The following is a 56,390-nucleotide window of genomic DNA, read 5'->3' as shown; positions in this document are numbered from 1 at the left end:
GGCAACGCCCGCCACTGGCAGCCGGTCGAAACGATATAGAGGATCGCTTCGATCACACGACGCAGCTCCGTCTTACGCGGCCGGCCGCGCCGGTTCGCTCGCGGCAACAGGCGTCTGATCAGCGCCCACTCCGCATCGGTCATATCGCTTGCATAACGCAGATCGTCCCGCCGATATTGCTCCCGAGTGATCTTGGTCCAGGGCATCGTGCTCTCCCTCGAATCTTTGCAAATCCGATGGAATCACACCCCACTGAGATCACTCACCCATTTTTCAGTCAGGCTCTCAGGATGACGGGGTGACTACCTAATTGGCCTTCTGCAGCGCAGCGGTCTGCTTGGCGAGCTGCTTGTCGAAATCCTGCTCCAGCCCGGCCACGTAGGTGGCATTTTCGCCCGGCTTGACGAACGGGTTCGGCGCGCCGTCCTTCATCTGCGCCCGCTTGGCCTGCATGGCGTAGACCTCCGGATGCGGCCCGAGCAGCACGTCGACCTTCATCGCCTTGACCTTGGTGAAGGTCGAGCGGTAGTCGTCGACGATGCCGGGATAGGTCGGACGGCCGACCAGCCGGTTCAGCGCCACCGTTCCGCTGCAGAAGAACAGCACGTTGCGCGCCTGGCTGCCGTCCTTGACCGTGATCTCCCAGCTGGTGCAGCCGGGCGAATGGCCGGGGGTGGTGTGCGCGGTCAGCGTGACATCGCCGAGCGTCACCTTGTCGCCTTCCTTGACGGTGCGGTCGACCTTCACCGGCGTAAAAGCAAGATCGGCGTTGTTCTCGTCGCCCGGATAATAGCCGCCCTCGAGCAGGGGCTTGTCGCGCTCGCCGGCGATCAGTTGCGCACCGGTCTCCTTCTTGATCTCGGCAAAGCCGCCGGTGTGGTCGAGATGGGCGTGAGTGTTGAGGATGATCTTGATGTCGCCCTCCTTGAAGCCGAGCTTGGCGATGTTGTCCTTGATCATGCCGGTCGACTGCTGCATCGCCGTGTCCATCAGGATCAGCCCTTGCGACGTCTTGATGATGTAGACCGCGATCCCGTCAGTGCCCACATAGTAGATATTGTCGATGAGCTGGAACGGCTCGAACGGCGCGGTCCATTTCTTCATGACAACAGCCATGAAGTCCTTGAGCGTCTGTGCCTGCGCACCGGTTGCGATCAGCGTGAGCGCGCACAGCGCGGCTGCGATCGTCCTCATGGTTGCCTCCCTCTTTGTTGTTGTTCGTGCACGGGCGGCACTATGCGTGCTGGCGACGCCGGCCGCAAGCTGCGGACGGCAAGCCGCCGGGCAAGCGGCCGTCCGTCCGGCGCATTCCTGTTCTGCGTTCAGCTCGCGTATTGGGCGATGCCGTGGCCGAACGACCAGTTCTCCTTGGCGACCTCGACCAGATTGATGACGACATCGTCCGGCCGTCCCTGCAGCTGGCTCTGATAGTCGTCCACGATCCGCTTGTAGAACGCCTTCTTCATCTCGACCGTACGCCCGGCATTCATGGTGATCTGGATGAAGATGAGGTCGTCGCTGTAGGTGTTGCCGAGATAGTTGTCGGCGTAGTTCAGGTCGCTACGGTCGTGCTCGGTGATGACCTGAAACTTGTCATTCTCCGGCACGTTGATCACCTCGCGCATCGCCTTGTAGACGATCTCGCCCAGGGTCTTGCGATATTCGGCGGACTTGCCGCGCTTCAGGTCGATGCGAACGAATGGCATGGTGGTCTCCTGTGTTGTGCGAGGCTCGGCCCCGCGTGATCGGGATGTACGACGGTGCGAACGGGCATCGTCCGCTTGCGCCGGCGAGGTCGGTGCGTTCAGCGGGCCGCCTTGAAGGCCTCCCAGCGCGCATCGCGCTCTCTCTGGTATTTGGGCGTTCGCTCCGCGACCATGTTCGCCCAATGTAGCGGCTTGCCGCAGGACTGGCAGACCGGACCGAGCCCGGCCGGCTTGCCGCAGACGAGGTGCGTATAGTTCATGGAAAGACCGTCCCTGGGTGATTTGCACCAGGTCTCGCCCCAGGCGCGCAGGGCAAACATGACGGGGAAGAACGCCGCGCCCTTCTCCGTCAGATGATATTCGTGGCGCAGCGGCCGCTTGTTGTAGACGCGCCGCGTCACCAGTCCGTCCGCCTCCAGCTTCTTAAGCCGCGCGGTGAGCATCTGCGGGGTCGCGCCGGTATGGGCCTGAATCTCCTCGAAGCGATGGTTGCGTGCGAACAGCTCGCGCAGCACCAGCACCGTCCAGCGGTCGCCCACCGCAGTCTCCGCGCGCGCCACCGGACACAGCGTTTGGTCAGCAGGGTCGCCCTTTGGCCTTGCCATCACGTTTTCTTCATCCGGCATTGTTGCTATGATTTTCATAGCAATATGGGCTATCGTCAAGGTGGGTGCAACGGGCTTTTCCGCCCGGTCCCTCACATTTCAAGGAGCGCGCCATGAGTACCGAAAGCAAGAAACCGGGTATCGACATGAAGCTCGAGGTCGTGGTGATCCCCGTGTCCGATGTCGACCGCGCCAAGCGCTTCTATGAAAATCTCGGCTGGCGGCTCGACGCCGATTTCGTCAGGGCGGACGGGTCCCGGGCGCTGCAGCTGACGCCGCCGGGCTCGCCGACCTCGATCCATCTCGACAAGGGATCCGCGTTGCCGCGCTTCCTGATCGTGAACGACATCGAGGCGGCGCGTGCCGAGCTGATCGCGCGTGGCGTCGATGTCAGCGAGGTGTTTCATCGCGGGGCGGCGGGTCGCATCACGGGACCCGATCCGGAGCGGCCGAGCTACGGTTCGCTGGCGACCTTCAACGATCCCGACGGCAATGTCTGGCTGCTGCAGCAGGTGACGCAGCGTCTGCCCGGACGCGTCGACGGAATTAGCACGACGTTCACCTCATCGACCGATCTGGCCGCCGCGCTGCGGCGCGCGGCAGCCGCACATGGCGAGCACGAGAAGCGAACCGGCGGCCACGATGTGAACTGGCCGGACTGGTACGCCGATTACATCGTGCGCGAACAGGCCGGGAGCCCGCTGCCGGAGTGAAGGATCAAACAGGAGTATCCGTCATGGCGGCGCAATCGATCGCGCAGTTTCGCGAACGGACCGCCGCGCTCGGCGCCAAGGTTGCCGGACGTGGTGTATGCCGGCCGGGTAGGCGGCGTCACGCCTTGAGGCAGGCACCGCGCTCGGACAAAACCTTCTCGGCCTTCGGCGTCAGCTCGTAGAGGTCGCCGTCCTTAGCGACGTATCCCTCCCTGATGAGCCGGTCGACTTCGCCTTGCACGTCGTCGGCGAAGGCAATGGATTGGGCGATGTCGCAGAGAACCGCGACCTGTTCGTCTCTAAGCATGGCGTCCTCCGTCAGGGCGGGGAACGCGCAAGCCGGCATTCGGTTCCAAGGGGCCGGATGATACACCGGCTTTCACGCGGTGAGCTGTGGCGCCGGGTGTTGCATCTTACCCATGCCGCGCATCGAACACCGGCGCGTAGCCACCGCCGTCCCGACGAACATGGGCACAGCGCGGGCCGCGGAAGTGGGCGGGTATGACGAGGCGGCCGCTGTCCGCGGCCTCTGCCAGGATCCTCATCCGCGTCTCGCGCGCGAGCTGTGGGTCGGCACAGGATGATGTCGACAGATCGGGCTGGAAGATCTGCACCGGATTGTGCACGGCATCGCCGCAAAAGATCGCGCGATGTTGTGCGTAGTCTACCATCAGCCCCATCTGGCCGCTGGTGTGGCCCGGCAGCGGGACCAGCCGCAGGCCCGGTCCCAACTGATGGCCATCGTCGACCAGATCGACACGGCCTGCCTCGACGATCGGGATGACGCTCTGCTCCAGGGCGCGGGCGTGGATCGGCGGGGCACGCCCGGCATCATGCTGCGTCATCCAGTCGGCAAGCTCGCGGCGGCCGAACAGATACCGCGCGTTGGGAAAGGTCGGCTGCCAGCGGCCGTTGTTCTGGCGTGTATTCCAGCCGACGTGATCGACATGCAGATGGGTGCAGAATACGACGTCGATGCCGGCCGCGTCGACGCCGCACGCGCGCAACCGGTCGAGGAAGCCGCTGCCGCGGCGCCGATGCCAGGCCGGAATCTCGGGGATGTCCTTGTGCTCGCCGATGCAAGCGTCGATCAGCAGCGTTCGGCCGCCGGTTCGCACCACAAAACTCTGGATCGCGTGTTTCGCGACGCCCCGGGCGAGATCGATGAACACCGGCTCCAGCGTGGCGCGATGTGCCTCGATCACGCGGCGATCGTATCCGGGCAGGAATTCGGCGAGCGGAAGGCCGAAATCGTCGTCGTCGACGATGACGTCGACGGTTGCGTCGCCGATCGCAAATTGCATGACCGCTCCTTCCCGGAGAACCGTGCATCCCAACGCGCGGTCACTATGCAGGTTGGCGCCGTCGATCGCAAGTTGCGTCGTCGGTGAACGGCTATCAGACCATGCCGCGCAGCAGGCCGAGCAGGCGGCCGCACTCATCGTCGGTGCCGACCGTGATGCGCAAAAAGTCCTCGATCCGCGGCTTCTGGAAATGCCGCACCAGCACGCCGCGCTCGCGCAACCTTGCGGCGAGATCGGCGCCGCGATGGCTGGGATGGCGGGCGAACACGAAATTCGCCTGCGACGGCAGCACCTCGAAGCCCAGCTCAATGAGGCTGCGGACCAGCGCCTCTCTGCTCCGGATGATGCGTTGCCGCGTCTCCTCGAACCACGCCTCGTCCTCGATTGAGGCGACCGCGCCGGCGATCGCGAAGCAGTCCAGCGGATAGGAGTTGAAGCTGTCCTTGACCCGCTCCAGCGCCTCGATCAGCGGGCGTTGGCCGATGGCGAAGCCGACGCGCAAGCCGGCCAGCGCGCGCGATTTGGAGAGCGTCTGGATGACGAGCAGATTGTCGTGGCGCGCGACCAGCGGCACGGCGCTCTCGGCGCCGAAGTCGACATAGGCCTCGTCGACCACCACCAGCCGGTCGGGATGCTCGGCGAGCAGCGCCTCGATCGCAGAGCGCGGCAGCGCGGTGCCGGTCGGTGCGTTCGGATTGCATAGCAGGATGGCGCTGCCGGGCCGCCGGTAGTCGGCAAGGTTCACCCGCATCGCGGCGTCGAGAGGCACGGTCTCGTAGCTGACGCCATAGAGGCGGCAATAGACCGGGTAGAAGCTGTAGGTGATGTCGGGAAACAGCAGCGGCGCGTCGTGTTTCAGCAGCGCCGGGAAAGCGTGGGCCAGTACCTCGTCCGAGCCGTTGCCGACGAACACCTCGTCCGCCGTGACGCCGTAGCGCCTCGCGATCGCCTCACGCGGCGCGGTTGCGCGTGGGTCCGGATAGAGCCGCAGGCGATCCGTGTTCGCTGTGATCGCCGCCACCGCGCGCGGCGACGGCGGGTAGGGGTTTTCGTTGGTATTGAGCTTGATAAGGCCGTCGATCTTCGGCTGCTCGCCGGGCACGTATGGCGACAGATTGTGGACGACCGAACTCCAGAAGCGACTCATGATCTGCGATCCAGGGATGAACGCGATCACAATAAGGAATACGAGGCGCTGATGAAAGCGCCTCTTTATTCCCTCGCGTTATGACAGGCGTCGTGCTCGCGCGTTACCAGGTCGCCGTGCCCTTCATGGTCGGCTGGCCCTCGGCATTCGCGGTCCACAGCTCCATGCCGCCGTCCTTGTCGCTGGCATTGATCGAGAACTCGCTGCCCTCGAACAGCGGCTGCACGCCGCGATAGGCGAGCTTCTTCGGCGGCTTGCCGCCGCGCAGCCTGGCGGCGAACTCGACGATGAAGGAAGCCTGCAGCGGGCCGTGGAAGATCAGGCCCGGATAGCCCTCGACCTTGGTGACGTAGTCGCGGTCGTAATGAATGCGATGGCCGTTGAAAGTCAGCGCCGAGTAGCGGAACAAGAGCACCGGGTCGGAGACGTGGCTCTCGCGATGCTGCGCGACCGGCGGAGGCGGCGGCGCCTTGGCCGGCGCAGCGCCCTGCGTGCTCGTCATCTCGCGATAGACGATGTCCTGCCGCTCGCGCACCGCAAGCCCGCGCGAGGTCGTCACCTCGTGATTGACCGAGACGAAGCACAGCGTGCCGGTCGAGCCTGATTTGACCGTGACGTCGACGATCTTCGAGGTGCGTTTGGCCTCATCGCCGATGCGCAAGCTGTCGAAGAATTCGAGCTCGCCACCGGCCCACATCCGGCGCGGCAGCGGCACCGGCGGCAGGAAGCCGCCGCGGGTCGGGTGGCCGTCGGGGCCGAGCTGCGACATCGGAAACACCGGCTGCGCCAGGCACCAGTGCGTGGTCCACGGCGCGGCGTCACCGGCCTTCGGCTCGCCGACCTCCTGGAACAGCGTCGCGCGCAGCCCCATCACGAGATATTTGGTGACGACGTCGGAGGCCTCCGTGGTCTTGCCGATCCATTGGCGGAGATGATCGAGGTCGAGTTTGTCGCTCATGATTGTGTTGCCCGGGCAGGAGGGATTTCAGGAACGTCTGGTGCGTTCGCCGATCGCGGGCACCTTGCCGTAGTGCCTGTCCTCGCCGACCACGATCGCGGCCGGCGCCGGATAGCTGACCTTGCCGTTCGGCGTGTCGACCTCGATGCGACGCAGATGCGGATGTTTCGCGAGGTCGTCCATGCTGTTGACCTCGGCAAAGGCGATGTCGGCCTCGGCAAGCTTCGCCAGCAATTCCTCGCGCGTCAATTTGCCGAAGCTGTCGCTGACGATTCCGTCGGTCAGCACCCGGTTGCGCACGCGCTCGACCATGTTGGCAAAGCGCGGATCGTCGGGCAGGCCGGGCTGGTCCAGCACCTTGGCGCACAGCGTCTTCCACTCGCGCTCGCTCTGGATCGAGATCAGGATCTCCTTGCCGTCCTTCGAGCGGAACACGCCATAGGGCGCGATCGAGGGATGGGCGAGGCCGATCCGCTTCGGCGACTTGCCGTCCTCGGCATTGAGCAGCGGCACGGTGAGCCAGTCGGCCATCACGTCGAACATCGAGATCCGGATGTCGGCGCCGTCTCCGGTGCGGCCGCGGCCGATCAGCGCCTCGAGGATCGCGGCATGCGCGGTGGCGCCGGTCGCGACGTCGACGATCGACATGCCGACGCGCGAGGCGCCCTCGGGGCCGCCGGTGATCGAGGCAAGGCCGCTCTCGGCCTGGATCAACAGGTCATAGGCCTTGCGGTCGGCATAGGGGCCGGTGTCGCCATAGCCGGTGATCGTACACATGATCAGCTTCGGGTAATCCTTGCGCAGCCGCTCGCGCGAGAAGCCGAGTTTGTCCATCGAGCCGGGCTTGAGGTTCTGCAGCAGCACGTCGGCGTCGGCGATCAGCGTCTCGAGCTGCGCGCGGCCTTCCTTGGTGGCGAGGTCGACCACGGCAGAATCCTTGCCGCGGTTCAGCCAGACGAAGTAGCTGCTCTGGCCCTTCGCCGCGGCGTCGTAGCCGCGGGCGAAATCGCCCTCGGGCCGCTCGATCTTGATGACATGGGCGCCGGCGTCGGCGAGGCGTGACGAGCAGAACGGCGCGGCAACCGCTTGCTCGACGGCGATGACGGTCAATCCCTCAAGCGGCAGCATGATCAAGCAACTCAGTAGGAGCGGGGCATGCCGAGCACGTGCTCGGCGACGTAGGACAGGATCAGGTTGGTCGAGATCGGCGCCACCTGGTAGAGCCGGGTCTCGCGGAATTTGCGCTCGACGTCGTATTCCTCGGCAAAGCCGAAGCCGCCATGGGTCTGCACGCAGGCATTGGCGGCCTCCCAGGACGCATCCGCCGCCAGCATCTTGGCCATGTTGGCCTCGGCGCCGCAGTCGAGCCCGGCTTCGTATTTGCGGGTGGCTTCCTTCACCATCAATTCGGCCGCACGCATCGAAGCGTAGGCCTTGGCGACCGGGAACTGGATTCCCTGGTTTTGGCCGATCGGCCGGCCGAACACGCTGCGCTCTTTGGCGTAGTTGGTGGCCTTGGCGATGAACCACTTCGCGTCGCCGACGCACTCGGCGGCGATCAGGATGCGCTCGGCGTTCATGCCGGACAGGATGTAGCGAAAACCCTTGCCTTCCTCGCCGATCAGATTCTCCGCCGGCACCTTCATGTCGGTGAAGAACACTTCGGTCGTGGCGTGGTTCATCATGGTGCGGATCGGGCGGATCTCCAGCCCCTTGCCCTTCACCTCGCGCATGTCGACGATGAACACCGAGAGACCGTCGGTGCGCTTCTTCGACTGCTCCTTCGGCGTGGTGCGCGCCAGCAGGACCATCAGGTCGGAATATTCGGCGCGGCTGGTCCAGATCTTCTGGCCGTTGACGACGTAATGGTCGCCCTCGCGGCGCGCGAAGGTTTTCAGCGACGACGTGTCGGTGCCGCTGGTCGGCTCGGTGACGCCGAACGCCTGGAGCCGCAACTCGCCGGTCGCGACCTTCGGCAGATATTTCGCCTTCTGCGCGTCGTTGCCGTGCCGCAGCACGGTGCCCATCGTGTACATCTGGGCGTGGCAGCCGCCGCCATTGCAGCCGGCGCGCTGGATCTCTTCCAGGATCGCCGCCGCCGCCGACAGCTTCAGGCCGGCGCCGCCATATTCCTCGGGGATCAAGACCGAGAGATAGCCGGCCTCCGTCAGCGCATCGACGAACTCCTTCGGATAGGCCATCTGGCGATCGAGCTTGCGCCAGTATTCGCCGGGAAACTGCGCGCAGAGTTTTGCCACGGCGTCGCGGATGTCGGAATGGTCGTCGATGTGTTGATCGTGTGCGGTCATTGTTTCGTCTTGCCGAGAGGTTGCGCCAGAGCGTGTTCGAGCGAAGCGGAAATCGGTTCGCGTGAAGAAAACGCCCGCTGTTGTGGGGCCCCGGTAAACTCCCTATGCTGTTTTGTTATAGCGTATGAACCTGCCTTCCAGGATTGGCAAGTATGGATTTCCGCCAGCTTAGGACCTTTGCGTGCGTCGCGGAACTCGGGAGCCTGAGCAAGGCATCCGATACCTTGCGGGTCGCGCAGCCGGCGCTGAGCCGGCAGATCAAGCTGCTGGAACACGAGCTGCGCACCGAATTGTTCACGCGCAACGGCCGCGGCATGGTGCTGACCGACGCCGGCCGGCTGCTGCTGACGCGCACCAGCGGTATCGTGCGGCAGATCGACCAGATCCGCGACGACATCCAGTCCGCCGGCGGTGCACCGTCCGGGCGCGTCGTGCTCGGGCTGGTGCCGACGGTGAGTTGCGTGCTGTCGGCGCGGCTGGCGCGGCGCACGGTGGAGCGCTATCCCGGCATCTCCCTCTGCATCGTCGAGAGCTACAGCGGCCATCTGATCGAGTGGCTGCATCGCGGCGAGATGGACCTTGCCGTGATCTATGGCCCGTCGGTCGATCTGCATCTGGCGGTGCAGAGTCTCGGCCGCGACAGCATCGTCGCGGTCGGCCCGCGCGGCAGCGGGCTGAAGCCGAAGAAGCAGGTCGACTTCGGCTGGCTGATGCGCCAGCGCCTGGTGCTGCCAAGTCATTCGCACGGCCTCCGTGCGCTGCTCGAACATGCCGCGGCCAAAAAGAAGATCGATCTCGACGTCAAGCTCGAGGCGGATTCGTTTCGCGTGCTGACCAGCCTGGTCGAGGAGGGGCTCGGATATACCTTGCTGCCGCCGTCCTCGGTGCGCGCCGAGGTGGCGGAGGGCCGGCTCGAGACCGCCGCCATCGCGCGGCCGGCGCCGCGGCGCGAGCTGACGCTGGCCTCGCCGGTCGAGCATCCCGGCTCCAACGCGATGGCGCTGATCGCGAAGCTGTTGCGCGACGAGGTCGCCGCGCTGCGCGCCGAGGGGCTCTGGGATATCCAGCTCGCCTGAGTTCCGTCATTGCGAGGAGCGATAGCGACGAAGCAATCCATCCGTCCGCGAATGCTGCGCGATGGATTGCTTCGCTTCGCTCGCAATGACGGGGTCGCACGCATTCTGCTCTCAGCTCACCTTGAAGCCGAGATGGCCGCGGAAGCGGTTATTCAAATAGGTGCCGTCGCGCGGCGGCAGCGCGCGCTCGACTTCGCCGGCCGCGATGCGAATGCGCGCCAGCCGCGGGCCGCCGCCGAGATCGCGCAGGCTGGTACGGAATTTCTCGATGCCGGCCATGTCGGCGATCTCACAGACATTGCCGATGCCCGCGCCATCAGCGATCACTTCGAGCTTGGCGCCGAGGCCCGAGTGACTCGGCTGCATGCCGGTCTCGCCGAAATGGCCGTTGTCGAGCACCGCGATCGAGAGATTGCCGGGCTGCTTGGTCGCGATCGTCAGCAGGCTGCCGATCCCCATCAGCTGCTCGCCGTCGCCGGTGATCACGAGCACCGGGCGCTTCGGTTGCGCCAGCGCGAGGCCGAGCCCGACCATCGCGGCGCCGCCCATCGCGCCCCACAGATAGAAATTGCCGGGATGCTCGCCGGCGTCGAACACGTCATAGGACGAGGAGCCGAGCCCGGAGATCACGAGCAGCTCGCCGCGGTCGGCGAGCAGCGCCTTCACGGCGGCGCGGCGATCGAGAGTACCTGTTGATGCCGACATCAGTGCGTCTCCTTGGTCCACTTCTTGCGGCCGATCATCCGCTGCGAGATCAGCACCGCGACCTGCTGGTCGCCGTCATAGGCGAGCGAGGCGGCCGCCGAGATCACCTCCTCGGCATCGTCAGGGTTCTCCAGCCGCAGCACCGTGGTGCCCATGATCTCGAACGCCTGCGGCGTCGCCCGGCCCATCGGAATCTGCCAGGGATTGAACTCGGCCCATTCGCCGCGCATCGTCACCAGCGTGAGCAGCGGGAAACGGCAGCTCGCCATCAGCGACAGCATGTTGACGCAATTGCCGACGCCGCTCGATTGCATCAACAGCACCGCGCGATCGCCGCCGAGCCAGGCGCCGGCCGAAAGCGCCACGCCCTCTTCCTCGGTCGTCAGCACCGTGGTCTTGATGTCGGCATCCGCGTGCGACAGCTTGATCAGCTTGGAATGTCCCGCATCGGGAACGTAGGACACCTGCGCCACGCCGAAGCTCTTCAGCGTGCGGTAGATCGCAACCGGCCAGTCCCGGCTGGTCGCGCTGTCCTGGTGAACGGCAATCTGGTCCATCATGGCCTCGGCGGTAGCGTTTTCGAACGAACCGGGTACCGGTTCGCGAAGAAAAACGCGTCAATACAAGGGACGCGCATTGGCGCGTCCTCACACCGCTGGCTTTAAGCCAGGTCACGGGTTTATTCTCTTCGCATCTGGCTCGCCCAGCTATGCCGGAATTTTATAGGGCCAGGGTTTTGCAGGGCCGACGCAAGCGAAATGGCGGCCGGAGCCGGCTGCGTCCTTTGGTCGGGTCGAGCAACAGCCCCATTACGGCCTAAAACGATGCTCTATGCTAGAAGATGCCGGTTGGCGGCAGCGCCGGGCTTCATTTTCAAGGCTTCATTTCGCATATCGATATATCCGTCGCATTTTCAGGGATCAGGGCATGATTGTCCGAGATCGGTTTCGCGGCCTCTTCCCAAAGTATTTTCTCGCGCTGTTCCTGGCCGTCGCGCTTCCGCTCGTGATCAACGGGTCGATCGAAGCCTGGTTCGGTTACCGCGATCAGCGCGCAAGGCTGGACCAGTTGCTTGGTGTTCAGGCGACTTCCGCGGCCGCTGAAATTCATAACTTCATCTCCGACATTGCAAGCCAGCTCGGCTGGCTGGTCCAGCTTCCCTGGACCAACGAGGCCGATGAGGATCGCCGAACCGATGCGTTGCGTCTGTTTCGTCAAGCGCCGGCCGTCGTCAGCCTGACACTGATCGACAACAATGGGTTGGAGCGTCTCTACGTCTCACGGGTCGGCCTCAATCGAATTGAAAGTCGTATCGACCGATCGGCTGAACCTGCGCTGGTCGGCGCCCACGCGCGCCAGGTTTGGTTCAGCGATGTCAGCTACAACAGAGGCTCAGAGCCGTATTTGACCATTGCGCTCGTGGGTAACCGATCCGCGGTCGGCGCAGTCATCGCCGAAGTCAATCTCAAGCTGATCTGGGATGTCGTATCGGCGATCAAGGTGGGAGAGACGGGCCTCGCCTTCGTGCTGGACCGGCCGGGCCGCCTCATTGCCCATCCCGACATCAGCCTCGTCCTCCGCGGGCTGGAAGAAACAACCTCTCAGCCGTTTCGCACCATTCGCGACGCGATCGGCCCGGGAGCGGGCTTTGCAACGGGCCGCGACGGACAGGGACGTCCGGTTGCCGCCCGCGCGGCTCCTGTGGCGGGTCCCGATTGGACCGTCGTGGTGGCGCAGCCGCTCTCCGAGGCTTACGCCCCGATCTATGCCGCGTTGCGACGGACCACAGTGCTTCTCGCAGGCAGCACCGTATTTGCGGGGCTGCTCGCTTATGCATTCGCGCACCGGATGACCGAGCCGATCAGGCTGCTCGAGGAGGGGACGGAGCGGATCGGCGCCGGATCGTTCGAGCACCGCATTTCGATCCAGACCGGGGACGAATTTCAGCGTCTGGCAAGCAGCTTCAACAGGATGGCGGGCGAGCTCGCGCTGGCGCAGCAGCACCAGGAGCGGATCGCGAAGCTCAAGCGGTTTCTCGCGCCCCAAGTCGCCGATCTCGTCGATCGTGCCGGCGATGACAGCGTGCTGGATGGCCGCCGCACCGACGTCGTCGTTGTGTTCTGTGACTTGCGCGGATTCACCGCGTTTTCCGCAGGCGTCGCTCCCGAGGAAGTCATGAGCGTGCTGTCCGAATATTATGAGGTTCTGGGCAGGGTCATTTCGCGGTTCGAAGCAACGCTCATCAGCTTCTCGGGAGACGGGTTGATGGTGCTGGTGAACGCACCCGTGCCGGTCGAGGAGCCGGCGCTGAGAGCCGTCGACCTTGCGACCGAAATGCAGAAGCGCGTGCAGGGCTTGATCGGCGGCTGGCGGTCGCGGGGCTACCAGGTTGGCTTTGGAATAGGGCTTGCCAGTGGATCGGCGACGGTTGGGCGGATCGGCTACGAAGACCGGCTCGATTACACGGCCATCGGCAGTGTCGTGAATCTCGCCGCCCGCCTGTGCGCATCTGCCGCAGATCGGGAAATCCTGATGGATGCAGGGACCGCCGCAAGCGTGAGAGGCAAGCGCTCCCTGGAAGATATCGGCAGTCGCCAAATCAAGGGCTTCGATGACGCCATTCCGGTGTTCGGAATATCTTTTTGATGTGCGTCGGCCGATCTAGACCGGAGCGGCTCGGTGCAGTCCATTGGCGACTGGTTTCGGATCGTGGGATATACTTCCGCCGACGGCGAACGCCAGCGGGTCGATAGAGCATGAGTTGCGCTCACTCTCGTGCAGCCACATCCCACGGACGCGGCAGCCGGCGCGAGGTCCTGTTGTTGATGGCCGCCGCCGCGGCCTGGACCACATCCTCGCGGGCGCAGAAGCCGTCGATGCCTGTGATCGGCTATCTTTGTCCGGAATCGCCGGAGTTGTTTGGCAGCCGGCTGAACGCTTTCCACCAGGGACTTCGTGAAGCCGGCTTTGTCGAGGGCCGCGATGTTGCGATCGAGTATCGGTGGGCCAACGGGCAATATGCCCGGTTACCTGCACTGGCCGGCGAATTGATCGCGCGCGACGTCGATGTGGTGGTTGCGCCCGGCGGCGCGCCCGTCGCGCTCGCCGCCAAGGCTGCCGGCGTCACCAAGACAATCGTCTTCGAGATGGGCGGCGACCCCGTTCAGCTGGGTGTGGTGGACAGCCTGTCGCGGCCGGGAGGCAACATCACGGGAATCTCGAGCCTGAGCGTCGACGTGTCGCCGAAGCGGCTCGAGTTGATGCACGAACTTCTGCCGGCGGTGAAAACGTTGGGGGTCGTGACCAACCCGACAAGTCCAACCGCTAGCTCGCAACTGCAGAGGCTTCAGGCCGCTGCCGAAACTTTAGGGGTCCATCTGCAGATATCGAGGGCAAGCAAGGAGGAGGAGTTCGAAGCCGTATTCGCTTCCGTAGAGAGAGATTCGACAAACGCGCTTGTTTTCACCTCCGATCCCTATTTTGCATTTCGCAGCCGGCGATTGGCCGATCTCGCACTGAAGTATCGTGTTCCCGCAATCACGCAGACCCGGGATTTCCCGACAGCCGGAGGCTTGATGAGCTATGGCGGAGATTTTGTGCAGTCGCATCGACGCGCGGGCGTCTACGCCGGCCGGGTTCTGAAGGGTGAGAAGCCTGCCGATCTTCCGGTCCAGCTGGTCACCAAGGTCGAATTCGTCATCAACCTGAAGACCGCCAAACTGCTTGGCCACGAGTTCTCTGCTTCAGTCGTCAGCGGCGCAGACGAAGTGATCGAGTGAGTCATTCCTTCATGAGCCTGGTAGTCCGGCCGGCGCGGACTGAATGGTCCGGCCGGACCGTGTCATCGCGTGCGCTCACGGGCTCAACTGTCGGGCTGTAGAAACGTGCCGTATTGCTTGCTCGTGGCGACCGCGGCTGCCGCCTGTCCGATCACACGCATTGCCGCCATCATCGGCCACGGCCCAAGGCTCACCCTGCGAACACCGGCACGGGCGAGCTCGCCGATTTCGGGCACGCCTTGCGTCACCATGATATTGACGGGCAGGGGCGTCAGCTGAACCAACCTCTCGATCAGTGCAAGGTCGGAGAGGCCCGGCACAAAGATTCCATCAGCGCCGGCATCGGCATAGACCGTCGCACGTCGCGCCGCCTCATCCAGACATTGCTCGGGCGAGCCGAACTTCAGCAGAAACGGATCGGTTCGCGCATTGATGAAGAGGTGAACGCCGAGTTTTTGCGCGGCGTCCCGCACCGCTCTGATCTTCGCGGCATGCTGCTCCGGAGCGACGAGCTGCCGCTTTCCGCCAACAAGCCCGTCCTCGATATTGATGCCGATCGCGCCAGCCTTCAGGATCATCGCCGCCGAATGCGCGGCGGCATCCGGCGTGTCGCCATACCCCGCCTCCAGATCGATCGACACCGGAACCGGCACCGACGCGGTCATCCGCGAGACCAGGCCTTCCACGATGTCGAGCGGGACATTTTCGCCGTCGGCGTAGCCGAGCGCGGATGCGACCGCGCCGCTGCTGGTCGCCACCGCCGGCGAGGCCTTCGCGATCGCCTTGGCGGTGGCGACGTCCCAGGCGTTGAACAGGACGATCGGATCGCCCTGCTTGTGAAGTCGGTGAAATGCCTCGGCATATTGCTGCTGTGTCGTGGCGTCCATTGCGCGCACTCCTGGTCAGAGAATTCGAAGGATGGTGTGGCTGAAGCGGCCGCAGGTGGTGGCGTCCGTTCAGTCGGCGGCGTGCGTTGTGAACCAGTCCATGATCAGACCTGTGACCTCGGCCTCACGCTCAAGGTGCGGGAAGTGGCCGACATCGGGCAGGACGATGCGCCGATGTGGTCCCTTGAAGAGCGGCTCTTCCTTGATCGAATACCGCGCCGTCGGATCGTTGCCGCCATAGATTGTCAGCGTCGGTGTATGCATGTCGTTGATCGGTAGCCGGCCCGCAACTCCCGCATCGACCAGGCCATTGTAGTATTTCAGCGCCGCCTTCATGGTGCCGGGAGAGCTGAGCGTCTCCTTGACCGAGCGGAGATGCTCGTCGTTCTGCAGGGTTGGCGACCACAGCTTCCAAAGGTAGTCGACGAAGGGAAGTCCCTCGATGTTGACCGCCGAGTGAGCGCCAGGCACCGTGAAGAAATAGACATGGAAAACCGATCGAACGGCATCGGGATCGCTCCGGAGGCTTGGGATTGTGATCGGGTGCGCGGTGTTCATGACCACCGCGGCCTTGATCGCCGACGGCGCCGTGGCCAGTGCCTGGAAGGTTGACGTGCCGCCCCAATCCATGCCGACGACGTAGGCCCGTCCGTCGTCGCTCAGCGCCGCGATCAACGCTTCGAGATCCTGGCCCAGCGCGATCGGATCGAAGATGCCGTCGGCCGGAATCTCGGTCGGCGCATAGCCGCGCAGGAACGGCGCGACCGCGCGATAGCCGGCATCCGCGAACACCTGCAGCTGCTTTCGGTACGACCAGGCGTTGTCGGGAAAGCCATGCATGAACATGACGAGCGGTCCGCTGCCTTGTTCGAGATAGGCAAATCGCACGCCGTTGGCCTGCACGTATTTCAGGGCGGGTTCGCTGCCGGCGGCGTCACGCGTTGCCAGTGCGGTGCTTCGGGTCGTCATCGCTGCTCTCCATTTGTGTCGTCGTTGCGCTCCCGGGCAAATATGTGCGCAGCGCACATATATGGTCAAGTTGTTTTTTGTGCGCAGCGCACATATTATTCCCGGCATGGAACACGGAATCGCTAATCTGCTGGGCGCGCTGTCGCTCGCCGTCATGGATCGTATCGAGCAAGGCGCGCGCGAGGTCGTCGGTCGCGGCGGCGAAACGCCCGCGGCGCTCATCGTCATCGGCTATGGCCAGGGCATGACCAACGACAAGCTGAGGCGGATCCTTGGCCTGTCGCACTCCGGAACGGTCCGCCTGGTCGATCGGCTGGTTTCGGATCGGCTTGTCGAACGCCGGGCCGGCAAGGACGGCCGCGAGGTCGCCTTGCACCTGACGGCATCGGGCGCCGCGTCCCGCAACGAACTGCTGGCGTCGCGGATTTCGGCCGTGACGTCGCTGCTGGACGTACTGTCGGCCGCCGAGAGGAAGCAGCTTGCAACGCTGATCCGCGAGCTGCTGGCGAGGCAGGATACATCCGAAATGGATCGCTTCACGATCTGCCGGATGTGCGACGACCGCGTCTGCACCAATTGCCCGTTGCCGACCAACAAGGGCCAGCACGCGCGCTAGAGAGGTTACTCTGAATCGAGCGGCCAACTCCGCTCACCTCGCCCCGCGTGCGGGGAGAGGTCGGAACGCATCGCTAGATGCGTTCCGGGTGAGGGGGAGTTTCCGCAAACACAGCTATCACCGCTTATGCGGAGAGTGCCCCTCACCCCAACCCTCTCCCCGTAAGAACGGGGAGAGGGAGCGCGGTGCCATCGCGGCCGCTATTCGACCTCATCTCCTCACGCTCCAGCAGCTTGCCGTCAGCGTGCGCTCTTGCCCGCCATGAACACGTACATGTCCCAGAACGTCTCGGGATGATCGACCTCGAAGCGGTGCCACTGATCGAGATCGGTCTCGTCGGCCGCGCCGGGAAACTTCTTGCGGAATTGTTCGAGCACCGCCGGGTCGTCAAACGGCTCGAATCCCCCAAACGTCAGGCCGTGTTCGCTGAGGAATGCCGCGATCGCCGGAATTGTCAGCCGGTGTTCCATGACGTTGAACAGCAGATCGCGGCAGCCGCTCATGCTGTAGAAATCCTTCGCGCCGATCAGCGATTTCCATTTGTCGGCTTCGCGGAAGATGTCCTGCCGGCAGCGTCTGATGTCGTCGGCGGTGGCGCGATAGCCGCGCGCCGCAATGCGATCGCGGGCCTCGACGATGACGCGGCGCGCCAGATCGCTGTAGAGCCCGATGCGCATCGTGCCGCCCGGCCGCAGCAGCGAGACCAGCACGCGCCAGCCGGCCAAGGGGTCGGCAAGATGATGCAGCACGCCGACCGACTCGATGCTGTCGAAGCTGCGATCGATCGAGGCCAATTCCAGGATGTCCGCCTGCGCATAGTCGATGTTGCGCAAGCCGAGCTCCCGCGTCTTGCGGCGCGCATAGGCGAGGCTGGTCCTGCTGATGTCGACCGCGAGCAGGCGGGCGTTGGGATAGACCTGCGCGATCTGGATCGCGTGCGAGCCGGTGCCGCAACCCGCGATCAGGATATCCCGTTCGGCTCGCTGGTCCGCGGTTGCGACGGTTCGTCCCCGCGCCCGATCCGCCGCGAAGGCCGTCAACGGGTTGACGGTCCAGCGCGGATAGGGATTCTCCTCGTATTGGCGCATCACGTCGACCGACACGCTGTTCTTGATCGGTGTGAGCGTCGCAACGGCGGTGCGCTCTTCGATCTCCTCGCGGGGTTCGCGAAGCTGCACCCGCAACAGGCCAGCGACGGTCGCGGGCCAATCCCGGCGCAGCAGCGCGTCCGCCGCGGGCAGGGTATGAAGCGGGAAGTAAGCGGCGACAACGGCCAGCGTGAGCGGCGTGATCGCAGCGCCTGATGCCAGGTCCTGCAGCAACCGGTCGCGCAGCGCGCCCGCGCCTTCGCTTTCCGCTGCGGTCTGCGCATAGACATATTCGTTGATGAAGCACTGCCGGGCGAGCGCGCAGGCAAAGGCTACGATATCGTCGTCGACTTCATCCTGATCCGGCTTGCTCGCGAGCCGCAACAGCTCGGCCCGCGCATATCCGAACAGCACCTCGAGCTGCATGCTCGCCAGCGTCGTCGTTTCCATCGCGCAGCGCAGGAACAGGTCGTTCGCGAGCGGGGTGACGCCCTCGCTGCCGAACAATTCGGCGCTTGTGACCAGTAGCGGCCACTTGCTTGCAATCCGTCCGACATAGCTGGTGACGGTCGGGCTCTGCAGGATGAAGCCGACCGCCTTCGCGTCCATGCCGAGCGCCAGCGCCTTGCTGAAATGCGCGGCCGCCTTGCTGCGATTGCCCAGTGCCTGGTAGGAGTTACCGGCGTTGTAATGGCAGGCGGCGTTGACGTCGTCCGAGGCAATCGCCTTGGTGAACATCTTCGCGGCAGCCCGGTGATCGCCGGCAGCCTGCGCCATCAGGCCGAGAAGGTTCAGGCTCTGCACATGGCCAGGCTCGCGCGCGAGAATCTGCCGGCAGATCTCCTGCGCTTCGTTGAAGCGGCGCATCCCGTAGAAGCGGCTGGCCTCAGCGGCGAGGCCGCCAATGCTGACACCCGTGGAACCGAAGGCAGGTGCGTTTTTGCTGGACGCGTCCCGTTGCTTCCCGGCCGCACGCCGCTCTTTTCGGTTCATGTTCCGTCAACTGGCCCGAGCTGTAAGACGCGGTGCATCAACCACCACGCCCGGGAAGACATAGGGCCGATCGTCTTTGTGGCCAAGGACAATCTGGCTTCAGCCCGGGATCCGCACCGGCAGGTTCTCGATGCCGCGGACGAAGCTGGAATAGACCCGCTTCGGCTCACCGACCACCTCGATGCGGTCGAAGCGCTTCAGCATCTCTTCCCAGACGATCCGAAGCTGCAGCTCGGCGAGCCGCATGCCGACGCAGCGGTGGATGCCGAAGCCAAACGACAGGTGGATGCGCGGCCGCGGGCGGTCGATGATGAACTCGTTCGGACGATCGATCACCTCGTCGTCGCGGTTGCCGGAGACGTACCACATCACGACGCGGTCGCCCTTCCTGATCGTCTTGCCGCCGATCTCGGTGTCCTGAAGCGCGGTGCGCCGCATATGCGCCAGCGGCGTCTGCCAGCGGATCACCTCCGGCACCATGGTGTCGATCAGCGCCGGGTTCTCCTTCAGTTTCCTGAACTGGTCGGGATGCTCGTGCAGCGCCAGCACCGAGCCGCTCATGGTGTTGCGCGTGGTGTCGTTGCCGCCGACGATCAGCAGGATGATGTTGCCCATCAGATTGTCGGGGTCCATGTGCCGCGTGGCGTCGCTATGCGCCATCATCGACAAAAGGTCGTTGCGCGGCGGGGCGTTGACGCGCTCGTTCCAGAGCTTCGAGAAATAGGCGTAGCACTCGTCCATCTCCTGCCGCCGCTGCTCCGGCGAGTTGACGATGCCGCTCTTCGGCAGCGCGGTGGAGACGTCGGACCAGCGCGTCAGCTTGCGCCGCTCCTCCCAGGGGAAGTCGAACAGCGTCGCCAGCATCTGGGTGGTCAATTCGATCGAGACGCGCTCGACGAAGTTGAAGGTCTCGTTGCGCGGCAGATTGTCGAGCACGCTGGCCGAGCGCTGCCGGATCAGCTTTGCCAGCTCGTCGAGATGCGTGGGCGTGAACATCGGCGACACGGTCTTGCGCTGATGGGCGTGCCTCGGCTGGTCCATCGCAATGAAGCTCGGATAGTCGTAGCCGGGCGGCACGTCGCGGATCGAGATGCCGCCGAGCGTGGAGTCCGAGGAGAAGATGCCGTGGCTGGTGTCGACATGCATGATGTCGTTGTACTTCACCACCGACCAGTACGGCTCGATCGGCGCATTGGTGCAGTAGTGCACCGGCTCTTCCTGGCGCAGCCGCTCGAACCACGGCCACAGCGTGTCGTTCTGGAACAGCTTTGGCGCGCCGGGATGAAAATCCTTGAGCGGTGTCGAATACGCTTCCTCGCGGGCCTGGCGCAGCAGCTCGGCCCGGTCGGCACGGATGGCGGTCTGGACGTTCATGTTCCTTGATCCCGGTTGGCTCGCGACGCGTCAGGCGGCGATGCGCACTGGCAGCGTCTCGTAGCCCTTGATGAAGCTGGAATACACCCGCTGCGGCTCCTCCACCACCTCGATGGTGTCGAAGCGCTTGAGGATCTCCTCCCAGATGATCTTGAGCTGCAGCTCGGCAAGCCGCAGGCCGACGCAGCGGTGGATGCCGAAGCCGAACGAGATGTGGGTGCGCGGCCGGGCGCGGTCGATCAGGAACTCGTAAGGCTTCTCGATCGCTTCCTCGTCGCGGTTGCCCGAGACGTACCACATCACCACCTTGTCGCCCTTCTTGATCTGGCGGCCGCGGAACTCGTAGTCGGCGAGCGCGGTACGCCGCATATGGGCGAGCGGCGTCTGCCAGCGGATCACCTCGGGCACGAAGCTGTCGATCAGCGCCGGGTTCTCCCGCAGCTTGCGGTACTGCTCCGGATGCCTGCTCAGCGCATAGATGCTGCCGGACAGCGTGTTGCGCGTGGTGTCGTTGCCGCCGACGATCAGCAGGATCAGATTGCCGAGGAAGTTCTTCGGGTCCATGTTCCGCGTGGCGTCGCTGTGCGCCATCATCGAGAGCAGATCGCTCTTCGGCGGCTGGCTCGCGCGCTCCTTCCACAGCCTTGCGAAATAGCTCGCGCATTCCATCAGTTCGGCCTGCCGCTCGTCTTCGGTGGCGACGAGGCCGCCGGCGCCGGGCAGGGTGGTCGCGACGTCGGACCAGCGCGTTAGCTTGCGGCGGTCTTCCCAGGGGAAGTCGAACAGCACCGCGAGCATCTGGGTCGTCAGCTCGATCGAGACCTTGTCGACCCAGTCGAACACCTCGCCGCGCGGCAGATTGTCGAGGCACTCGGTCGAGCGCTTGCGGATGTTGGTGGCGAGCTCGTCGAGGTGCGTCGGCGTGAACATCGGCGCCACGGTCTTGCGCTGCGCCGAATGGCGCGGCTGGTCCATCGCGATGAAGCTTTCGCGGCGCAGATCCGGCGGCACGTCGCGGATGGTGATGCCGCCGAGCGAGGCGGCCGAGGAGAACACCGAGTGGTTGGTCTCGATGTCCATGATGTCGTTGTAGCGGGTGATCGACCAGTACGGACCGAACATCGAGTCCTTGCAGTAATGCACCGGATCCTCGCGGCGCAGCCGGTCGAAATACGGCCAGAAGGTATCGGTCTTGAACAACTCGGGATTGCCGGGATCGTAGTCCGAAAGCGCAAGCGAATTGGCGCGTTCGCGTGCGGCGTCCAGATTCGTGTTGTCGACGAGATCGATGGTCCCATGCATGAGCGGCTCCTCAACCGTTTGAGCTGCCGGGGCATGGCCGGCGCGGCATGTTTTACCGAATTACATTCTCATTCCGCGGTTTGCGCAAGGGCTCTCGACGCGCATTTGGCCGCATTGATGTCAGGCCAAAGCGGCCGAATCCGGGCTTTTCCGGTGGGGAAGGGGCCGCGGCCGCGACCACGCCCGTTTGAAACGGCGTTTGATCTGGCCGGGCGGCGGCGTGCGAACGGTGCGGGTGCCGTTTATTGACTGCCGGTTTTCTCGCCGGCGGGCTTTTCGCAGGGGTAGGTGTCCTGCATCCCCCACAGCAGCAGGAGAGCGATCACCATCTCACCTTTCGCCGAGCGCTTGTCGGCGGACTTGAGCATGATCTCTTCGGTCTGCTCGCTGCTCAGTGCGAGGTCGTCGGGCATGCAGAACAACAATTGGCCGCCATGCCGTTTCAGCCAGGCATTGGAGGCCATCAGGCCGCCCCTGACGCCGTCCAGATACATATGATTGAAGATGCGGAAATTCTCACTCTTTGGATTGCGATAGGAATCCAGCCGCACGTCGACGGCAGCAGCCGGAGCTGCCGTGAGCGCCAGAAGGCATGCCGACAAGATCCATCTGGTCATCGCTGCGGTTTCCTCGCTTTGCGGCGGCGCCTTCGCCTCGATCGCCTGATCGTTAAGTATGTCATTGCCGCCCTGGGGTTCGACGCCGGCGGTCGATCGAGGACTGCGCGGTTTCCGGCATTGCCGTTAAGGCATGGCCAACCGCATCCCGCCAAAAATCGGCCGGCGATCTCGACCTTGTGTGAAACCTGGATCACACTCGCGACGACAAATCTGTGCTTTTGATACCCAGAGATTGTCCCGCCAGGAGCCATCCCGTGAACGACATGAGCTGGACCCCGCTGGGTCCGCCGCAGCCGCCTCCGCAACCGGCCCCGCCGCCGATGCCGGTGGCGTTTTCAGGGAACCGGAAGGAGTTCTTTCGCCTGGTCGCGCGCGGCGCCGGGCTCGAACTGGTCACGGTCGGCTTCTACCGGTTCTGGCTCACCACCGACATCCGCCGTCATCTGTGGTCGAACAGCCAGATCGATGGCGACGCGCCGGAATATACCGGCCGCGGCAAGGAGCTCCTGATCGGCTTCCTGGTCGCGCTCGCGATCCTGGTGCCGATCTATCTCGGCTATTTCCTGATCGGTATCGAGGCGGAGCATCTCAAGGCGTTCGCCTCGCTGCCGCTGGTCGCCTTCTTCTATTTGTTCGGCCAGTTCGCGATCTATCGCGCGCGGCGTTACCGCCTGACCCGCACGGTGTGGCGCGGCGTCCGCTTCTGGATGAGCGGCTCGGGCTGGGTCTATGCGCTCAAGGCCTCGCTCTGGGGCGTGCTGGTCGTGATCACGCTCGGCCTCGCGCTGCCGTGGCGCGAGGCGGCGCTCGAACGCTACAAGATGCGGCACTCCTATTACGGCGACCTGCAAGGCTCGTTCGACGGCCGCGGCTGGGAGTTCTTCGCGCGGGGCTGGTGGCTCTGGGTCCTGATGCCGTTCGCGCTCTACAGCACGATCTTCGCCCCGTTCGCCTATGCCGCGTTCAAGGCGGTCGAGTGGCGCTGGTGGCTGTCGGGAATCCGCTTCGGCGACGTGAGGCTGGAATCCACCCTCCGCCGCGGCGCGCTGATCGGCCTGTACTGGAAGGTGATCGGCTGGGTCGTGCTGCTCGGCGTGGTGTTCGCGGCATATCTCGCGCTCTGCATCTTGCTGGTCGCCAGCATGGACGGCTCCTCGATCGCGGACTTCTTCAGGACCGAGGCGTTCGCCAAGAGCATTCCGCTGATCGTGCTGCTCGGCATCGGCTACCTCGCCTTTGCGCTGGCGCTGAACGTGGTGTTGCGCGTCTATCTGATGCGCGATCTCTGGGTCCGGGTGCTGTCCTCGACCATCGTGCACAACATCGGCGCGGCCGCCAACGTCACCGCGCGCGGCGAACTCGCCAACGCGCTCGGCGAAGGCTTTGCCGACGGCCTCGACGTCGGGGGCTTCTAGCCCCATGGAATCCGATTCCGGCCAGACCAATTCTGCGGCGGCGCCGGCTCCCGGCGGCGTCTTCTTCGACGGCCTGTCGAACCGGCGGCGCATCGTCGCGCTCAGGCTGTCTGATGCGCTGGAGATCAGGGAAGACGGCGCGCTGCTCGCGCGCTGGGCGTTTCACGACATCCGCCGCGCCGACAGCCCGTCCGGCCTGTTGCGGCTGAGCTGCCTGACCGCACCGCCTCTGGCGCGGCTCGACATCCGCGACGCCGGGCTGATCGCCGCGCTGGTCGCGCGCTGCGACACGCTCGAGGCGGATTTGCCGAACCGCAGGGGCGTCGCCGCGATCGTCGGCTGGTCGCTCGCGGCCGCGGTGTCGATCGTGCTGGTGGTGCTGTTCGGCGTGCCGCTCGCCGCCGAGCGGCTCACGCCGCTGGTGCCCGACTCGTTCGAGCGCCGCATCGGCGATGTCGCGGAGGCGCAGGTCAAGGTGCTGTTCGACGGCAAGCCGTGCAGCAATCCGGCCGGCCAGGCGGCCTTCGCGAAGCTGGTCGGCAAGTTGCGGCAGTCCGCGGGCTTCGATACGTCGGTGCAGTCGGGCGTGCTGGCGACGTCGGTGCCGAACGCCTTTGCGCTGCCGGGCGGCAAGGTCTATCTGTTCGACGGGCTCTTGGAGAAAGCCGAGAACCCCGACGAGATCGCCGGCGTGCTGGCGCATGAGCTCGGCCATCTCCGGCACCGCGACAGCATGCGCGAATTGATCCACAACGGCGGCACCTCGTTCCTGATCGGGCTGTTGTTCGGCGATGTCACCGGCTCCGGCGCGCTGATCTTCGCCTCGCGCTCGCTGGTGACGTCGTCCTATTCGCGCGACGCCGAGACCAACGCCGACAGCTTCGCGATCGAGACCATGCACAAGCTCGGCCGTCCGGCCAAGCCGATGGGCGAACTGATGTTCCGCGTCACCGGCAAGGAGGGCGGCAAGGGGCTCTCGCTCGTCTCCAGCCATCCCTTGACCGAGGACCGCCTCGCGCGCATGGACAAGGCCGATGCCGCCAGCCGGCCCGACGGTCCGCCGCTGCTGTCACCAGCCGAATGGCAGGCGCTGAAGGGTATCTGCAGCGGCGCCGGCAAGGTGTGACGGCGCAGCCGCCGACGGTCCCCTCGCTACTTCACCAGCCGGAACTTGCCGCCCTCGACCTTGATCAGGAACGCCGAACGCTCGTCATAGCCGTTGTGATCGGTCGGGCTCATGGTCGAGAGGCCGTTGTTCAGGTAGACGTCCTTGCCGCGCTCGAGCTCGTCGCGCAGCGCGGCGCGGAATTCCGCCGTGCCTGGCTTTGCGGTCTTCAGCGCATTCGCGGCTGCCCGCTTGAACAGCGTGACGGCGTCCCACAGATGCGCGCCGAAGATGTTCGGCTTCTGCCCGTTGGCCTTCTCGTAGGACGACACGAACTCGTCGCGCACCTGGCGGAACGGATCGTTCGCCGGCAGATCGTCGGCGATGGTGAAGGCTTCGCCGGTGAAGATCGCGCCCTCGACATTGGCGCCGCCGAGCTTGATGAATTCCTCCGACGCCACGCCGTGGGTCTGGAAGATCTTGCCGGCATAGCCGCGGCTGCGCAGCGCCTCCTGCGGCAGCACGGCGGGCGTGCCGGCGGAGGCGATGAACACCGCTTCCGGATTGGTCGCGATCACCTTCAGCGCCTGGCCCATCGCGCTGGTGTCGGCCCGCGCATAGACCTCATGCGTCGTCACGGTGAGGCCGAGCTGAGGGGCGAGCCGCGACACCTCCTTGTAGTAGCCTTCGCCATAGCCGTCGGAGACGCCGATATAGCCGAGCGTCTTGATGCCGGACTTGGCGATGTATTTCAGGATCGCCGCCGCCATCAGGTCGTCATTGGGCACCACCTTGAACGCCCAGCGGCGGCGGTCGTCCATCGGCTGCACGATCGCGGTCGCCGCCGCGAGCGAGATGATCGGCGTCTTGCTCTCCACGGCGACGTCGAGCATCGGCATGGTCACCGGGGTGAGCGAGGAGCCGATCAGGATATCGACGCCGTCCTGGATCACGAGGCGCCGCGCATTCTGCGTGCCCTTGGTCGGGTCGGACTCATCGTCGAGCGCGATATAGGTGACCTTCTCGCCGCCGATCTCCTTCGGCAGCGCGGCGATGGTGCGCATCTGCGGCTGGCCGAGCGCCGAGCCCGGTCCGGATCCGGACACCACGACGCCGACCTTGATGTCGGCACGCGCGCCCGGCGCAATCAGGATCGCGCTCGCAAATGTCAACAGTCCGGCCATGGCCAGCTTCATTGCAAATCCTCCCAGCAGGTTCTTTTTATCTGCGGCCGATGATAGCGGACCGCCGTCCGCTCGCGCATCATATTGATTCCGCCCGATCCGTCTGTCCCCCTGATTGGGGACACTGCGCGGCGCTGGGCAGGGCCGTGCGCCCTTGAGTCCTGCCCTGATCGGCCGGGGTGCCGGAACGGGGAACGCGGATGGCGAGGCCGACATCGTCCGGAGTTCTTGAACGGGCTCCGCCCGTCCTCAACCTCGCGTTTACCAATCCCTTAAAGGCCGTGAGAACCAGTTTCCCTAATCGGGCGGCAACGTCCTGCTGTTATTGAAGGACAGGAAAAGGGAGTACGAACCATGTTCAGCATTGTTCGGATCCTCGTCTTGATCGCATGTGCACATGCGGGATCCGTGGTTGCGGAAGTGCAGTGGGACGGCGCGCAGTCATCGCCAGCGGTCCACGTCCATGATTGAGCCCCATCCGATTGCGTCCGAGCACGCGCGCGCCATCTGCGAAGAGATTGGCGAGCGGCTGCGCCATGCCCTGCGTGGCGATTACGCCGATCTGCCGCCAAGGCTGCGCGAGCTGGTCAACGAGCTTGCTCTGCAGGAGTGTAAAGCGCCATCGCTGGTGCCCACGATGGCGGAGATGACGAGACCGCTGGTCGTCGCGGCCTAGGTCATCGCCTCACGACGATCTGCCGATCCACCGAATAGGAATTTCCGGCGCAGCGGCTCCCGCTCGTGGCGGCTTTTGACCCTGAGCGGACTATAATGTTTGACGCGCTAGGCGACTAGGAACTGGAGCAGCGAGGATGTCGCTCATCTTAAGCCTACTTGGAATTGCGCTAATCGGCATTGCTGGATGGGGTTTTATGTCCGTCATGAGCGAGCTGGCAAAGTGGTATCCTCAAGAGCCAGTCGATGCGATTTCCCGCAGGCTCGAGGTTGAAAGTTTTGTCTGGAGCTCCCGCGCATCGCGCGTACTGCGACGCCGGTTTGTTGTGACACAGGCGTGCACTGTCCCGGCGTCGCTGTGCTTGGCTGCGCTAGTTTGGCTGAACGAGACAAACCCTGACCTCCGTGTCTGGGGGACTGTAGCATTCTGCTCGCTGTCAATCTTCGTTGCTGGTTGGCTGGCTTGGAAGGTCATTCGGCGCGGGGTGTGATCGCGCTATTTTTAGACCGGAGGACTGCTATTGGCTCAAGGCTGACCTGCCGCCTCCGTCGCTGCTAGTCTTGTCCGGGAAGCCGAGGTGGACAGGGGCGTTTCTTGAGCTGCACGCTCGCGCGCCGCTCACACGTTCTTCGCGACCTTCCGTGTCCGCGTCGGACCGGCGCCGGCGATCGGCGGCTTGATATTCCACACCGCGCGCACGCTTGCGAAGGCGTGCGCGATCACCGGCTCCTGGCGGCGGGCGGCGAGGCTGGCGAAGGAGAGATCGCAGGTCAGCTTCACCTTGTCGGCGACCACGAACTGATGCGGCCGCGCCATCCGCGGCGCCAGCACGTTGTCGCGTGCGAGGCTGAGGCAGAGGCCGGATTCGACGAAGTCGATCATCGCCTCTTCCTGGTCGGTGTAGCCGATCCGCTTCGGCAATGCGCCGAGCGGGCGGAAGATGTCGTCGAGCAGCCGCCGGTGGCCGGAGTGCGGCGGTGTCGCGAGCCAGGGCAGCTCGGCGAGCTCGGCCCAGCCCTTGCCCATCACCCGGTCGCGCCAGGCGATCGGTGCGATCACCCGGTAGTCGTAGCAAAGCAGCGGGGCCAGCTGGTAGCGGCCGTCGACGATGGTCCGTTCGGTGAAGCTGTGATGGACGAGCTGGTCCTGAGGCGTGGCGTCGACATAGTAGCCGACGTCGAGTTCGCCGCGGCCGATCTGCGCCAGCACGTCGTCGCTCACGCCATGGCGCAGGAAGACCTCGGTGCGCTGCGAGGACATCGCAAGGCTGCGCACGAACGGTCCGAGCCGGGTGAATTCGGGGTCGAGGATGGTGCCGACGCGCAGCGTGCCGCGCTGTGCCTCGTTCAGCGAGTCCGCCATCGCCTTGAAATCGGAGGCGGCCGCGACCGCCCGGTGCGCCAGCGGCAGCAGCGCGGCGCCGGCCTCGGTCAGGGTGAATCCGGCAGGTGTGCGGTTGAACAGCTGCAGCCCGGTGCTTTCCTCGAGTGCCTTTAGCTGCAGGCTGACCGCGGGCTGGGTCAGTTTCAGCATCGCCGCTGCGCGCGATACCGTGCCCTCACGGGCAACCGTGATGAAGCAACGCAAGGCCTGGGTACGGGGAAGCTCGATCATCGCACGTGCTTATAGCACACTTTTTTTGCGCGCATCCGACCTGCGTCGTGCATTGTCATGCGATTATAATACAACCAATGCGAGAAATCAGGACGGCCGCCACGCGATCGTGCCTTCGGTGCGCGCGCGGACCTCGGGCGAAGCAAGGCAGGTCGCGACCGCTTCATAGCCCGCCGCGCCCGGGACGGGCGTAACGCAGATCGGCCGGCTGTGATTGGCGGGGCACAGGATGATCGCTTCATCGTCGCCGACCGCGTCGAGATCCAGGATCGCGTTGGAGCGGGTGAGGAAGAATAGCGGCCGGGCCTCGGTCCGCGGCGGCGCAGATGCGCGATGACGGCTTCCTGGCTCGCCGCATCGAGCCCTTGCTCGAGCATGTCGATCACGAGGATCGCGTCGTCGCCGGCCTCGAGCGCCGCGAGCAGGGCGGTCAGCGCCGGCGAGTCCACGGCGCCGTCGGCCAGCAGGGTGGCAAGGCTCGCCGCGACCCTGGCGTCGTGCGCCGGATCGGCATCGAGGCGCGCCCGCACGGCCGCGCCGCCGTCGGCCGCGCGGTCCAGCCCGACGAAGCTGGCGCCGGGCAGGGCTTCGGCGAGCCGTTGCGCAAGGCGCGCCTTGCCGCTGCCGAGCGGGCCGACGATGTAGTTCAGCCGTTTGATGTCGCGCAGCTCGAAGCGCTCGCCGCCCCACGGCCACGGCAGATCGAACGCGACGCCGATCGCCGGCCGTGTCCGCACCGCACCGATGATGTCGCCGGTCGCGGGCATCCTGCCGCCGCCAAGGTCGGCGCGCAGCCGGCGCAGTTTGGCGATGCTGTCGCCGCATTGGCGGATGCGCACTTCGAGCGCGGCCTCGTGTGCGGCCAGCACACGGCCGAGGATGACGGCGTCGCCGCTCAGGATCCGCGCCACTTCACCGATGCTGAGGCCGAGCGCGCGCAGCTCGACGATCTCGGCGCCGCGCGCCATCTCGGCCGGACCATAGGCGCGCCATCCCGCCGGCGTGCGGCCGGGTGCGATCAGGCCGCGCTCCTCGTACAGGCGCAACGCTTTCGCGGAGATGCCGAGCTGCCTCGCAGCTTCGGACGGGCTGAGGAAACGGGCGGCAGCAGCATTCATCGAATCACCTCGCGTCGTCTGACCGCGCCTCTATGGAGGCGGCCGCAGGGGCAAGGTCAAGCGGGGAGGACGGTGATTCCGTGTCCTGGGTGTGAGCAGTGAGCTGAGCACGCCGGTCAGGATCACCTGCATGCGCGCGGGTGATGACGCCGAACCAGCTGTTTGACGGTGGAATCGAGGACCATTCTCATCGTCGTCCTGGCAAAGGCCAGGACCCATTACCCCAAATCTCAATCGTTGCGCGACGCTGGAGCCACGATCCCGTTCACAATCAAATGCGGTGGTTATGGGTCCTGGCTTTCGCCAGGACGACGATTGGGGAGATCGCACGCTCATGTTGCGAGAACGCGGAGGTATGATTCACAAGCGGCGCAACAAATTCAGTGTCGTCCCTGCCTAGTGCGCAATTGCGCACGGGAGCAGGGACCCATAACCACAAATGTTGATTGTTATGCACCGCTGGAACGACGAGTCCCGTCAACAACATCTGCCGCGGAGTATGGGTCCCGGCCTGCGCCGGGACGACGGCGGTATGTGTCGCGAGCGCCTGCGCTCATCGCCCACCCTCACTCCAGATGGTTCACCTTCGCCACCCAGGCGCGGACGTCGGCGAGCACGGCGGGGAGCACGGCCTTGACCTCCTGCACGGTCATGCCGGGCTTGATGCGGGGGTCGTAGAGCAGGTTGAGCAGATATTGGTCGTAGACGTCGAAATAGCCCATCGAGACGTTGTCGTTGAACATGGTCCACGGCACGGTGGCGGTGTCGTTGATCGGGCCGAGCGACTGCAACAGCTCCTCATAGGCGCAGTCGAGGAAGACGAAATCGCCGTTGTCGACGGTGAGGATCACGTCGGAATGCTCGATCTCGTAGTTCTCGTTCTTGCGGAAGCCGGACAGGCATTGCGGGTCGAGCGAGGAGCGGATCTCCCTGGCGCGCTCCTGGCCGTAGAAGGTCGCGATCGTGCGGTACAGCTCGCGGTCGCGCACCAGCTTGACCACGACATTGGCCGCTTCGTTGTTCTCGGTCATCGCGATGTCGAGATGCTGCACCTTGCTGCGGATGTCGGCGACGACCCTGGCGAGCTGGGCCTTGCGGTCGGCGCGGCTGCCGTCGGCGAACACGCGCACCGGACTGTCATACTTGCGGATGCGGTCGACCCGCCCGGCGAGATGATATTCGGCACCGAACGCGGTTTTCAGAAAGCCCTCGACGATCTCGGCGTCGGTGAAGACCTTCTTCTCGTTGCGCTGGCGCGCGGCGATCGCCGGTACCTCGGTGGCGGCCGCGGGCAGCGCGGCATCAGCGAGGCAAGCGGCGAGCGTTGCGGCGAGAAGGACGAGGATGGAAGGACGGTGCTGGGGCATTGTGACAACGCTGCCGCAAGGCTTGCGGCAGCGCAAGGAGGGATCAAGGCGACGGGATCAGCGATCTTGCCGAATGGCGGCGCCTGGTTCCGTTGAAATCGACGCGATCAGTTGTTCTTCACCACCACGGTGGTGCCGACCGAGACCCGACCATAGAGATCGGTGACGTCGTCGTTGGTCATGCGGAAGCAGCCCGACGAGACGGCTTGGCCGATCGTCTCCGGCTCGTTCGAGCCGTGGATGCGGTAGAGCGTCGAGCCGAGATACATCGCGCGCGCGCCGAGCGGGTTCTCGATGCCGCCGTTCATGTGGCGCGGCAGATCGGGGCGGCGGCGCAGCATCTGCGACGGCGGCGTCCACGACGGCCATTCCTTCTTTGCGGAGATGCGGTGGACACCGCTCCAGCGGAAGCCGTCGCGGCCGACGCCGATGCCGTAGCGCAGCGCCTGCCCGTTCGCCAGCACCAGATAGAGCCGGCGCTCGGCGGTGTTCACCACGACGGTGCCGGGGGCGTAGTTGGTCGGGTAGTTGACGGTGGTGCGCGGGATCGGGCTTGCGCCGCCGCCGCCGAAGAAGCTCGGGGCCTCGGACTGATAGCCGCGGGAGTCGAAGAACTGGGCGTGGGCCTGGCCGGCACCTGCCAGGATCGTGAGCGCGGCAAACATCAAGGCAATCGGGCGCATGGTCGTCGTCCTCGCGAACAATCAAATATGCAGTCAGAGAGGCCACAATTACCGGCGTTTCGCAAGCGACGAAGCCGTGACCTCAGGCATTTTCGAACAACACGGTTTAAAAAGGCAACAGATCGGAAGCGATACCTGCATTGTCCGGCCAAGCCTTTGACGAAGCGGCTGAAGAATGGTTGATCTGGAGCGTTTTCAAGCGAAGTGGGTACCGGTTCGCGTCAAGAAAACGCGACCAAACAAAAGCTGGAGCGTTTTCAAGCGAAGTGGCCACCGGTTCGCGTGAAGAAAATGCGACCAAACAAAAGGATACGAGCATGATTCGATTCAATCGGATCGGATCATGCTCTGAGCGATCTCAAGAACATCTCGAAACGGGAGCGAGAGCATGAACGGTGCGGAAAGTCTGGTGCGGACATTGGTCGCAGGCGGCGTGGATGTCTGTTTTACCAATCCCGGCACCTCGGAGATGCATTTCGTCGCGGCGCTGGACAAGGTCCCGGGCATGCGCTGCGTGCTCGGTCTGTTCGAAGGCGTGGTGACCGGTGCGGCCGACGGTTATTTCCGCATGAAGGGAACGCCGGTCTCGACGCTGCTGCATCTCGGGCCCGGCCTCGCCAACGGCCTTGCCAATCTGCACAACGCCAAGAAGGCGCATTCCGGCATCGTCAACATCGTCGGCCAGCATGCCACCTACCACATCGGCTACAATGCGCCGCTGACGTCAGACATCGAGGGCCTGGCGCGGCCGATGTCGTCCTGGGTGCGTACCTCGCCGGATGCCAAGTCGGTTGCGGCCGACGGCGCGGCCGCGATCGCTGCGGCCAGGAGCGCGCCGCCGCAGATCGCAACCCTGATCCTGCCGGCCGACACCGCCTGGAACGAAGCCGACGGCATCGCCGAGGTGGCCGTGGACACGCAGCGCCCGAGCTATTCGCCGCAGGCGGTCGATACCGCGGCGAAGATCCTGCACGGCGATGCCGCGCATACGCTGCTGCTCGTCACCGGCAGCGCGCTGACCGAGCACGGGCTGGCGCTCGCCGAGCGTATCGCCGGCAAGACCGGCTGCACGGTGATGGGCCAGACCTATCATCCGCGCATGGCGCGCGGCCGCGGCCGCTTCTCGATCAACCGCATTCCCTATGTGATCGAACAGGCGTTGCCGATCCTGAAGAAATTCCGTCACATCGTGCTGGTCGAGGCCAACGATCCCGTGGCGTTCTTCGCCTATCCGAACAAGCCGAGCATGCTGAAGGCAGAAGGCTGCGAGGTGCATCGCATGACCGCCTGGGGCGAGAATTCGGTCGCAGCGCTCGAGGCGCTCGCGGGTGCGCTGCATGCGACCGCGCAGGACGTCAAGCCGCAGCAGCACCCGGAGCTGGTCAAGCCGACCGGTGCGCTCGACCACGCCACGATCGCGCAGGCGATTGCGTGCGCGATCCCCGAGCACGCCATCATGGTCGATGAATCCGTCACCACGGGCCGCGGCTTCTTCCCGCCGACGGCGGCGGCCGCGCCGCATGACTGGCTGCAGAACATGGGCGGCTCGATCGGCTTCTCGACGCCGGTGGCAACCGGCGCCGCGGTCGCCTGTCCGGACCGCAAGGTGATCTGCATGGTCGGCGACGGCAGCGCGATGTACACGATCCAGTCGCTGTGGACCCAGGCGCGCGAGGGACTCAACGTCGTGACCATCGTGTTCGCCAACCGCATCTATCAGATCCTGCGCGGCGAGTTCGACGGCGTCGGCGCCGGCGAGCCGGGCAAGCGGGCGCAGGACATGCTGAAGATCGATCGGCCGACGCTCGACTTCGTCGCGCTCGCCAGGGGCATGGGGGTGCCGGGCAGGGCGGTGACGACGGCCGACGAGTTCAACAAGGCGCTCGCGGAAGCCGTCGCGGAGCCGGGACCGCGGCTGATCGAAGTGCATATGTAGAGGCGTAGCTGAAAGGCCGCGGCGGCGGCCCAGTCCAGTCGGAGGCGTCGATGCAGACCGAGCTGAACAAGGTGATTGCCGCCGTGGAGGAATTCTATGCGCAGGAGATGTTCCTGCTGGAGCGCGATCTCGGCGAGCGAACGCTCACTCACCGGCTGGCGGTCTATGTCGAGCGGCAATTTTCCGGCTGGCAGGTCGATTGCAACTACGACCGGCTCGGCGAGCGCACGCTGCGGCTGCCCCGCGGCTCGGGGAGTTCGACCGACGACCATCTCGGCAAGTCGATCTATCCCGATGTCGTCGTGCATCAGCGCGATATCCCGAACAATCTCCTGGCCATCGAACTGCGCAAGGACAGCAATCACCAGCCGATCGAGCACGATCAGCGCAAGCTGCAGGCGCTGACCGACCCGAATGTCTGGTTTGCCTATGCGATGGGCGTGCTCGTGATCGTCGGACAAAGCGGGGTGAGCTTTTCCGAGGTCTATGCCGGCGGAGCCATCGATAGCGCGACTTCGCTCTGGTTTGCCGAGCGGCTACGCGAGAGCGGGCTCGCGAACAGGCGCGACGATGGCGCTCCGCATTAAGTCTATCGGTGAATCTTTCCTCGCGTTTGCAGTGATAGCCCGTTTGGATCATGCGTCGCCCCTGCACGCGCGGCACAACAGAAGGTGCGGGAGGTGGAGCAATTACTGGAGCTGGTGGTCAATTTTCAGAACGATCCGATGGCGGTGCGGATTATCAGCTCCGCAACTCTTTCGCTCCCCCTCCCGCACTTGAATTCCTGGTCCGACTTTGGCTGGTCCAGCTTGCACTGATCCAACTTCCACGCCCCAACTTCCACTGCCCGAGGTGTCGGCGCACTTGATTGCGACGCGACGGGCCGAGGCGGCATCCGCACCGAGACAGTAAAAAGGCCGCCTTCGGGCGGCCTTTTCCGTGATCGCCAAGTACGGAGCGCGATTGTTTCTGTTTATTGCTTGGCGGCATCGCTGCCGGTCCCGGCGGCGCCGGTCGCGGCGGCACCGGTCTTGGCGCTCGATTTCTTGGCGGTCTTCTTCGCCTTCTTCTTCGGCGCCTTGGCCGCCTCGCCCTTGGTCGCGGTGTCGCCGCTTTGGGCGGCGGGCGCCGGGCTGCCGCCCGCCTTGTCCTGCGCGAGCGCGGTGGGCGAGACGAAGGCAAGGGCGGTGGCGGCGAGGATCAGTGTTCGCATCGGATGTTCTCCCAAGTTGGTTTCCGGCGAGCCTCAACGGGACAGAATGTCGCAGGGTTCCGCGGCGCCGATCAGCAGTCCGTGAGCTCTGCGTGAACGGCATGGCCGCCGCGGAACCGGGAACCGGGCGCCGCGTTGTCTGGCCGGGCAGGAGTTCCGAGGAGAGACGCCATGCGCTGGCGGTCAATGACGGAAACCACCAATACGGTGCTCGACACCGCCCCCGAGGACAGCTTCTACGCGGCGGGCTGGACCATCAGCGGCGTGGCGACGCTGGCCACCATCGTCGCGATCTGGATGTTCGGGATCTGAGAGCGAACGATCCACGACAAGGCAACCGGTGCGCTATCGCCGGCGGCCGGGTCGCGGCTTGGGTCGTCCGCTACTTCCGCAAAATTGCCAGCGCTTCCCGATAGAGTTGCGAGAAGCTGACCAAGAGCGCGCTCGACAGCAGGAACATCGCCAGGCTGTCGTAGTCGTCGGGCGTCGGCCAGGAAAACTCGAAATAGGGCGGCATGAACGCCCACCAGACGATCGGTACCGTGATGATGGTCGCAAAGGCGCCGGCGGGCGCGCCGCCCATCAGGCCGGCGATCAGGATCGCCGGCACGAAGCCCGCGAAATAGAATTGCATGCCGAAGCTCGCGAACATCTCCTGGGTCGCGGTGGCCAGCACCACCGCAAGCAGGGCGACGACGAATGTCGACAAGGACCAAGGCCGCAGCTTCAAAATGTAGTCGTTGCCCTTGCGCATCCAGACTCCCGGCCCCGCGAGTTCCGGGAAGGTAGCCGAGGAGGCCTGCAAACAAAACCCCGTACGATTCCGAGGGGCAGGGTTGTGTTCGATACAGTGAAAAGGAACCGGCCCGGTCAAGCCGCCGCCGCATTGTCGCGCATATTGCATTGCGGCACGGTGATTGGGGGCAACACGATGCTCGAGCTTCTGATTGTCGCTCTCGTCGCCGGGATCGGGTTCATATCGGGGTACGGCGCACGCGAGCTGATCTCGCGCCGGCGGCGGCGATCCGCCCCGCGCGCTCACGTTCGTGCGCCGCAGGTTCGCGCCGCGAATGACGACAGCTCCGCCTCCGGCTGGTATCGGCGGACCGGCACGCAGCCCGCCGATCACGCCATCCTGCCACCCGACGAACTCGACGGCGCCGTTCGCGACCTGCTCGGCGAACTCAGCCGGCGCAACGCCAACCCGTCACCCGCCCCGCATCGCCGCCGGCAGTGAGCTGGAAAGGCCGGGCCGCCGCCGCTAACGCGTCGGCTACTTTGCATGGGGTTGTTTTCGATATTTTTGACGAGCTGGTCCCGAGGGGGAATGGTGGACGCACAAGGGATCGAACCTTGGACCTCTCCCGTGTGAACCACAATCCGTAGGTCTATGCTGGCCCCACGCGGCCATAGTGTCGTCGAAATAATGCATTCTATTACATCGGCTTATAGTCTCAAGGGGCCATAAGCGGCCATACCGCATTTTGTGTGCCCCCGTTGTGCCCGTCGCAGATTTTCCCCTGGGGCACACAAATTGGGGAGGGATCTGTGCTCCCTCTGTTCTTCAAGGGGCCGTTCTTCCTCGCTGGTGTGCCCCAGGGCGGGAAAGCGAAGGAAAGTCAATGCTAGTTTCCCGTCGCTTGGATGATCCGGGCGTCTGCGGGGCACACCGCGATAGGAGCGCAGGGGCCATGCCGGAGCCTACCAACCAGCTGACACTCACCGACGCGGTGATCCGTAGCGCCACGGTGCCGCCGGGCAAGGCACAGCATTATCTCCACGACGACAAGCTGCCCGGCCTCGCCCTGCGCATGCGCATCACCGGCGGCCGGACCTGGGTCTACCTTTTCACCAAGCCGGGGGTGAGAGGAACCCAGCGCAAGACCCTCGGCTCATGGCCCAAGTACAATGAGAAAGCCGCGCGCAAGGCCGCCACCATTGCCGCAGGCGAGGTGTTCAAGGGCGTGGACCCAAACGACGCGAAACGCGAGGCGAGGCGGCAACAGACGGCTGAAAAGCAGCGCACGGTACTGGCTGACCTCATCGTTGAAGATGGTCCCTACCAGACGTCATTGACGGGACGGCAGGTCGTCAACTGGAAGCCGGCAATGTCGGCGCTGCGACGCGGGCTCAAGGAGCACGCCGATAGTGGCGTTGGAGACCTGACGCGACGGCAAATCATGGCAGCGGTCGACAAGGTGACCAAGACCGGTAAGCGTGGCGCGGCCAGGGACCTGCGCAAACACACCCACACGTTCCTCGAATGGTGCGTTGGGGAGGGCTATGTCGACCACAATGTGCTTGCCGGTTATCGCGAGCCTAAGGAAACGCGTGCGCAAAGGGTCGGGCGCCGAACGAAGGGCCGTGCCCTGACCGACGAAGAAATCATCAAGGTCTGGCAGGCATCCGGCAAGCTCGGGACCTTCGGGCTTCTGGTAAGGACGTGCTTGCTCGGTGGTCCGCGCCGGAGCGAGCCAACCATGATCGAGTGGTCGAAGCACGTCATGGAGGACCGCATCACATTCGATGCAGCATGGACCAAGATGGGCCTACACCACGATGTACCCCGTACTCATCTCGTTGATGAGGTGCTCGCTGCCGCGAAACATTTCCAGCGGGCAACCTCAGACTATGTCTTCCCGTCATCGAAGACAGGCGGCCAGATGTCGGGCTTCACCAAGATGGTCAATCGTTTGGTTAAGGAAGCGGGGGTTGACAAGTTCACCATGCATGACCTGAGACGGAGTTTGCGCACCATCATGTCGCGCTGCGGCTACGACAACGAGATCCAGCGGCTTTGTGTCGGGCAAAAGCCGAGCGGCATCGATCAGGTCTACAATCATGACGAACAGTGGATCATTCGCAAGATGGCGTTCGACGCGGCGCATGACTACATCGCGGAACTGATCGGCGCGGCACGGGTCGGCAAGGTCGTGCGCTTACAGCGGACGAACCCCCTCGACCCCATCAAGGCTGAGCTGCTCGGTCGTCTTCGCGAGCACTGTGCGGCTGGATCGGTTTAGAGATTTTATCGGAGCCGGCCAGATAATCCCGCACCGCATCCACGCGGTAAAGCGGGCGGCCGTCGACGTAGCGCCATTTCAGCGCGTGGTTCGGATCGCGCCGCCATTGCTCCAGAGCCCCGGGCGTGCGCCGGATAACCGCGGCCGCTTCCAGTGCCGTCAAATTTGAGCTGCCCGGCAGCGTATCGATATCGAACGTCGCGGGCGGCGGCATTCCACGGGTCTTGCGAGGGCGCTTCTTGCGACCGGGCCACTCGTTGCGAACTGTCTCATCATTGTAGCGCATGTTCCATCCCGCACCATGACCGGTTTGAGCATTGAAATCGCGGGGCGATTCAAATTCAAGCGCGTGGGATGGCGGTTGGGCGGCCGTGGCGTATAAATCGGACGGACCGCTTTGATAGGGCCGAGGCGCGCCCAGGAGGGCCTATTTGCTTTCATCGGACCTTCCGCCTCATAACCTGAAGGTCATAGGTTCAAATCCTATCCCGCAACCACTTCTGTCATAACTCCCTCTCCGTCCCGGTCTAACCGCCGGGACGGATTCCCTGAATCGGGAATCCGCGCGACGGCCTCGGGTTCCGGGTCGGCTGCGTGCAAGGGCTATCCGGAGTTCATCGAGGGTGAAGGATGGACGTCCTCTCGACAGAACCTTGCCTCCTTACTACGAATCTGAGGGGCGGACGTTCGAATCGTTCCGGGCGCACCAGTTCGCTGCCATCCAAGATAGAACCACGAACCGTTACTTTGTTGATCTGAGATCGTTTAAGAGGCAAGCAGCGACAGCCTCCTCAGCGATGGAGAGGTCATGCATTTGCATCGCCGCCGTCAAGCCTTCGTCCCAAGATGCATGTAAGGCCTTTCCCGTGAGCTTCTGTCCGAGTTCTGATGCTCCTTTAATTGCCGAGACGTAGTCGATGGCATCGAACCGCCAGGACCTGGCTCCATGCGCGCGCATCATGTGATTGCCGATGCGGACACCCGCCCAATCGAAATCGCCATGATAGTGAAGCCTCGCACCCGCTTCGGTCAGTTGCGACAGAAGGCACCTCTGTGCCGCGGCGGGCATTCCGTCGGTACAGACCAACGGCTCGCAGTCGGCGCCCCAGCGATCGGCGGCGATGGCCACAAGGTTGGGGTTCTCGCAGACGTAAACCTTTCGACCCGCCACCCTCCATGCCGGAGGCGTGCGCAAGAGCCACCGCAACGAGGCGTAGACGGGCTCTCCCGGAAATTGTCCGTGCCTCTCCATGCCCTCGACGGGCAAATTCAGGAACAAGGCTGGCCGCGCCAATTCGTTGACCAGGACCCCGGCCTTGGCCCAGACGTCGCGGTCGCGCTCGGCCCGTTCGGCGGGCTCGATTTCGGTCTCCCCTTCCGGCTCGTCGAAGCCTTCTTCTCTACCGGACCGCGCAATCGGCCGTCGCCAGATCGTCAGGATCAGAGTCGCGGCCGGTCTTCCGCCATCGAGAGCGTGTGCGTCTCCCAGGGCTTCGGCGGCCAATTGCGAGCGCGTGATGGCATTAGCGGGCAGTCGCCGCAGCGTCGCTTCGACCCTGCGGCACAGCTCGATCGCCACATCCGGCTGCGACCCTGAGAGCCGCTTGAGCAGACCTAGCCCCTTGGGAGTCCGCAGCAGCTCGACGAGCGCTTGGTGGGTGCATACGTCGAGAACATCCGACCACATCTCTCTCGATGCGCGCCGCGCTTCCGCTAGGTTCGCGATCGGCCCGTCGATAATTTCGAGCGCATCGCGCAGAGACATGGCGACGCCGGAATCGCGGAACGTCGCATCCACGCGGCCGACAACGACCTGCAGCGAGGAGGAATGGCGGACATGGCGGCCCAGCAGCGACGCCAACAGGGCGTGCTCGTCGGAGGTCAGCTTGCCGATCCGGAAGTTTTCGACCTCCTCGCCTTCTGGTGCCCGGGCGAACCGGTCGCGAAGCCGTTTGCGGAGGTTCGCGTATTCGGCTCCTCCGAGTAGGCGCTGCAGCCGTGGCTCGATCGGCGGCCTCATGAAGCCGCAAACCTGCGGTCGGGATCGCTTTCGCGTCTTTTGGCTCTTCCGTCCCAGCTCCAACGGGAGACGAAGACCGCATCTATTCCTTCGCGCCGCTGTAGCTGGCAGATTGCTACGCCGGGAAGCTCGGCGTAGCAGGCCCATTCGCGTTCGCTTGTGATGACGAAATCGAGATCGAACTCGCGAATCAATCCCATGCAATGCGCCCTCGCGGCGTCGTCGATTCCGGCGAACGCCTCGTCGAGCAGCATCAGACGCGGGGCCAGCGGAAAACTTCCCTGGCTGTAGAAGCTCGCTATTGCGGCGAACAACGGCACGGTCAATCCGAGCGCCCGCTCGCCGCTCGAGGCGGGGCCCGAAAGCTTGCGCCAGTGTCCATCCTGCCAACGCTCGACCCTGAAGCGATGCCAGCGCCTATAGTCCAAGGCACGGGAGAGTTGGTCTATCAATGGTCCGGCCGAATCCCTGCTTGCTCCCGAATCCGCGCGCTCTCGCTCGGCGGTGATGCGCTGTTGCAGCATGGCTCCGACGACCTTTCGGTCTTCGGCCGACCACAGATCCGCGTTGACGTTCAGCAGACGTTTGCGTGCGGCTTCCAGTCCGACCGGAGCGCCTTCCTCTTCCGTCAGAGTCGGCCATATCAGTCGGTAGCGCACCCCGGTCGATGTCGGACGGCTGTGCAGTTCCTTGTTTATCGCGTCCCGCCGGATTTCCGCAGCCTGCAGCAGGCGTTGCACTTCGGAGGCGATCTCCGCCTGCAGGTGATTTTCCAGCACCGTCCGCTCGCTCTCGGTCAGGAGTTCGCTCCGATGGGCAATCTCCTCGGCGAGACGCGCCGCGAGCATGTCGGGACGCTCCGGCCTGTTCTGGTAGATGATGTGCGCGATCAATCCCCAATCGTTCTGCTCGGCTTGAGCCCGGTGACCGAGCGCGCTGAGCGCGGTCTGCAACTCCGTCAGTTCTTCGCTGATCTGCTTTTGGATGCGCGCCCACGCCTCGTCCTTATCGTCGAGCGTCGACAGCGCCTGCTCGGCGCGTCGGGCGAGTCCCAAGGCCGGATCGATCGTCCAGGGACCACCCATCTCCGGCAATACGATTTGCGGGATAGCGGCGGCCAGTAGACCGGTCGCGGTGAACTGCTGAAACCTCGATATCGCCTCGCTTCGTGCTGCGCTCCTCTGCTCGAAGACGCCGGTCGCGGTCGTGACCTTTTCGTTTGTGACCGCGCGCGCCTCCCCCGCCTTTTTCAGGGCTTCCTCCGCACCGTCCAGAGCGACCTCTGCGGCATCGGAGGCCGCGCGGGCTTCGTTCAACTGGCGCCGCAGTTCCTCGACCTTCGCACCGATGGCTTTGCGCAGCACGTCGAATCGGACCGCGGCCTCTTCGGCCTCGATTTTTGCGGTCGCGAGCTGGTCTTCATGCGCGGCGGCTGTCTCTCGCGCCTCGCTTTCGCGGACGCGTTGCCGCTCCAGATCGGGCAACGCAAGGCGTACTTCCAAGACGGCTTGCGTAAGCCGCAGTTGGCTTTCTTGGTAGCGCCCCAGAGCCGCTTCGACGGCCGCCAATTCGGAAGGTGACGCCGGCAGCCGAAGGTCGGCGGCGTCAGTGGCGCGCCGCCGCCGCACCGAAGCGAGTTCCTCTTCGCTCGCATGGAATTGCATCGCGGCTTCGGTCAACCGCTGGCGAGCCGTTGCCGCTTCGCGAGCGGCGGTCGCGGCGGCGAGATGAGCGTTGCGCAGCGCATCGTCGGTCGGCGCAAGGCGCCATTCGTCGGTCGCTTCGTTCTGATCCCGAGCCAGTCCGTCGAACTCCGCCTGCAGTCCGATAGTCTCGCCTACGATCTCCGCCAGCCGTTGCGAGATTTCCGCCGACCTCCGAGCGCGGGCGGCGGCGCGCGCGGAGTAGCCGATGTGGACCGCTTCCGTCTTCTCCCACGCACCACTTAAGGCCCCGAGCCGAAAGCGGCCATCAGGAGCGATCCAGGACTCGGCCTCCGCTGGCTCGGCGTCCGCGCAGGACACTCCGCGCAGGATGCTTTCGACGATCGCGTTAGATACGCCGCTGTCGGCCGGCACGTCCGCGCGCAACCAGTCGGCAAGCGAAGGCGATTGAGGCCGTCGTTCGAGCATCTGCGCGTCTCGAAAGAGTGTACCTCGATCGGACGATTGAAGGCGACCGTCGGGCGAAAGCCAGGCATCGAGGAGCCCGGCTCCCTCCAGCGCGGCTTCCAGTCCGGCGCGTTGAGGGAGCGTCACCGAGGGGTGAAAGTCCACCAACCTCCAGAGAGGGGCACCTTCGCGCGCTGTGCGGGCTTCGGGATCGCGAGTAGGCGGCGGGGACGGCTCGGGATCGATCCCGCCTTCCAGGCGGCTGCGTTCTTCTTCGAGATTTTTGCGTTCCGTCAGCAGGCCTTGCCGCCGACCTTCGAGCGCTACGCGGGTCGTCGCCAGGCGCTCGCTGGTCTCTTGCTGCGCGTCTTGCAGAAGCCGACGCGCGGGATTGTCGCCCGTCGGCGTGACGACCCACTCGGATAGGGAGGCGAGAGTCGCGAAGCCGTCGTCCGGCGTGACGCGAAGTTGCTTCAAGCCTGCGAAGCAACTCTCCCATGCGTCGATCAGGTTTTGGCCCTCGCGCTCCACGCCTGCATCGGCCGATTCACGTCTCTCCGCGGCGGCATCGGCGGCGTCCTGACATTCGTCTCGGAAATTTCGGCGTTGCGTATTCAGCGACTCCGCCGCCACCACTTCGGCATCTCGTCTCCGCAACGATACGATTTCCTCGCGCCGGCCCTCAACGAGGACCCGAAGCTCGGAGCCGGCCTTTTCGAAGGTCTGAGGCGTCAACGCCGCAAGCCGTTCGGCGTCGAGCTTGGCGATCGGATTGTCGGCATACGCAGTGAGGACGCCGGCCGTGTCGGCGAAGGCTCCACATTCCCGGCGTAGATCGGCGGCGCGACGTTCGATCTGCCGAACTCGCTCCGCCGCGGAGTTAGTCTCGTCTACGCTTGATCTCAATCGCCGCCTCGCGGACTCCATTACGCCTTCGGCGCTGGACAGAGCCCTCTGACGCGCTTCCGCGTCCTTTTCCGCTGATTCCAGGCGGTTCGCGTCCTCCATACCCGCTCCCGAGCGAAGGGTTTCGAGGCGGGATCGCTCGCGTTTGAATTCGATTTCGGCCGCATCGCAAGCTTTGCGCGCCTCGTCCTCGGCAGCCGAAGCGGTCTCCAGTCTCGCTTCTGCCTCGCCGCGCGAACGGCTCGCATTGTCGAACTCCGTTTGGGCCTGACGCAGCGTGCGCGCCTGCCTTCGCGTCTGCGTGCCCGCGTAGACACGGTATTTTTGGTCGAAGCGTTCGACGGCCTCGGCGAGCGACTGGTATTCCTTGAGCTGTTGGCGATCCTCTTCAAGCTGGCCGAGCGCCTCGGCGACGTCGGCCAGCAGCTCCGGAGCCAACGGCGGCAATGCTTCCGTCAACGCATCCGACAACGCCGTCTCGTCTGGCTTCTTCGACAATTGCGGCTGACGCAATTGGATTAGCGTTTCCATCAACGCGTCGTAGCGCCTGGCGCCCAGATGAAAAAGCCGCTCATCGACGGCGCGACGGTAGTTCATCGCGGTGTCGAACACTTGGCCTCGGCCTTGAAGAGCCTCTCGCAGCCGCTCCTTGGTGAGGACCACTCGCTGCTCGCTCATCAGCCACAGATCCTGATTGATTCGAGTCGGTTTGTCCGCGTCGTCCAGGAGGAAGAACCAGCTTTCCACGTTCGGACGCGAGGCGACGGCGGAGAGGCCGGCGCCGAGCGTGAGATAGTGCGGCGTCCCGTCGTTGCCGAGACGGCCGAACTCAATCCAGGAATAGCCGACCCTGCGGTCGTAACTATTCATCAGCAGATTCCACGACATCTTCTTGCCGTTGTCGCCGTCGGGCTCGATGCGAGACGGCTTCAGCTGTCCGTCGAACAGAAAGGGAAGCGTCAGCGACAGCACCTTCGATTTGCCGGTACCGTTGTTGCCGCGTAGCAGCAGGTGACCGTCGCGAAACCAGAACTCTTCGCTGTCGTAATGGTACATCTCCACCAGCCCGAGGCGCAGGGGCTGCCAGCGATCCCGAACCGGAATCGGAAGCGCCGGTCGTTCGGAGGTCGCGGGAAAGGAGGTGGGGCGTTCGTTCACGCCGGACCCATCCCTTCGGCGATCGACGCCCGCCGCGCATCAGGAGTATCTCGGATTTCGGCCTCGCCGAGGCCGAAGCGGGCTATCGCTGGCAACGGTCGGATCCCCTCACTGCCGCGTACGATCAGTTGAAGCTTTTCCAGCCGCTCGATGGCGATGCCGGCGAGTTCGCGCTCCGCCCCGGCTTCGCGGGCGGACTTGCGCCAATATCGACCGTATCTGATCTTGGCATCACGGAGAAAAGCAACGATCTCGTGCTCGGAGAACTCGATCCGATGCGGATTTGCGTCCGCGTCGAGAGCATCGGATCGCTTGATCGCACTCGCAAGATATTCCGCAACGAGCAGGGTGGCGTGGGCATCGGTGCCTTCAGCCGGCATGGCGACGTCGGTAAGCAGGCAAGTCTCGTCCACAAGCGCCAGGCCTTCGGCCCGATGCTCCGCGGTCAGAGCCGAGGCTTCGCAAAGACGTGCGGCCATGGCCCCGCGTTGATTGACGAAATATGCCCTAGCCTCGGCATCGAGCGTCTCGACGTAGATCACGGGATCGTCGAGGAGGCGCCGCGCGAGTTGGTGGCGAAGGGCGGTGCGACGTCCCTCGTCGCTGTCCGCGACGTGCTCGTCGACCAGCGCGCTCAGGCGTTCCTCGAGGGTGTCGGGGGCATCATCCGGTCGCCACGTCGACGGACCGCGCACGGCGGCGAGCAGACCGGCGAGCGTCCGGCGTTGCACGTCGTAGAGCGCGTCGGCCTGCTCGCCTCGGGTCTGCACAAAGGCTTCTTCGTCGCCGACGACGCGTTGAAGCACTCCGATCTCCAGCAACGTTCGGCAAACCGCCACAAGTTCGCGGCGCTCATGTTGCGTACCGAGCGTGAAGGCGAAGCCAAGCGATGTCAGAACGGGCTCGGCAGCGAGCTGCAACAGCCTTTCGCCCAGCAGACGCAACGTGATCTGCGATTCTGAACGCTCGAGCGCGGCGCATGCGAGACATAGCAGGACGTAGCGGCGCCTGTCGTAGTCGGGCAGTCCGCGCGTGGTCGCGGAGAGTTCGGCGGGTCTCTTGTACAGACGAGCCCCCTCCTGTTCGATATGCAGAGGCCACCCGGTTTCGCGGGAAAACCAGGCACGCAGTATGTCGGCCTGCCGGCGTACCGAGGGAAATTCCTCGTGCGCCGGCGTCATCAGCGGGGTCATCAGGAGCGCGCGGACCGCCGTCCTGAACTCCTCGCGTTGATGTCTGCGCTGCTCCAGGCCGATGTTGCGGCTTCCTCGCGTATCCTCGGCTCTGGACATCAGCGCAAGTCCTGCGTCGGCGTGATCGTGATGAGGTGATCGCGCCCCGAAAAGATGCCGTGCGGAGTCGATATCTCTGCCCGGGTTTCCGCCGCCAGAGGCGTGAGGTCGATGTGGAGCAGGCCATCACCCGTCTGCCGGGACACCGAGGCTTCCGGATCCGTCTGTTCCGTCAGCGCTTCGCCGAGGAGCCCGAGAAATAGACCGAAGGCATATCCGTCAAGCTCCCCCAGATCCGAAAGTCGGGTGGGATGGCCGTTCGCGAGACGCCGGCGCGCAGTCTCTACCTGCAGAAACTCCTCGGCCAACTCCCGAGCCAGGCGTGCGCGGGCTTCGGCGCGATCCCGGATCCTGGCCATCGGCCCGCGCGGCGTCGCCTCGCCGTATTCGCGCAGTCGAGGGTGGATCTTCAAAGGTGGAGCATCGGCCCAACGGGTGCTTGCCGGCAGATCGGCGTCGGCGTCCGTGTTCAGCGCGAAATGTCGGGCAGGATTGAGCGCGAAGGCCGCGCGTGCCAATCGGTGAGCCTCGCCGTCGTTTTGACAGGCGACGAACCAATTGGCCAGTATTCGGAAATCCGCCGATCGATCGCTGCGCCCACTGCGGCGCTCGTTGAGCGCTGCGATCGCACCGAGGAGTTGCGGGATCGCGGATCTTGCTCTCGCTCGTAACAGCTCGGCCTGAGAGGGTTCGTGGCCGCTGCGGAAAAACCATCCCTGGAGGCCTTTCCAACGTTCGCGCCAGGCGTTCCAATGGGAGGTATGTGCTTCGACGCGATCGGTTTCGTTCCCTGGGGCGGCGTCGCGAGCTTCGCGCGCTGCGACTTGCTGCAGCAAGATGTCGATACTTGGATCGAGGGCGAGGATGTGGCCCGCGATCGTATCGGAGCGGCGTACCAAGTCGCCTATGAAACGCTCGAGATAATCTATCAGTTGCCGCTTGTAAGTCGATACGGCGCTAGACTCGGCCTGCTGCAGCTCGATGCTGCGGGCGACGCCCGCCATGAAGGCCTGCGCGTTCTCCGCCAGCCCCTCGAATACGCGCACGAGGTCGCGCAGCGTTTCGTGAACTTTCGCGACATCGGGTTCCCGCTCGCCCGCAAGCGTCTGCAGTGCCCGCAAGCGATTTGCGATGTCCTCGAGTGCGACAGTCTGCAGCTCCGCGCGCCGCTGCAGCGTTTGTATGAAGAGCGACAGCGCAGCTTCGACAGCCTCTCCACCCTGCGAGAGACGGTAGAGAAAGCGGGCGCGGTAAAAGTCGCTTAGACTTGAAACTCGCGCCGTATCGGGATGCGATTCTAGATTTCCCCAAACGGTAAGCTGAGTGAGGGCCACGTTGACTTCCTCTATTCGAGGGGCCGAGCCGCTCCACTCTGCCTCGGCCAAAACCTCGTCGGGTCTGAGTTGCAAGCGGTATTGCCGTTTGGCCGCCGCAAAGACGTCCATGATGCGGCGATAGGATTCCGATTTATCGGCGCTTACGTGCCTGAAAAGGTCGGCGAACTCGCTTACGCTTCGCATGGGTCCTCATTCCGAAGGTCTTCCACTCTAGCGGACGGTTCGCGCAATAGGCTAGTAGATTTGCTATTGGGTTGCACTCGACCGCGGGTCTAATCCGCGATGAAGGGCTTCACTCCGTCGATCTTCGACACCTTAGGTGAAAAATTATATAGCAATTTGAATTATATATGAGTTCGCAGTTTTGTTCTGAATGGCGCGCCATTATTGTTTAGCATTCCGTCGTTTCTCTAGTCTTAGCCGGAGACTGGTCATTGCAAACAGTCTCTGTGACCGGCACCCTGAATTAACGCGGGAGCCCCGCTGATAATGCCAAGCCGAAACTGATAGCTGCCAGTGACAGCGCAGCGATGAGCGGATTGAGCCCGAAGGCCGCGGCCAGCGTCACAGCAGCAGCCCCCTCGTGTAACGCCTCCTTGATCTGCTTCGCTCGGCGGGCGAGGTCCTCATAACTCTTGGCGGCCTTGCGCAGCGCTTCGCGCGTGGCTGGAGTCGTGGCTGGAGCTAGACTGATGGCCACTGCGTGAAACAGCGCATTTCCGGACGCTTTTGCAGAACTGCATGCATCCTTGGCTGATCGTCGAGTCGCCGTGAGCCAAACTCGCTTCCCATTGGAAGAGTGTTGGAATCGCTTCAGCAAAGTTTGGGTCGTCTTCGGTCGTGGTTCGGCAAGTCAGAACCCGGTTGGCGGGCTCGCACGTCTCGAGCAGAACACGTCCGCCCAATCCTAGAGGGTCGTGTAATAAGCGAAGTCCAAACCGACCGCTTTTGTCATGTCGTTGGAGGATTTCGTAGAGCCCAGTGAGCACATCACGATCTTGTCTACCCAGCGGGCGAATGCCCGCTAGGGTCTCTTCCGACGTAAATTCCAGACCGACCAGCGCCAGCGGACCACCAGCGCCATCGAAGCAGACACTGTTCGCCACCAGGGAAGGCCGTTTTCCCGAAATAGGGCGCAGCGTGATGAGTTGCTGGTCGGCGTGTGCTTCCTCAACGAGAACCTCGCCGTCTCGGACCGGGAAATGACTGTGCAGGAGTGTAGCGCCAAATCGCTTATTGGCGTGATCTTTTATGAGGCAGCTTCCGATCTCGGCGAGGCAAGCATGATCGTCTTCGGCGAGATGGCCTGCGGTTGTAAGGTCGATGTCCGGTAGGGCCGCGTAGTCCCGAGAGTTATGACGCCGCAATTGAATCATGGTCCATTCTCCAGGTTGCAGGTGAGAGCGGTTAAAAAATCCGTGGACATACCTCATCATTGGGTAGCGAACAGGCGATTCGCTTGCTCAGGCTGCGGACTGAAGGAGGCTTTTTTAGCGGGGTCTGGTACCTTCGCCAAAGCCTGCCCAAGCGGTAAATTGATGGCGGGATATGACGAGAAGATCTTCATTATGTCGCCCGGCGCGGAGTGTCGTTCGCGACCTCGAGCAGCAAATCGGTCAAAAGGGTTTTGTTGGTTTCTGAAAGGCTCTGCGGCCTTCGGTCATCGGTCAGTGTGCGGTATATGGCCGCGAGTTGAATATGAGGGTTATCGCAGGCGATGGCGAGTCGGAGTCTCCGCTCGACCGTCAATACCTCCGCTAGCTGCATCACGATGGGTGTCTGGCGCAATTTTGCAGAGCCCTCAATGAGGCGGGCTAAGCTGTAACGGTAAAGAATTCTGACGGCTTGTATCTGTAACGTATTGGCAAAAAACAATTGATAGCGATACCTGATCCCACCCTCGAATAGCGGCGCCCCAATCGCCTTCGGCATCTGCGCGCTTGAATGCCTCGACTGCTTCTCGTTCCCAAATAGGGATCTCAGCGCCCGGTTGGGTATCGAAAAGTGACAGCGAAGGAGCAATCAGCCTCTTAAGATATCCCAATCGTTAGGCACCTGATCGAGCGCGGTGGGTTCGATGCTGTCATGGTGGACGGCGCCGAACAGCGCATCAGGCATTCAGGCTCATTGGCATGGCGGGTGTTGGCTTTGTTGCAAGAAGAGATCGAACGCGAGCTGGGACTGCCGCAGCCGCGTGCGGACAAGGCGGCGAAATTGTAACGCAGGGCCTAAGTTCAGGGCCAGTCATCCTGCTCCATCTCGACTTTGAAGCCCGGGGGTAAGTCTGGCGCGGTATCAAGTTCTGGTCGATTGCATATGGGGCAGGGGTCGCCCGGCGCACCACACGGGCAGGCGTGCGGGCCGAATTCCCAAGGCCTGTCCGGATGGGCCTCACAAACCCAACGGGCGCCGTAGCAACGCAGACACCATTTCATTCGGAGTCAGAGTCTTTGACCCTGATTCGGTTCCTCGTGCGCTTCAGTGTCTGACCGTTTTAAATGCACGGCCATGGTGACGGGATCGGCATTTCCGTGTTTCCCACCACTAGCTGACGGCCAGAAACGGCTACGACGGCCCTATTGGCCGTCTGCGCCATTTCAGATCTCAAATATTATGCTCTTCATTCCTTTATCACCTCGCTTGTACCCTTGACGAGGCGCTTGCGATTTTTCGTCCGTCAGCGTGGCGCTCGCAACTTCGTTCAATAGCAGCATTTTCCAGCCCACGGTTTGGTCGCTCTGGCTGCCGCCCCGCACCTGCCAAACGCGTATTCCCGGATTGCCCTTGGTGGTGACGCCCACACAATGGACCTCAACAACACGATTGTAGCCATCATATTGTAGTTGTAGGCAAACTCCCTTTTTGATGGCCTCGCTGGCCATATTTGTAAGCATCTCTTTCTTTCTCCGCTTTTCGTTCGCTCGACGAATCGATATCTAGTTGCAATCTGTAGCCCATACGTTATGCGATGCAACATGTAGCTGCGAAGCATATCCACGCAACTTACGGGAACTAAAGAGCGAAATCCAGCGCGGAAAGTAGGTGCGGGACCTGAAATTCGACGAACGAGATCAGGCTGGCCGACGCGTAGCGCAAGAACCTGGCGGCCAAATTGCTTCTCGCTATCAATCACAGCAATCACCCGAATCATCTCTTATATGCAGGACCGGGAGCGCATATCTCTTTGTTGATGTTGTAAGCTTGTGCATGTTCAGTGATTGACAACGAGTGGTTGTGCTTTAGATTCCTATTTTTCGAAGCAGATTTGCGGCCAACATATGATTCTCAAACGCGTTCGCGTGCGCAATTTCCGTAGCATCAGAGACATTACGCTCGAACTTGGATCGCAAACAGCGATTGTCGGCGGGAACGGAGCCGGCAAGTCGACTGTGCTTCGAGCTATAGAGAAATTCTACAGTCCGTCATCGACCGTTGAACTGGATGATTTCTTTGGTCGTCAAGTGAATGAGCCCATTGAGATCGAGTTGACCTTCACCGCATTTAACGAGGTGGAGAAAGAGATATTTCAGGAGCGGATTCACAACGATGAGATGACCGTTGTCCGTATTTTCGAGGTGAGCGGCGGAAAAGGGAATGGACGTTACTTTGGCGTAACCGCGCAGCACCCGGACTTTGCCGCTATACGAGCTGCGAGCAGTGCGAGTCAGCAACGAGCCGAATACAAGACAGTTCGTGAGAAAGGAGGTTCGTTTGCCAGTTTGCCAAGTATAAGCAAGGCGGAGCAAATTTGGCCGGCTCTCGAAGAATATGAAGAAAGTCACATCGCAGAGTGCGAACTTCTAAGAGACGATGGTCAGTTCTTTGGATTTACGAACGTAGCCAAGGGTGCCCTTCAGAAGGCCACGAGCTTCGTATTTATTCCAGCGGTCCGCGACGCATCTGCTGATGCGCTCGATGCCCGAGGTGCTGTAATTGCGAAACTTTTGGAACTGGTGGTGAAGAGTGCCATTCAGAGGCGGAAGGAAATCCAGGAATTCCAAGGTAAAATAACGGCCGAATATAAGGAACTAACGGACCCGGGAAGACTCCATGAGCTGGGGCACCTTTCCGATGAGCTTACTGACACCCTCCAGGTCTTCTATCCTGAGGCTGCGGTGAATTTAAATTGGCGGCCCGCACAGGACTTCATCATTCCCTTGCCTTCGGCCGAAGTCTTATTGGATGACGACGGTTTTGAGGGTCCCGTTGATAAAAAGGGGCACGGCCTCCAACGGGCATTCATTCTCACGCTACTTCAGCACCTAGCTAAAGCGACGTCAGCTGAGGCGGAAACGATTTCGGCGGCCGCGCCGGTAACCGAAGCCGGCGAAGAACCGCAGAGCGCCGAGGCGCCTGCAGAGCAGTCCCCTGGTTCTTATACTCTGCCGGGCCTTATCCTCGCAATTGAGGAGCCCGAACTGTATCAGCATCCAACCAAGCAGCGGCACTTCGCGAAAGTGCTAACGCAGCTTAGCTCCGGTAAGTTATTGGGAGTTGCAAGGCAGACACAGATTCTATTCGCGACGCACTCGTCACTCTTCGTTTCGATGGATCGATTTGAGGAAGTTTGTCTCGCGCGCCGTAGCCCTATTGCAGGCAGCGCTCAAAAGGAGTGCATTCTGACCTCTTCCCAGCTTTCGACGGTGGCTTCGCGCCTCGAAGTTGCTTACGGGAAGGCCGCTGGAACATTCACGGCCGCAGGCCTGAAGGCTCGTCTGCATATTATTAATTCCGAAATTGCTGAAGGGTTTTTTGCTGGCGCTGTGGTCCTTGTCGAGGGGGTAAGCGACCGTGCCGCAATCATAGCTGCCGCCGCCCTTGAAGGTATCGACTTAGAGGCGCTTGGGATCGCTATTTTGCCCGTTGATGGAAAAACGAACCTCGATCGGCCGTTGGCAATCTTCAAGGAGTTGAGAATTCCGACGTTCGCGGTATGGGATTGCGACAATGGCGATCACCAGGACCAGAATAAAGCCCTGCAGATCCTTAGTGGTGTAGACGCTAGCTCAGTGTTTACCCCGGCTACCGTTGTTGCGGACTCATATGCCTGCTTCGAGAATGTGCTCGAGGATGTACTTAAAGCGGAAATCGGAAATCAAACCTATCAAGAAGAACTCGGTGCGGTGAAGTTGAAGTACGGTCTCGTGAAAAATGAGGATGCAATCAAAGTGCCGGCAATAATGATAGAGGTGCTGACCGCTGCTGAGAAAAAAGGAGCCAAATCCACTGCTTTGGCTGGTATAGTCAGCCGAATTGTATCGTTGCGTACTAAGTCAAGATCTGAGACGGGCACAAAGATGGATGAAAGTCATGCTGATGCTTTCGCAGATGCATAGTGCCTAACGGCCCAAACCATTCCGTATGAGGTCCCTTCCACGCTTAGAGACACTGCGACAAGCGCAACAGGCTGCAGGCTTTGGAGGCGCGAAGGTACGTATCGTCGCTCGCATCGTGCGCGCTGAGAACGGCAATCTAGGCGACAGCAAGCCGGTTGGCGAAGGCGTCTCCGAAATGCGGATCGATTACGGCCCCGACTATCGGGTCTATTATCGGCAGAGGGGCAATTTCTCGTGATCCTGTTGTGCGGTGGCGACAAGAGCACGCAACGCTCCGATATCAAGCGCGCTCACGAATTGGCTAAGAGAGAGGGTTAGCAGATGGTAACAACACGCTTCGATGCAGCGGAATATCTCGCAGAGCCTGAGACGCAAGCCGAATTTCTAGCGGCCACGCTTGAGGATGGAACCCCTGATGAAATCCGTGCTGCAATCGAGGTTGCCGCCATCTCAGCTGAGCAGCAACGCCTGAGGAAAAGGCGCCAAGATGCGGAAAAATGCCTCCACGTCCGGTCCGTTTGCTGCTCTGAATCCAGACTGCGTAACGCTGATTCGCAATTCTCCTCAATCAGGCAAAGCCTGTTACGGCGCGGGCAAGCTGCCTGAGGAAGGAGAGTCACGAACGACTACACGCAAAATCGGTCGTAGCGCGATCACCGGAAAATCTACGCCGGCCCAAGCGGACCAGTCTGCCACCAGCAGACGAACCGCGATTGTGCAAACAATCGAGTCAAGACCCGCAGAGAGGTAATTTCTTGACGGTAGGCGGCGGGAGGACACTCCATCGCTCCCTTTCCCTAAAGTTGATTCGGTCGCCCGTCAGCGGTCCTTTTAGTCGTCACGCTCGTTTTCGGACGAACCTGACGTTTTGCCGTAGGTAGCTCTCGCTCAAATCGCAGCTCGGTCTGTGATGGCGAGCAGACGGCGCCTTGTCGCCAGTAGGATAGCAAAATGCGAGAGATTATCTGCCCTCATTGCTCGAAGGCCTTCAAGATTGATGAGGCAGGCTATGCTGATATTCTCAAGCAAGTGCGGGACAGCGAGTTCGAGCAGCAGTTGCATGAGCGCCTTGACCTGGCCGAGCGAGACAAACTGAATGCTGTTCAGCTTGCCAAGACCCAAATTGCTGCCGACAAAGACGTCGTTATTCAGGAGCTCAAGGCCAAACTCGATGCAGGCGAGGTTGAGCGCAAGCTTGCAGTAACCGAAGCGTTGAAAAACGTGGAGAAGGAGCGTGACGAGCTCGCCAGCAAATTGGAAGAAGCAAAGGCTGCTGGTCAGCTTGCCGAGGTCAAGATTGCGGCCGACAAAGACGTCGTTATTCAGGAACTCAAGGCCAAGCTCGATGCAGGCGAGGTTGAGCGCAAGCTTGCAGTAACCGAAGCGTTGAAAGACGTGGAGAAGGAGCGCGACGAGCTCGCCAGCAAATTGGAAGAAGCAAAGGCTGCTGGTCAGCTTGCCGAGATCAAGATTGCTGCCGACAAAGACGTCGTTATTCAGGAACTCAAGGCCAAGCTCGATGCAGGCGAGGTTGAGCGCAAGCTTGCAGTAACCGAAGCGTTGAAAGACGTGGAGAAGGAACGCGACGAGCTCGCCAGCAAACTGGAAGAAACAAAGAATGCTGTTCAGCTTGCCGAGATCAAGATTGTCGCTGACAGAGATGTTGTTATCCAGGAGCTCAAGACCAAACTCGATGCAGGCGAGGTGGAGCGCAAGCTTGCAATAATCGAGGCGGTCACCGCAGCCGAGAAAGAGCGAGACCAATACAAAAGCAATCTCGAGCAATTGGCGCTGGAGAAGCAACTCGCTGAAAAATCATTGAAAGATAAGTACGAGACGCAGATTAAAGATCGCGACGAGGCCATCGAGCGTCTTCGCGATCTTAAGGCTAGATTATCTACCAAGATGGTTGGAGAGACCCTCGAACAGCACTGCGAGACAGAGTTTAACCGCATCAGGGCAACAGCGTTTCCGAGGGCGTACTTCGAAAAAGACAATGATGCCCGCAGCGGCAGCAAAGGGGATTACATATTCCGTGACCTCGATGAGGCGGGTACCGAAATTGTATCAATCATGTTTGAGATGAAGAACGAGAGCGATCGTACTTCGACCAAGAGCAAGAATGAGGACTTCCTAAAGGAGCTGGACAAGGATCGAACTGCAAAAGCGTGCGAGTACGCAGTCTTGGTATCTCTGCTGGAGCCGGACAGCGAGCTGTATAACACTGGCATCGTTGACATGGCCCACCGGTACCCAAAAATGTACGTCGTTCGGCCGCAGTTCTTCCTTCCGATAATCTCGGTACTGCGCAATGCAGCCATGAATGCGCTCAAGTACAAGTCGGAGCTCGCACTTGTTAAGGCGCAGAATATTGACATCACAAATTTCGAAACAGAGCTCGATTCGTTCAAAGCCGCGTTTGGGAGAAACTACGAGCTTGCCTCAAAACGTTTTCAGACCGCCATCGAGGAAATCGACAAGTCGATCGATCACTTGCAGAAGACCAAGGAGGCCCTGCTGGGGACGGATCGCAACCTTCGCCTAGCAAATGACAAAGCCCAAGACGTCACGATCAAAAGGCTCACTAGAGGAAACCCAACAATGGCGGCGAAGTTCACCGAGCTAAAGAGGGGCGGAGATTCGAGCTCGCAATGAACGCGCCGCGCTACCGTTCCTAGGCGGTTTTCACGTGAGCGAACCAGCGCCGCCGGCATTCTTGAGATGGGTCTCTACGTTTGAGAGCGAGGGATTTGATGCTTGCTTCTGCAACCGGGTTCCCACGCCTTCCGGGATGACGATCGCCGGATATTCGAGGCCCTCATATTCCGGGAACGCGAGGCCGATTTCGAACAGGTCAGACGCGTAACGGGAAACAAGGCCCTGAACCTTATAGAGATGGAACGCTGCCCGAACATCGGCGGGCCTGTTGGCAGCTTCAGGCTTCATCGTTTTGTCGTTGAAGCCGATGATGAAGTTGCCGTCATTGCGATTGCGCCGCGCGACAACCGCTCTAATGATATTGGCGGTCCCGCTCGGTTGATCGGGAATCGATCCAGCTCTTGACCTCGACATTGAGGCCTTCGGTCAGGCGGGATAGAAGTTCCTTGATCGCATCATGGTCGACGTTCATGGCGGCGACAATCTAGTCCGACAGAAGGCGCTGTCTAAGCCAGACGATGTTAAGCCGGTTAATCAGCAAAAAGACCTGCGCTTTCACTTGGTCACCGCCGCAGACTGCGCAGCCTTCGGGAAAGCCATGAAAACGGACTTGGCCAACGTGGAATTCTCAGACCCAGCCGATGAGGAGCCGCAGCCAGATCAAGCGTAGGGCGGGACCGGAGGCGTGCCAGCAGGCCGGGCTTTAGGCTTTGCCCGGAGCCGCTTGCGTCTCCGCCCTCCGACGGGCCCCAGAGGCGCATGTGTTCGTGCTCGGGATGGCCGGGGTCGCTGATGGCGGGTAACAATCCCTCACGCAAAGCATATTGAATCCTTCGCCGGAGGCACTCGGTCACGCCGTTTCTGCGGCACCGCTATCACTGCGGCGAACGCCGGGTGCCATTCTTAACCAGTCTCAGGGCCCGCATCACCAGCGGTACCACCAGCACGCTGACCGTCAGCAGAGCGGGCTACACTGGTACGGCGCATCAGATCAATAAATCTGCCACGCCGTGTCGAACGTCCATGAGATGGCTGAAATGCTCTTCGCCTTCCGGCGCCGTGCGGATAAGCTGCGGTGGCCAGTTTGGGGCCGGGGGCGGCAAATGCCTGTCGAGAAAACCTTGAATCCCTTCGATGTTGAGGGGCTTGAAAAATCATTGAGCGACTCGGCTATCGGATCGTAACGTACCGAGACAAGGGCGTCACGGAGGTCATGGACTGCGCGCCGGTTTGCGTCCGGTCCCCGACCTCCAAGGCGGGGAACCAGACCAGATCATTGAGTACAAGGGGCGCCAGCAGTATCGCTGCCGGCGGAGCTACGGCTGCGCGATGATGCGTTCCTCTAATCGGCGTCGGGCTTTTCTTTTCTTTGTGCCTCGCCACGGCTTCATTGACCTTCTGGCGGTCAAGCCGATCCTTGGGTGAGAGTTTGGAAGCGAGCCGGGGGAGGTACTGCCGCGCGGCGATGGCCTGCACCGCCCTCCACGGCCCCCTAGGTGGTGTGGACTCTAAGGATTCCCTTTTAGGCGCAAATCAGATTCAAGGCTGCTTTTGGGGAGGCCGCCTTGGGTGTGATGGACCGCTTGGTATTGAGCGACGCGACATGGGAGCGGATGGCGCCGTTGATCATCGGCCGGCCTGACCAGAAGGGTTCGACCGGACGGGACAACCGGATGTTTGTGGAGGGCGTACTTTGGATCGTGCGCACTGGCTCTCCCTGGCGTGATCTTCCGGAGGTGTTTGGAGACTGGAACAGCGTGTTTCGGCGCTTCAGTCGATGGAGCATCAAGGGGTCTGGTGGCGCATATTCGAAGCGATGTCCGGTGATCCGGACTTCGAGTATCTGATCGTCGACTCCACCATCGTCCGGGCGCACCAGCACGCCGCTGGGGCGAAAAAAGGGGGTCTGAAGATCAGGCGATCGGTCGCTCGCGCGGTGGCCTGAGCACCAAGATACATATGGCCGTTCGCGGCCTGGGATGTCCCGTACGGTTCAAGCTCACCGCAGGTCAGAAGAGCGACGTACCGCAAGCCGCCGAATTGATCGAGGGATTACCTGCCCAGGTCGTCATGGCGGATACGGCTTA

At 62.9% G+C, this 56,390-nt stretch carries 51 protein-coding genes and 2 pseudogenes; 20 read left to right on the top strand and 33 right to left on the bottom strand.

Features of this window, described 5'->3' with window-relative positions:
• The 4 genes from J6525_RS35695 to J6525_RS35680 all read right to left on the bottom strand — a co-directional run.
• Positions 1 to 206, bottom strand: a 206-nt coding sequence (locus J6525_RS35695; RefSeq protein ID WP_225646143.1) for a transposase, incomplete at its 3' end; no start/stop codon positions are given.
• Positions 207 to 306: 100 nt separating this feature from the next.
• The gene (blaBJP, locus tag J6525_RS35690) at positions 307 to 1,194 is read right to left on the bottom strand and encodes a BJP family subclass B3 metallo-beta-lactamase (RefSeq protein ID WP_225648158.1); all 888 of its coding nucleotides are present in this window, start codon (positions 1,192 to 1,194) and stop codon (positions 307 to 309) included.
• A 128-nt stretch (positions 1,195 to 1,322) separates the two neighbouring features.
• Positions 1,323 to 1,706, bottom strand: coding sequence for a tautomerase family protein (locus J6525_RS35685; RefSeq protein WP_225648157.1), 384 nt, complete (start codon positions 1,704 to 1,706; stop codon positions 1,323 to 1,325).
• 98 nt (positions 1,707 to 1,804) lie between these two features.
• On the bottom strand, positions 1,805 to 2,311 hold the full coding sequence (locus J6525_RS35680; protein WP_225648156.1) for a winged helix-turn-helix transcriptional regulator: 507 nt from the start codon (positions 2,309 to 2,311) through the stop codon (positions 1,805 to 1,807).
• A 113-nt stretch (positions 2,312 to 2,424) separates the two neighbouring features.
• Here J6525_RS35680 and J6525_RS35675 point away from each other — a divergent pair, with 113 nt between their 5' ends.
• Positions 2,425 to 3,024, top strand: coding sequence for a VOC family protein (locus J6525_RS35675; protein WP_225648155.1), 600 nt, complete (start codon positions 2,425 to 2,427; stop codon positions 3,022 to 3,024).
• A gap of 118 nt (positions 3,025 to 3,142) precedes the next feature.
• Here J6525_RS35675 and J6525_RS35670 read toward each other — a convergent pair whose 3' ends face one another.
• The 6 genes from J6525_RS35670 to J6525_RS35645 form a co-directional block, all read right to left on the bottom strand.
• The gene (locus J6525_RS35670; RefSeq protein WP_038386258.1) at positions 3,143 to 3,331 is read right to left on the bottom strand and encodes a Rossmann-fold NAD(P)-binding domain-containing protein; all 189 of its coding nucleotides are present in this window, start codon (positions 3,329 to 3,331) and stop codon (positions 3,143 to 3,145) included.
• A gap of 106 nt (positions 3,332 to 3,437) precedes the next feature.
• Positions 3,438 to 4,328, bottom strand: coding sequence for an MBL fold metallo-hydrolase (locus tag J6525_RS35665; RefSeq protein ID WP_225648154.1), 891 nt, complete (start codon positions 4,326 to 4,328; stop codon positions 3,438 to 3,440).
• A gap of 94 nt (positions 4,329 to 4,422) precedes the next feature.
• Positions 4,423 to 5,475: a histidinol-phosphate transaminase gene (gene hisC, locus J6525_RS35660; RefSeq protein ID WP_225648153.1), complete on the bottom strand. Its 1,053-nt coding sequence runs from the start codon at positions 5,473 to 5,475 to the stop codon at positions 4,423 to 4,425.
• A gap of 103 nt (positions 5,476 to 5,578) precedes the next feature.
• Positions 5,579 to 6,433, bottom strand: coding sequence for an HTD2 family dehydratase (locus J6525_RS35655; protein WP_225648152.1), 855 nt, complete (start codon positions 6,431 to 6,433; stop codon positions 5,579 to 5,581).
• 27 nt (positions 6,434 to 6,460) lie between these two features.
• Positions 6,461 to 7,561 carry a CaiB/BaiF CoA transferase family protein gene (locus J6525_RS35650; RefSeq protein WP_092090097.1) on the bottom strand — a complete coding sequence of 367 codons (1,101 nt, stop codon included), beginning with the start codon at positions 7,559 to 7,561 and terminating at the stop codon, positions 6,461 to 6,463.
• Between the two features lie 11 nt (positions 7,562 to 7,572).
• Complete coding sequence (locus tag J6525_RS35645; RefSeq protein ID WP_050386889.1) at positions 7,573 to 8,742, bottom strand: acyl-CoA dehydrogenase family protein; 1,170 nt, start codon at positions 8,740 to 8,742, stop codon at positions 7,573 to 7,575.
• Between the two features lie 152 nt (positions 8,743 to 8,894).
• Between J6525_RS35645 and J6525_RS35640 the strand changes: the two genes are divergently transcribed.
• Complete coding sequence (locus J6525_RS35640; RefSeq protein ID WP_225648151.1) at positions 8,895 to 9,818, top strand: LysR substrate-binding domain-containing protein; 924 nt, start codon at positions 8,895 to 8,897, stop codon at positions 9,816 to 9,818.
• 111 nt (positions 9,819 to 9,929) lie between these two features.
• Here the strand turns inward: J6525_RS35640 and J6525_RS35635 are convergent, their stop codons facing one another.
• Together J6525_RS35635 and J6525_RS35630 are read right to left on the bottom strand one after the other, a co-directional pair.
• Positions 9,930 to 10,523 (bottom strand): thiamine pyrophosphate-dependent enzyme, encoded by a 594-nt coding sequence (locus J6525_RS35635; RefSeq protein ID WP_225648150.1) that lies wholly within the window; start codon positions 10,521 to 10,523, stop codon positions 9,930 to 9,932.
• Positions 10,523 to 11,083 carry a thiamine pyrophosphate-binding protein gene (locus tag J6525_RS35630; RefSeq protein ID WP_092090087.1) on the bottom strand — a complete coding sequence of 187 codons (561 nt, stop codon included), beginning with the start codon at positions 11,081 to 11,083 and terminating at the stop codon, positions 10,523 to 10,525. Before J6525_RS35630 ends, J6525_RS35635 begins: the two co-directional genes overlap by 1 nt.
• 367 nt (positions 11,084 to 11,450) lie before the next feature.
• Here J6525_RS35630 and J6525_RS35625 point away from each other — a divergent pair, with 367 nt between their 5' ends.
• Together J6525_RS35625 and J6525_RS35620 are read left to right on the top strand one after the other, a co-directional pair.
• Positions 11,451 to 13,169 carry a cache domain-containing protein gene (locus tag J6525_RS35625; RefSeq protein WP_092090086.1) on the top strand — a complete coding sequence of 573 codons (1,719 nt, stop codon included), beginning with the start codon at positions 11,451 to 11,453 and terminating at the stop codon, positions 13,167 to 13,169.
• Positions 13,170 to 13,348: 179 nt separating this feature from the next.
• Entirely contained in the window at positions 13,349 to 14,302 is a 954-nt protein-coding gene (locus J6525_RS35620) for an ABC transporter substrate-binding protein (RefSeq protein WP_225648149.1), read from the top strand.
• An 83-nt stretch (positions 14,303 to 14,385) separates the two neighbouring features.
• Here J6525_RS35620 and J6525_RS35615 read toward each other — a convergent pair whose 3' ends face one another.
• Positions 14,386 to 15,189, bottom strand: coding sequence for an isocitrate lyase/PEP mutase family protein (locus tag J6525_RS35615; protein WP_225648148.1), 804 nt, complete (start codon positions 15,187 to 15,189; stop codon positions 14,386 to 14,388).
• A gap of 69 nt (positions 15,190 to 15,258) precedes the next feature.
• Positions 15,259 to 16,158, bottom strand: coding sequence for an alpha/beta fold hydrolase (locus tag J6525_RS35610; protein ID WP_092090084.1), 900 nt, complete (start codon positions 16,156 to 16,158; stop codon positions 15,259 to 15,261).
• Between J6525_RS35610 and J6525_RS35605 the strand changes: the two genes are divergently transcribed.
• Entirely contained in the window at positions 16,142 to 16,774 is a 633-nt protein-coding gene (locus tag J6525_RS35605; RefSeq protein ID WP_225648147.1) for a MarR family winged helix-turn-helix transcriptional regulator, read from the top strand. The genes J6525_RS35610 and J6525_RS35605 overlap by 17 nt on opposite strands.
• A 239-nt stretch (positions 16,775 to 17,013) precedes the next feature.
• Here the strand turns inward: J6525_RS35605 and J6525_RS35600 are convergent, their stop codons facing one another.
• From J6525_RS35600 to J6525_RS35585, 4 genes are all read right to left on the bottom strand, one after another.
• Positions 17,014 to 18,855 (bottom strand): class I SAM-dependent methyltransferase, encoded by a 1,842-nt coding sequence (locus J6525_RS35600; RefSeq protein WP_225648146.1) that lies wholly within the window; start codon positions 18,853 to 18,855, stop codon positions 17,014 to 17,016.
• A gap of 99 nt (positions 18,856 to 18,954) precedes the next feature.
• Positions 18,955 to 20,229: a cytochrome P450 gene (locus J6525_RS35595; RefSeq protein ID WP_225648145.1), complete on the bottom strand. Its 1,275-nt coding sequence runs from the start codon at positions 20,227 to 20,229 to the stop codon at positions 18,955 to 18,957.
• 30 nt (positions 20,230 to 20,259) lie between these two features.
• On the bottom strand, positions 20,260 to 21,531 hold the full coding sequence (locus J6525_RS35590) for a cytochrome P450 (protein ID WP_225648144.1): 1,272 nt from the start codon (positions 21,529 to 21,531) through the stop codon (positions 20,260 to 20,262).
• A 242-nt stretch (positions 21,532 to 21,773) separates the two neighbouring features.
• The gene (locus J6525_RS35585) at positions 21,774 to 22,148 is read right to left on the bottom strand and encodes a Rap1a family protein (RefSeq protein WP_225160563.1); all 375 of its coding nucleotides are present in this window, start codon (positions 22,146 to 22,148) and stop codon (positions 21,774 to 21,776) included.
• A gap of 266 nt (positions 22,149 to 22,414) precedes the next feature.
• On the opposite strand from J6525_RS35585, the gene J6525_RS35580 reads away from it, so the two are divergent.
• Entirely contained in the window at positions 22,415 to 23,566 is a 1,152-nt protein-coding gene (locus tag J6525_RS35580) for a DUF898 family protein (RefSeq protein WP_225648159.1), read from the top strand.
• 4 nt (positions 23,567 to 23,570) lie between these two features.
• Positions 23,571 to 24,692, top strand: coding sequence for a M48 family metallopeptidase (locus J6525_RS35575; RefSeq protein WP_225648143.1), 1,122 nt, complete (start codon positions 23,571 to 23,573; stop codon positions 24,690 to 24,692).
• A 26-nt stretch (positions 24,693 to 24,718) separates the two neighbouring features.
• On the opposite strand, the gene J6525_RS35570 is transcribed toward J6525_RS35575, so the two are convergent.
• Entirely contained in the window at positions 24,719 to 25,867 is a 1,149-nt protein-coding gene (locus tag J6525_RS35570; RefSeq protein WP_057019298.1) for an ABC transporter substrate-binding protein, read from the bottom strand.
• 451 nt (positions 25,868 to 26,318) lie between these two features.
• On the opposite strand from J6525_RS35570, the gene J6525_RS35565 reads away from it, so the two are divergent.
• Positions 26,319 to 26,531, top strand: coding sequence for a hypothetical protein (locus tag J6525_RS35565; protein WP_225648142.1), 213 nt, complete (start codon positions 26,319 to 26,321; stop codon positions 26,529 to 26,531).
• A gap of 618 nt (positions 26,532 to 27,149) precedes the next feature.
• On the opposite strand, the gene J6525_RS35560 is transcribed toward J6525_RS35565, so the two are convergent.
• The 4 genes from J6525_RS35560 to J6525_RS35545 form a co-directional block, all read right to left on the bottom strand.
• Positions 27,150 to 28,145: a LysR family transcriptional regulator gene (locus tag J6525_RS35560; RefSeq protein WP_225648141.1), complete on the bottom strand. Its 996-nt coding sequence runs from the start codon at positions 28,143 to 28,145 to the stop codon at positions 27,150 to 27,152.
• Positions 28,142 to 29,263 (bottom strand): MerR family transcriptional regulator, encoded by a 1,122-nt coding sequence (locus J6525_RS35555; RefSeq protein ID WP_225648140.1) that lies wholly within the window; start codon positions 29,261 to 29,263, stop codon positions 28,142 to 28,144. The genes J6525_RS35560 and J6525_RS35555 overlap by 4 nt, the downstream gene beginning before the upstream one ends.
• Before the next feature lie 566 nt (positions 29,264 to 29,829).
• The gene (locus tag J6525_RS35550) at positions 29,830 to 30,630 is read right to left on the bottom strand and encodes a DUF2927 domain-containing protein (RefSeq protein WP_225648139.1); all 801 of its coding nucleotides are present in this window, start codon (positions 30,628 to 30,630) and stop codon (positions 29,830 to 29,832) included.
• Between the two features lie 107 nt (positions 30,631 to 30,737).
• Positions 30,738 to 31,313 (bottom strand): L,D-transpeptidase, encoded by a 576-nt coding sequence (locus J6525_RS35545; protein ID WP_035633276.1) that lies wholly within the window; start codon positions 31,311 to 31,313, stop codon positions 30,738 to 30,740.
• Between the two features lie 388 nt (positions 31,314 to 31,701).
• Between J6525_RS35545 and J6525_RS35540 the strand changes: the two genes are divergently transcribed.
• Both J6525_RS35540 and J6525_RS35535 read left to right on the top strand, forming a co-directional pair.
• Complete coding sequence (locus tag J6525_RS35540) at positions 31,702 to 33,249, top strand: acetolactate synthase large subunit (protein WP_225648138.1); 1,548 nt, start codon at positions 31,702 to 31,704, stop codon at positions 33,247 to 33,249.
• A 50-nt stretch (positions 33,250 to 33,299) separates the two neighbouring features.
• Positions 33,300 to 33,836 carry a hypothetical protein gene (locus tag J6525_RS35535; RefSeq protein ID WP_225648137.1) on the top strand — a complete coding sequence of 179 codons (537 nt, stop codon included), beginning with the start codon at positions 33,300 to 33,302 and terminating at the stop codon, positions 33,834 to 33,836.
• Positions 33,837 to 34,222: 386 nt separating this feature from the next.
• On the opposite strand, the gene J6525_RS35530 is transcribed toward J6525_RS35535, so the two are convergent.
• Positions 34,223 to 34,462: a hypothetical protein gene (locus J6525_RS35530; protein WP_225648136.1), complete on the bottom strand. Its 240-nt coding sequence runs from the start codon at positions 34,460 to 34,462 to the stop codon at positions 34,223 to 34,225.
• A 171-nt stretch (positions 34,463 to 34,633) separates the two neighbouring features.
• Here J6525_RS35530 and J6525_RS35525 point away from each other — a divergent pair, with 171 nt between their 5' ends.
• Positions 34,634 to 34,774, top strand: coding sequence for a hypothetical protein (locus J6525_RS35525; protein WP_225648135.1), 141 nt, complete (start codon positions 34,634 to 34,636; stop codon positions 34,772 to 34,774).
• A gap of 70 nt (positions 34,775 to 34,844) precedes the next feature.
• Here the strand turns inward: J6525_RS35525 and J6525_RS35520 are convergent, their stop codons facing one another.
• Entirely contained in the window at positions 34,845 to 35,216 is a 372-nt protein-coding gene (locus J6525_RS35520) for a DUF4118 domain-containing protein (RefSeq protein ID WP_092090069.1), read from the bottom strand.
• A 177-nt stretch (positions 35,217 to 35,393) separates the two neighbouring features.
• Between J6525_RS35520 and J6525_RS35515 the strand changes: the two genes are divergently transcribed.
• Together J6525_RS35515 and J6525_RS35510 are read left to right on the top strand one after the other, a co-directional pair.
• Positions 35,394 to 35,699: a hypothetical protein gene (locus J6525_RS35515; RefSeq protein WP_225648134.1), complete on the top strand. Its 306-nt coding sequence runs from the start codon at positions 35,394 to 35,396 to the stop codon at positions 35,697 to 35,699.
• A 454-nt stretch (positions 35,700 to 36,153) separates the two neighbouring features.
• Complete coding sequence (locus J6525_RS35510; RefSeq protein WP_225648133.1) at positions 36,154 to 37,485, top strand: tyrosine-type recombinase/integrase; 1,332 nt, start codon at positions 36,154 to 36,156, stop codon at positions 37,483 to 37,485.
• Here the strand turns inward: J6525_RS35510 and J6525_RS35505 are convergent.
• The 7 genes from J6525_RS35505 to J6525_RS35475 form a co-directional block, all read right to left on the bottom strand.
• A complete protein-coding gene (locus tag J6525_RS35505) occupies positions 37,430 to 37,771 on the bottom strand; it encodes a hypothetical protein (RefSeq protein ID WP_225648132.1) in 342 nt (113 codons plus the stop codon). The genes J6525_RS35510 and J6525_RS35505 overlap by 56 nt on opposite strands.
• 456 nt (positions 37,772 to 38,227) lie before the next feature.
• Complete coding sequence (locus J6525_RS35500) at positions 38,228 to 39,505, bottom strand: TIGR02679 family protein (protein ID WP_225648131.1); 1,278 nt, start codon at positions 39,503 to 39,505, stop codon at positions 38,228 to 38,230.
• On the bottom strand, positions 39,502 to 43,680 hold the full coding sequence (locus J6525_RS35495) for a TIGR02680 family protein (RefSeq protein ID WP_225648130.1): 4,179 nt from the start codon (positions 43,678 to 43,680) through the stop codon (positions 39,502 to 39,504). Before J6525_RS35495 ends, J6525_RS35500 begins: the two co-directional genes overlap by 4 nt.
• Positions 43,677 to 44,972 carry a TIGR02678 family protein gene (locus J6525_RS35490; RefSeq protein WP_225648129.1) on the bottom strand — a complete coding sequence of 432 codons (1,296 nt, stop codon included), beginning with the start codon at positions 44,970 to 44,972 and terminating at the stop codon, positions 43,677 to 43,679. The genes J6525_RS35495 and J6525_RS35490 overlap by 4 nt, the downstream gene beginning before the upstream one ends.
• Positions 44,972 to 46,492, bottom strand: coding sequence for a TIGR02677 family protein (locus J6525_RS35485; RefSeq protein ID WP_225648128.1), 1,521 nt, complete (start codon positions 46,490 to 46,492; stop codon positions 44,972 to 44,974). The genes J6525_RS35490 and J6525_RS35485 overlap by 1 nt, the downstream gene beginning before the upstream one ends.
• A 443-nt stretch (positions 46,493 to 46,935) precedes the next feature.
• Complete coding sequence (locus J6525_RS35480) at positions 46,936 to 47,685, bottom strand: hypothetical protein (protein ID WP_225648127.1); 750 nt, start codon at positions 47,683 to 47,685, stop codon at positions 46,936 to 46,938.
• A 190-nt stretch (positions 47,686 to 47,875) separates the two neighbouring features.
• Positions 47,876 to 48,241, bottom strand: coding sequence for a hypothetical protein (locus tag J6525_RS35475; RefSeq protein ID WP_225648126.1), 366 nt, complete (start codon positions 48,239 to 48,241; stop codon positions 47,876 to 47,878).
• A 153-nt stretch (positions 48,242 to 48,394) separates the two neighbouring features.
• On the opposite strand from J6525_RS35475, the gene J6525_RS47060 reads away from it, so the two are divergent.
• A complete protein-coding gene (locus J6525_RS47060) occupies positions 48,395 to 48,529 on the top strand; it encodes a hypothetical protein (protein ID WP_283848662.1) in 135 nt (44 codons plus the stop codon).
• A 377-nt stretch (positions 48,530 to 48,906) separates the two neighbouring features.
• Here J6525_RS47060 and J6525_RS35470 read toward each other — a convergent pair whose 3' ends face one another.
• Positions 48,907 to 49,203 (bottom strand): hypothetical protein, encoded by a 297-nt coding sequence (locus J6525_RS35470; RefSeq protein ID WP_225648125.1) that lies wholly within the window; start codon positions 49,201 to 49,203, stop codon positions 48,907 to 48,909.
• Positions 49,204 to 49,587: 384 nt separating this feature from the next.
• Between J6525_RS35470 and J6525_RS35465 the strand changes: the two genes are divergently transcribed.
• The 6 genes and pseudogenes from J6525_RS35465 to J6525_RS35440 all read left to right on the top strand — a co-directional run.
• Positions 49,588 to 51,645: an ATP-dependent nuclease gene (locus J6525_RS35465; protein ID WP_225648124.1), complete on the top strand. Its 2,058-nt coding sequence runs from the start codon at positions 49,588 to 49,590 to the stop codon at positions 51,643 to 51,645.
• Positions 51,646 to 51,670: 25 nt separating this feature from the next.
• Positions 51,671 to 51,963 (top strand): annotated as a pseudogene (locus J6525_RS47600) (type II toxin-antitoxin system RelE/ParE family toxin).
• 633 nt (positions 51,964 to 52,596) lie between these two features.
• On the top strand, positions 52,597 to 54,300 hold the full coding sequence (locus tag J6525_RS35455) for a DUF2130 domain-containing protein (RefSeq protein WP_225648123.1): 1,704 nt from the start codon (positions 52,597 to 52,599) through the stop codon (positions 54,298 to 54,300).
• 102 nt (positions 54,301 to 54,402) lie between these two features.
• Positions 54,403 to 54,708 (top strand): hypothetical protein, encoded by a 306-nt coding sequence (locus J6525_RS35450; RefSeq protein WP_225648122.1) that lies wholly within the window; start codon positions 54,403 to 54,405, stop codon positions 54,706 to 54,708.
• Positions 54,709 to 54,760: 52 nt separating this feature from the next.
• Complete coding sequence (locus J6525_RS35445; protein WP_225648121.1) at positions 54,761 to 54,973, top strand: hypothetical protein; 213 nt, start codon at positions 54,761 to 54,763, stop codon at positions 54,971 to 54,973.
• An 895-nt stretch (positions 54,974 to 55,868) separates the two neighbouring features.
• Positions 55,869 to 56,390, top strand: a pseudogene (locus J6525_RS35440) (IS5 family transposase); the annotation flags it as partial.

Origin of the sequence: Bradyrhizobium australafricanum, from assembly GCF_020329495.1 — a bacterium.
Taxonomy (GTDB): Bacteria; Pseudomonadota; Alphaproteobacteria; order Rhizobiales; family Xanthobacteraceae; genus Bradyrhizobium; species Bradyrhizobium australafricanum.
This window is presented reverse-complemented; position numbering and strand designations above follow the sequence as displayed.

Coding starts and splice junctions, on each gene's coding strand:
- J6525_RS35655 (WP_225648152.1), bottom strand. CDS start 6,433: ATGAGCGACAAACTCGACCTCGATCATCTCCGCCAATGGATCGGCAAG.
- J6525_RS35615 (WP_225648148.1), bottom strand. CDS start 15,189: ATGGACGCCACGACACAGCAGCAATATGCCGAGGCATTTCACCGACTT.
- J6525_RS35650 (WP_092090097.1), bottom strand. CDS start 7,561: ATGCTGCCGCTTGAGGGATTGACCGTCATCGCCGTCGAGCAAGCGGTT.
- J6525_RS35520 (WP_092090069.1), bottom strand. CDS start 35,216: ATGCGCAAGGGCAACGACTACATTTTGAAGCTGCGGCCTTGGTCCTTG.
- J6525_RS35585 (WP_225160563.1), bottom strand. CDS start 22,148: ATGACCAGATGGATCTTGTCGGCATGCCTTCTGGCGCTCACGGCAGCT.
- J6525_RS35555 (WP_225648140.1), bottom strand. CDS start 29,263: ATGAATGCTGCTGCCGCCCGTTTCCTCAGCCCGTCCGAAGCTGCGAGG.
- J6525_RS35645 (WP_050386889.1), bottom strand. CDS start 8,742: ATGACCGCACACGATCAACACATCGACGACCATTCCGACATCCGCGAC.
- J6525_RS35535 (WP_225648137.1), top strand. CDS start 33,300: ATGCAGACCGAGCTGAACAAGGTGATTGCCGCCGTGGAGGAATTCTAT.
- J6525_RS35590 (WP_225648144.1), bottom strand. CDS start 21,531: ATGCATGGGACCATCGATCTCGTCGACAACACGAATCTGGACGCCGCA.
- J6525_RS35560 (WP_225648141.1), bottom strand. CDS start 28,145: ATGATCGAGCTTCCCCGTACCCAGGCCTTGCGTTGCTTCATCACGGTT.
- J6525_RS35470 (WP_225648125.1), bottom strand. CDS start 49,203: ATGCTTACAAATATGGCCAGCGAGGCCATCAAAAAGGGAGTTTGCCTA.
- hisC (WP_225648153.1), bottom strand. CDS start 5,475: ATGAGTCGCTTCTGGAGTTCGGTCGTCCACAATCTGTCGCCATACGTG.
- J6525_RS35485 (WP_225648128.1), bottom strand. CDS start 46,492: ATGCGAAGCGTAAGCGAGTTCGCCGACCTTTTCAGGCACGTAAGCGCC.
- J6525_RS35570 (WP_057019298.1), bottom strand. CDS start 25,867: ATGAAGCTGGCCATGGCCGGACTGTTGACATTTGCGAGCGCGATCCTG.
- J6525_RS35610 (WP_092090084.1), bottom strand. CDS start 16,158: ATGACGACCCGAAGCACCGCACTGGCAACGCGTGACGCCGCCGGCAGC.
- J6525_RS35580 (WP_225648159.1), top strand. CDS start 22,415: ATGAGCTGGACCCCGCTGGGTCCGCCGCAGCCGCCTCCGCAACCGGCC.
- J6525_RS47060 (WP_283848662.1), top strand. CDS start 48,395: ATGGTGGACGGCGCCGAACAGCGCATCAGGCATTCAGGCTCATTGGCA.
- J6525_RS35500 (WP_225648131.1), bottom strand. CDS start 39,505: ATGAGGCCGCCGATCGAGCCACGGCTGCAGCGCCTACTCGGAGGAGCC.
- blaBJP (WP_225648158.1), bottom strand. CDS start 1,194: ATGAGGACGATCGCAGCCGCGCTGTGCGCGCTCACGCTGATCGCAACC.
- J6525_RS35665 (WP_225648154.1), bottom strand. CDS start 4,328: ATGCAATTTGCGATCGGCGACGCAACCGTCGACGTCATCGTCGACGAC.
- J6525_RS35455 (WP_225648123.1), top strand. CDS start 52,597: ATGCGAGAGATTATCTGCCCTCATTGCTCGAAGGCCTTCAAGATTGAT.
- J6525_RS35530 (WP_225648136.1), bottom strand. CDS start 34,462: ATGCGAACACTGATCCTCGCCGCCACCGCCCTTGCCTTCGTCTCGCCC.
- J6525_RS35490 (WP_225648129.1), bottom strand. CDS start 44,972: ATGTCCAGAGCCGAGGATACGCGAGGAAGCCGCAACATCGGCCTGGAG.
- J6525_RS35685 (WP_225648157.1), bottom strand. CDS start 1,706: ATGCCATTCGTTCGCATCGACCTGAAGCGCGGCAAGTCCGCCGAATAT.
- J6525_RS35625 (WP_092090086.1), top strand. CDS start 11,451: ATGATTGTCCGAGATCGGTTTCGCGGCCTCTTCCCAAAGTATTTTCTC.
- J6525_RS35465 (WP_225648124.1), top strand. CDS start 49,588: ATGATTCTCAAACGCGTTCGCGTGCGCAATTTCCGTAGCATCAGAGAC.
- J6525_RS35630 (WP_092090087.1), bottom strand. CDS start 11,083: ATGATGGACCAGATTGCCGTTCACCAGGACAGCGCGACCAGCCGGGAC.
- J6525_RS35480 (WP_225648127.1), bottom strand. CDS start 47,685: ATGATTCAATTGCGGCGTCATAACTCTCGGGACTACGCGGCCCTACCG.
- J6525_RS35675 (WP_225648155.1), top strand. CDS start 2,425: ATGAGTACCGAAAGCAAGAAACCGGGTATCGACATGAAGCTCGAGGTC.
- J6525_RS35595 (WP_225648145.1), bottom strand. CDS start 20,229: ATGAACGTCCAGACCGCCATCCGTGCCGACCGGGCCGAGCTGCTGCGC.
- J6525_RS35680 (WP_225648156.1), bottom strand. CDS start 2,311: ATGGCAAGGCCAAAGGGCGACCCTGCTGACCAAACGCTGTGTCCGGTG.
- J6525_RS35515 (WP_225648134.1), top strand. CDS start 35,394: ATGCTCGAGCTTCTGATTGTCGCTCTCGTCGCCGGGATCGGGTTCATA.
- J6525_RS35505 (WP_225648132.1), bottom strand. CDS start 37,771: ATGCGCTACAATGATGAGACAGTTCGCAACGAGTGGCCCGGTCGCAAG.
- J6525_RS35445 (WP_225648121.1), top strand. CDS start 54,761: ATGGTCGACGTTCATGGCGGCGACAATCTAGTCCGACAGAAGGCGCTG.
- J6525_RS35545 (WP_035633276.1), bottom strand. CDS start 31,313: ATGCGCCCGATTGCCTTGATGTTTGCCGCGCTCACGATCCTGGCAGGT.
- J6525_RS35475 (WP_225648126.1), bottom strand. CDS start 48,241: ATGCCGAAGGCGATTGGGGCGCCGCTATTCGAGGGTGGGATCAGGTAT.
- J6525_RS35540 (WP_225648138.1), top strand. CDS start 31,702: ATGAACGGTGCGGAAAGTCTGGTGCGGACATTGGTCGCAGGCGGCGTG.
- J6525_RS35670 (WP_038386258.1), bottom strand. CDS start 3,331: ATGCTTAGAGACGAACAGGTCGCGGTTCTCTGCGACATCGCCCAATCC.
- J6525_RS35575 (WP_225648143.1), top strand. CDS start 23,571: ATGGAATCCGATTCCGGCCAGACCAATTCTGCGGCGGCGCCGGCTCCC.
- J6525_RS35635 (WP_225648150.1), bottom strand. CDS start 10,523: ATGTCGGCATCAACAGGTACTCTCGATCGCCGCGCCGCCGTGAAGGCG.
- J6525_RS35525 (WP_225648135.1), top strand. CDS start 34,634: ATGCGCTGGCGGTCAATGACGGAAACCACCAATACGGTGCTCGACACC.
- J6525_RS35640 (WP_225648151.1), top strand. CDS start 8,895: ATGGATTTCCGCCAGCTTAGGACCTTTGCGTGCGTCGCGGAACTCGGG.
- J6525_RS35550 (WP_225648139.1), bottom strand. CDS start 30,630: ATGCCCCAGCACCGTCCTTCCATCCTCGTCCTTCTCGCCGCAACGCTC.
- J6525_RS35620 (WP_225648149.1), top strand. CDS start 13,349: ATGGCCGCCGCCGCGGCCTGGACCACATCCTCGCGGGCGCAGAAGCCG.
- J6525_RS35600 (WP_225648146.1), bottom strand. CDS start 18,855: ATGAACCGAAAAGAGCGGCGTGCGGCCGGGAAGCAACGGGACGCGTCC.
- J6525_RS35510 (WP_225648133.1), top strand. CDS start 36,154: ATGCCGGAGCCTACCAACCAGCTGACACTCACCGACGCGGTGATCCGT.
- J6525_RS35565 (WP_225648142.1), top strand. CDS start 26,319: ATGATTGAGCCCCATCCGATTGCGTCCGAGCACGCGCGCGCCATCTGC.